General features: G+C 35.6%; 52 protein-coding genes and 1 pseudogene (1 of these 53 running past the window's edge). 9 read left to right on the top strand and 44 right to left on the bottom strand.

Annotated features, from left to right (window positions below):
* Positions 1 to 798: the 5' portion of a CPBP family intramembrane glutamic endopeptidase gene (locus tag ACWNMZ_RS10185; RefSeq protein ID WP_251629826.1), read on the bottom strand. It extends 120 nt beyond the left edge of the window; the window shows 798 of its 918 coding nt (coding positions 1-798); it begins with the start codon at positions 796 to 798; the stop codon falls past the left edge of the window.
* Positions 799 to 1,029: 231 nt separating this feature from the next.
* Here ACWNMZ_RS10185 and ACWNMZ_RS10180 point away from each other — a divergent pair, with 231 nt between their 5' ends.
* Positions 1,030 to 1,242, top strand: coding sequence for a helix-turn-helix transcriptional regulator (locus ACWNMZ_RS10180; RefSeq protein WP_031538788.1), 213 nt, complete (start codon positions 1,030 to 1,032; stop codon positions 1,240 to 1,242).
* Positions 1,243 to 1,323: 81 nt separating this feature from the next.
* Here the strand turns inward: ACWNMZ_RS10180 and ACWNMZ_RS10175 are convergent, their stop codons facing one another.
* The 4 genes from ACWNMZ_RS10175 to ACWNMZ_RS10160 all read right to left on the bottom strand — a co-directional run bounded on the left by ACWNMZ_RS10175 (position 1,324) and on the right by ACWNMZ_RS10160 (position 5,214).
* Positions 1,324 to 2,181: a GNAT family N-acetyltransferase gene (locus ACWNMZ_RS10175; RefSeq protein ID WP_251629824.1), complete on the bottom strand. Its 858-nt coding sequence runs from the start codon at positions 2,179 to 2,181 to the stop codon at positions 1,324 to 1,326.
* Between the two features lie 197 nt (positions 2,182 to 2,378).
* Positions 2,379 to 3,077 carry an SDR family oxidoreductase gene (locus tag ACWNMZ_RS10170; RefSeq protein WP_251629820.1) on the bottom strand — a complete coding sequence of 233 codons (699 nt, stop codon included), beginning with the start codon at positions 3,075 to 3,077 and terminating at the stop codon, positions 2,379 to 2,381.
* A gap of 49 nt (positions 3,078 to 3,126) precedes the next feature.
* Entirely contained in the window at positions 3,127 to 3,501 is a 375-nt protein-coding gene (locus ACWNMZ_RS10165; protein WP_251629818.1) for a hypothetical protein, read from the bottom strand.
* Between the two features lie 264 nt (positions 3,502 to 3,765).
* Entirely contained in the window at positions 3,766 to 5,214 is a 1,449-nt protein-coding gene (locus ACWNMZ_RS10160; RefSeq protein WP_251629843.1) for an amidase family protein, read from the bottom strand.
* 252 nt (positions 5,215 to 5,466) lie between these two features.
* On the opposite strand from ACWNMZ_RS10160, the gene ACWNMZ_RS10155 reads away from it, so the two are divergent.
* From ACWNMZ_RS10155 to ACWNMZ_RS10145, 3 genes are all read left to right on the top strand, one after another.
* Complete coding sequence (locus ACWNMZ_RS10155; RefSeq protein ID WP_449598622.1) at positions 5,467 to 6,666, top strand: ISLre2 family transposase; 1,200 nt, start codon at positions 5,467 to 5,469, stop codon at positions 6,664 to 6,666.
* Positions 6,645 to 6,809, top strand: a complete 165-nt coding sequence (locus ACWNMZ_RS10150) for a hypothetical protein (protein ID WP_449598621.1) — start codon at positions 6,645 to 6,647, stop codon at positions 6,807 to 6,809. The genes ACWNMZ_RS10155 and ACWNMZ_RS10150 overlap by 22 nt, the downstream gene beginning before the upstream one ends.
* Positions 6,810 to 6,993: 184 nt before the next feature.
* On the top strand, positions 6,994 to 7,491 hold the full coding sequence (locus ACWNMZ_RS10145; protein ID WP_251629603.1) for a GNAT family N-acetyltransferase: 498 nt from the start codon (positions 6,994 to 6,996) through the stop codon (positions 7,489 to 7,491).
* A 21-nt stretch (positions 7,492 to 7,512) separates the two neighbouring features.
* Here the strand turns inward: ACWNMZ_RS10145 and ACWNMZ_RS10140 are convergent, their stop codons facing one another.
* The 3 genes from ACWNMZ_RS10140 to ACWNMZ_RS10130 all read right to left on the bottom strand — a co-directional run bounded on the left by ACWNMZ_RS10140 (position 7,513) and on the right by ACWNMZ_RS10130 (position 12,333).
* On the bottom strand, positions 7,513 to 8,247 hold the full coding sequence (locus ACWNMZ_RS10140; RefSeq protein WP_235252405.1) for an MBL fold metallo-hydrolase: 735 nt from the start codon (positions 8,245 to 8,247) through the stop codon (positions 7,513 to 7,515).
* Positions 8,248 to 8,285: 38 nt separating this feature from the next.
* Positions 8,286 to 10,652 carry a polyprenyl synthetase family protein gene (locus tag ACWNMZ_RS10135; RefSeq protein ID WP_449598620.1) on the bottom strand — a complete coding sequence of 789 codons (2,367 nt, stop codon included), beginning with the start codon at positions 10,650 to 10,652 and terminating at the stop codon, positions 8,286 to 8,288.
* Positions 10,653 to 11,040: 388 nt separating this feature from the next.
* Entirely contained in the window at positions 11,041 to 12,333 is a 1,293-nt protein-coding gene (locus ACWNMZ_RS10130) for an MFS transporter (RefSeq protein ID WP_031539578.1), read from the bottom strand.
* A 121-nt stretch (positions 12,334 to 12,454) separates the two neighbouring features.
* On the opposite strand from ACWNMZ_RS10130, the gene ACWNMZ_RS10125 reads away from it, so the two are divergent.
* Entirely contained in the window at positions 12,455 to 13,699 is a 1,245-nt protein-coding gene (locus tag ACWNMZ_RS10125; RefSeq protein ID WP_251629598.1) for a helix-turn-helix domain-containing protein, read from the top strand.
* Between the two features lie 50 nt (positions 13,700 to 13,749).
* Here the strand turns inward: ACWNMZ_RS10125 and ACWNMZ_RS10120 are convergent, their stop codons facing one another.
* The 16 genes from ACWNMZ_RS10120 to ACWNMZ_RS10045 form a co-directional block, all read right to left on the bottom strand.
* Positions 13,750 to 14,529 carry an ABC transporter permease gene (locus tag ACWNMZ_RS10120; protein WP_251629596.1) on the bottom strand — a complete coding sequence of 260 codons (780 nt, stop codon included), beginning with the start codon at positions 14,527 to 14,529 and terminating at the stop codon, positions 13,750 to 13,752.
* Positions 14,513 to 15,448, bottom strand: coding sequence for an ABC transporter ATP-binding protein (locus ACWNMZ_RS10115; protein ID WP_251629594.1), 936 nt, complete (start codon positions 15,446 to 15,448; stop codon positions 14,513 to 14,515). Before ACWNMZ_RS10115 ends, ACWNMZ_RS10120 begins: the two co-directional genes overlap by 17 nt.
* Positions 15,449 to 15,451: 3 nt before the next feature.
* A complete protein-coding gene (locus ACWNMZ_RS10110; protein WP_251629591.1) occupies positions 15,452 to 16,060 on the bottom strand; it encodes a TetR/AcrR family transcriptional regulator in 609 nt (202 codons plus the stop codon).
* A gap of 189 nt (positions 16,061 to 16,249) precedes the next feature.
* The gene (locus ACWNMZ_RS10105; protein WP_441131155.1) at positions 16,250 to 17,092 is read right to left on the bottom strand and encodes a glycerophosphodiester phosphodiesterase family protein; all 843 of its coding nucleotides are present in this window, start codon (positions 17,090 to 17,092) and stop codon (positions 16,250 to 16,252) included.
* A complete protein-coding gene (locus ACWNMZ_RS10100) occupies positions 17,085 to 17,846 on the bottom strand; it encodes a glycerophosphodiester phosphodiesterase (RefSeq protein WP_031539586.1) in 762 nt (253 codons plus the stop codon). The genes ACWNMZ_RS10105 and ACWNMZ_RS10100 overlap by 8 nt, the downstream gene beginning before the upstream one ends.
* An 81-nt stretch (positions 17,847 to 17,927) precedes the next feature.
* Positions 17,928 to 19,268 (bottom strand): ABC transporter substrate-binding protein, encoded by a 1,341-nt coding sequence (locus tag ACWNMZ_RS10095; protein WP_449598619.1) that lies wholly within the window; start codon positions 19,266 to 19,268, stop codon positions 17,928 to 17,930.
* A 47-nt stretch (positions 19,269 to 19,315) separates the two neighbouring features.
* Positions 19,316 to 20,134, bottom strand: a complete 819-nt coding sequence (locus tag ACWNMZ_RS10090; RefSeq protein WP_048719182.1) for a carbohydrate ABC transporter permease — start codon at positions 20,132 to 20,134, stop codon at positions 19,316 to 19,318.
* Positions 20,131 to 21,069: a carbohydrate ABC transporter permease gene (locus ACWNMZ_RS10085; RefSeq protein WP_031539592.1), complete on the bottom strand. Its 939-nt coding sequence runs from the start codon at positions 21,067 to 21,069 to the stop codon at positions 20,131 to 20,133. Before ACWNMZ_RS10085 ends, ACWNMZ_RS10090 begins: the two co-directional genes overlap by 4 nt.
* A complete protein-coding gene (locus tag ACWNMZ_RS10080) occupies positions 21,066 to 22,178 on the bottom strand; it encodes an ABC transporter ATP-binding protein (protein WP_109769431.1) in 1,113 nt (370 codons plus the stop codon). The genes ACWNMZ_RS10085 and ACWNMZ_RS10080 overlap by 4 nt, the downstream gene beginning before the upstream one ends.
* Positions 22,179 to 22,398: 220 nt before the next feature.
* Complete coding sequence (locus ACWNMZ_RS10075) at positions 22,399 to 22,866, bottom strand: pyridoxamine 5'-phosphate oxidase family protein (protein ID WP_251629590.1); 468 nt, start codon at positions 22,864 to 22,866, stop codon at positions 22,399 to 22,401.
* Between the two features lie 64 nt (positions 22,867 to 22,930).
* Entirely contained in the window at positions 22,931 to 23,608 is a 678-nt protein-coding gene (locus ACWNMZ_RS10070) for a DUF554 domain-containing protein (RefSeq protein ID WP_251629588.1), read from the bottom strand.
* A gap of 61 nt (positions 23,609 to 23,669) precedes the next feature.
* Positions 23,670 to 24,158 carry a hypothetical protein gene (locus ACWNMZ_RS10065; protein ID WP_031539601.1) on the bottom strand — a complete coding sequence of 163 codons (489 nt, stop codon included), beginning with the start codon at positions 24,156 to 24,158 and terminating at the stop codon, positions 23,670 to 23,672.
* Positions 24,159 to 24,337: 179 nt separating this feature from the next.
* On the bottom strand, positions 24,338 to 24,853 hold the full coding sequence (locus tag ACWNMZ_RS10060; protein ID WP_031539602.1) for a DoxX family protein: 516 nt from the start codon (positions 24,851 to 24,853) through the stop codon (positions 24,338 to 24,340).
* Positions 24,854 to 25,136: 283 nt separating this feature from the next.
* Positions 25,137 to 26,708 (bottom strand): glycoside hydrolase family 43 protein, encoded by a 1,572-nt coding sequence (locus tag ACWNMZ_RS10055; RefSeq protein ID WP_449598618.1) that lies wholly within the window; start codon positions 26,706 to 26,708, stop codon positions 25,137 to 25,139.
* Positions 26,709 to 26,968: 260 nt separating this feature from the next.
* The gene (locus tag ACWNMZ_RS10050) at positions 26,969 to 28,957 is read right to left on the bottom strand and encodes a YjhG/YagF family D-xylonate dehydratase (RefSeq protein ID WP_048717196.1); all 1,989 of its coding nucleotides are present in this window, start codon (positions 28,955 to 28,957) and stop codon (positions 26,969 to 26,971) included.
* 72 nt (positions 28,958 to 29,029) lie between these two features.
* A complete protein-coding gene (locus ACWNMZ_RS10045) occupies positions 29,030 to 29,938 on the bottom strand; it encodes a dihydrodipicolinate synthase family protein (RefSeq protein WP_048717194.1) in 909 nt (302 codons plus the stop codon).
* A gap of 245 nt (positions 29,939 to 30,183) precedes the next feature.
* Here ACWNMZ_RS10045 and ACWNMZ_RS10040 point away from each other — a divergent pair, with 245 nt between their 5' ends.
* On the top strand, positions 30,184 to 30,951 hold the full coding sequence (locus tag ACWNMZ_RS10040) for an IclR family transcriptional regulator (RefSeq protein ID WP_031538824.1): 768 nt from the start codon (positions 30,184 to 30,186) through the stop codon (positions 30,949 to 30,951).
* A gap of 31 nt (positions 30,952 to 30,982) precedes the next feature.
* On the opposite strand, the gene ACWNMZ_RS10035 is transcribed toward ACWNMZ_RS10040, so the two are convergent.
* The 4 genes and pseudogenes from ACWNMZ_RS10035 to ACWNMZ_RS10020 all read right to left on the bottom strand — a co-directional run bounded on the left by ACWNMZ_RS10035 (position 30,983) and on the right by ACWNMZ_RS10020 (position 35,163).
* On the bottom strand, positions 30,983 to 31,756 hold the full coding sequence (locus ACWNMZ_RS10035; RefSeq protein ID WP_031538823.1) for a PHP-associated domain-containing protein: 774 nt from the start codon (positions 31,754 to 31,756) through the stop codon (positions 30,983 to 30,985).
* Positions 31,757 to 31,768: 12 nt separating this feature from the next.
* On the bottom strand, positions 31,769 to 32,590 hold the full coding sequence (locus ACWNMZ_RS10030) for an energy-coupling factor transporter transmembrane component T family protein (protein ID WP_031538822.1): 822 nt from the start codon (positions 32,588 to 32,590) through the stop codon (positions 31,769 to 31,771).
* Positions 32,577 to 34,289, bottom strand: a complete 1,713-nt coding sequence (locus tag ACWNMZ_RS10025; protein WP_031538821.1) for an ABC transporter ATP-binding protein — start codon at positions 34,287 to 34,289, stop codon at positions 32,577 to 32,579. The genes ACWNMZ_RS10030 and ACWNMZ_RS10025 overlap by 14 nt, the downstream gene beginning before the upstream one ends.
* A pseudogene (locus ACWNMZ_RS10020) lies at positions 34,286 to 35,163 on the bottom strand (cell division protein FtsQ). Before ACWNMZ_RS10020 ends, ACWNMZ_RS10025 begins: the two are co-directional and overlap by 4 nt.
* Before the next feature lie 187 nt (positions 35,164 to 35,350).
* Between ACWNMZ_RS10020 and ACWNMZ_RS10015 the strand changes: the two are divergent.
* Entirely contained in the window at positions 35,351 to 36,178 is an 828-nt protein-coding gene (locus ACWNMZ_RS10015) for a MurR/RpiR family transcriptional regulator (RefSeq protein ID WP_031538820.1), read from the top strand.
* A 47-nt stretch (positions 36,179 to 36,225) separates the two neighbouring features.
* On the opposite strand, the gene ACWNMZ_RS10010 is transcribed toward ACWNMZ_RS10015, so the two are convergent.
* The 11 genes from ACWNMZ_RS10010 to ACWNMZ_RS09960 form a co-directional block, all read right to left on the bottom strand.
* Complete coding sequence (locus tag ACWNMZ_RS10010; protein WP_031538819.1) at positions 36,226 to 36,762, bottom strand: hypothetical protein; 537 nt, start codon at positions 36,760 to 36,762, stop codon at positions 36,226 to 36,228.
* 178 nt (positions 36,763 to 36,940) lie between these two features.
* On the bottom strand, positions 36,941 to 37,474 hold the full coding sequence (locus ACWNMZ_RS10005; protein ID WP_031538818.1) for a cell wall hydrolase: 534 nt from the start codon (positions 37,472 to 37,474) through the stop codon (positions 36,941 to 36,943).
* 327 nt (positions 37,475 to 37,801) lie between these two features.
* Positions 37,802 to 39,169 carry a 23S rRNA (uracil(1939)-C(5))-methyltransferase RlmD gene (rlmD, locus tag ACWNMZ_RS10000; protein ID WP_449598634.1) on the bottom strand — a complete coding sequence of 456 codons (1,368 nt, stop codon included), beginning with the start codon at positions 39,167 to 39,169 and terminating at the stop codon, positions 37,802 to 37,804.
* 339 nt (positions 39,170 to 39,508) lie between these two features.
* Positions 39,509 to 40,261, bottom strand: coding sequence for a nucleoside 2-deoxyribosyltransferase (locus tag ACWNMZ_RS09995; RefSeq protein ID WP_349205157.1), 753 nt, complete (start codon positions 40,259 to 40,261; stop codon positions 39,509 to 39,511).
* A gap of 36 nt (positions 40,262 to 40,297) precedes the next feature.
* Complete coding sequence (locus ACWNMZ_RS09990; protein ID WP_349205156.1) at positions 40,298 to 41,641, bottom strand: amidohydrolase family protein; 1,344 nt, start codon at positions 41,639 to 41,641, stop codon at positions 40,298 to 40,300.
* A 30-nt stretch (positions 41,642 to 41,671) separates the two neighbouring features.
* Positions 41,672 to 42,637: a nucleoside hydrolase gene (locus ACWNMZ_RS09985; protein ID WP_449598617.1), complete on the bottom strand. Its 966-nt coding sequence runs from the start codon at positions 42,635 to 42,637 to the stop codon at positions 41,672 to 41,674.
* Positions 42,625 to 43,245 (bottom strand): hypothetical protein, encoded by a 621-nt coding sequence (locus ACWNMZ_RS09980; protein WP_449598616.1) that lies wholly within the window; start codon positions 43,243 to 43,245, stop codon positions 42,625 to 42,627. The genes ACWNMZ_RS09985 and ACWNMZ_RS09980 overlap by 13 nt, the downstream gene beginning before the upstream one ends.
* A 67-nt stretch (positions 43,246 to 43,312) precedes the next feature.
* A complete protein-coding gene (locus ACWNMZ_RS09975; protein ID WP_254414871.1) occupies positions 43,313 to 44,038 on the bottom strand; it encodes a carbohydrate ABC transporter permease in 726 nt (241 codons plus the stop codon).
* A gap of 165 nt (positions 44,039 to 44,203) precedes the next feature.
* Complete coding sequence (locus ACWNMZ_RS09970) at positions 44,204 to 45,448, bottom strand: ABC transporter substrate-binding protein (RefSeq protein ID WP_349205153.1); 1,245 nt, start codon at positions 45,446 to 45,448, stop codon at positions 44,204 to 44,206.
* 26 nt (positions 45,449 to 45,474) lie between these two features.
* A complete protein-coding gene (locus ACWNMZ_RS09965; RefSeq protein WP_349205152.1) occupies positions 45,475 to 46,428 on the bottom strand; it encodes a carbohydrate ABC transporter permease in 954 nt (317 codons plus the stop codon).
* 36 nt (positions 46,429 to 46,464) lie between these two features.
* Positions 46,465 to 47,562 (bottom strand): ABC transporter ATP-binding protein, encoded by a 1,098-nt coding sequence (locus tag ACWNMZ_RS09960; protein ID WP_349205161.1) that lies wholly within the window; start codon positions 47,560 to 47,562, stop codon positions 46,465 to 46,467.
* 598 nt (positions 47,563 to 48,160) lie between these two features.
* On the opposite strand from ACWNMZ_RS09960, the gene ACWNMZ_RS09955 reads away from it, so the two are divergent.
* Positions 48,161 to 49,294, top strand: a complete 1,134-nt coding sequence (locus tag ACWNMZ_RS09955) for an ABC transporter ATP-binding protein (RefSeq protein WP_031538810.1) — start codon at positions 48,161 to 48,163, stop codon at positions 49,292 to 49,294.
* Positions 49,295 to 49,364: 70 nt separating this feature from the next.
* Entirely contained in the window at positions 49,365 to 50,864 is a 1,500-nt protein-coding gene (locus ACWNMZ_RS09950; RefSeq protein ID WP_081836684.1) for a glycine betaine ABC transporter substrate-binding protein, read from the top strand.
* Positions 50,865 to 51,081: 217 nt separating this feature from the next.
* On the opposite strand, the gene ACWNMZ_RS09945 is transcribed toward ACWNMZ_RS09950, so the two are convergent.
* The 5 genes from ACWNMZ_RS09945 to ACWNMZ_RS09925 form a co-directional block, all read right to left on the bottom strand.
* Entirely contained in the window at positions 51,082 to 51,849 is a 768-nt protein-coding gene (locus ACWNMZ_RS09945; RefSeq protein WP_251629583.1) for a hypothetical protein, read from the bottom strand.
* Between the two features lie 246 nt (positions 51,850 to 52,095).
* Positions 52,096 to 54,036 (bottom strand): glycoside hydrolase family 127 protein, encoded by a 1,941-nt coding sequence (locus tag ACWNMZ_RS09940; RefSeq protein WP_449598615.1) that lies wholly within the window; start codon positions 54,034 to 54,036, stop codon positions 52,096 to 52,098.
* A gap of 767 nt (positions 54,037 to 54,803) precedes the next feature.
* Positions 54,804 to 55,571 (bottom strand): serine/threonine protein kinase, encoded by a 768-nt coding sequence (locus ACWNMZ_RS09935; protein WP_031538806.1) that lies wholly within the window; start codon positions 55,569 to 55,571, stop codon positions 54,804 to 54,806.
* Between the two features lie 193 nt (positions 55,572 to 55,764).
* Positions 55,765 to 56,232, bottom strand: a complete 468-nt coding sequence (gene tnpA, locus ACWNMZ_RS09930) for an IS200/IS605 family transposase (protein WP_100525941.1) — start codon at positions 56,230 to 56,232, stop codon at positions 55,765 to 55,767.
* A 179-nt stretch (positions 56,233 to 56,411) separates the two neighbouring features.
* Positions 56,412 to 57,005, bottom strand: a complete 594-nt coding sequence (locus ACWNMZ_RS09925; RefSeq protein ID WP_031539857.1) for a cell wall hydrolase — start codon at positions 57,003 to 57,005, stop codon at positions 56,412 to 56,414.
* Between the last annotated feature and the right edge of the window lie 666 nt (positions 57,006 to 57,671).

The following is a 57,671-nucleotide window of genomic DNA, read 5'->3' as shown; positions in this document are numbered from 1 at the left end:
AGAAACATCAATACCGTAAAGGCCATATGGAGTCGTTCCACTAACTGGGAAGCCAAACACATTTCCTTGGAAATAATTCCACGTTATATGATAGCCAATCGGCATCCATAGGCTTTTTGTCTTATCATACATATAGGCAAACAAGAGCCCTACTAGAAAAATATTAACAATTCCGAGGATGGCGACATTCGGATTCCACATATGTGCAATGCCAAAAATAAATGCTGAGATGATATATACGACAGTTTTAGAGTTACCGTTATCCGCAAGCGTGGACATTATATAGCCTCTAAACGTTAGTTCCTCTGAAAACCCTACTAATATAAAAAACAAAAGATAGGCTATTGTGTAAGTAGAAAAATGTGGCGAACCAATTGAATTAGCCATCTCTATATTTTTTGTGAATAATAGAATTAAAAATATAACGACGATAGACACTGCACCAAGAGCTAAACCAGTGAAAAAATCTGGAGAAAACTTTTTAAAACCCATTTCTGAAATTCTCTTCTTATTAACAAACTTCCATAAAAGAAACAAGATTGCGATACCACCGATCATCCCTATTCCCTGAGACAAAAGAGAGAGGGGAGAACCATCTAATACCTGATCAATCATTTCATCAGAAATATCAGGATTAATTTGAGATTCAATAATGACAGCTATAATCATACCTGGGGCTGAAAGAATCAATTGTGCTATCATTGTAGCCAATAAAGCTAACAAAATAATCCAACCAGATCTTATCTTACCTAACTTATTTTTGAACATATATGCCTCCATTTTTTTGGCTTTCTTCATTTAATATCCCTCTCCTCATTATATCTATTTCCACTTGGAAAATATATACTTTATCAGTTAGCAATCCATCAAAATTGTTGTCTATTATTCGGAGAATTCTACAGAATAGTGCGATAGAAACTGGAAGATTAGGCACATGTAAATTTTGCGTAGGAATGGTTAGTTAGTTTATTTTTGGGTATAGAATAATACTACTAAATAAAATATTATGAAAAGATTGGAACGATTATCATGATTCGATTTGAAAATGATATGGAACTACGAAAGTATTTAGAACAGGAATTAATCTCTACCTCAGAAGTTACCGAGCTATTAGGATGCACTCGACAATATATCCACGAATGTGTTAAAAAAGGGATTTTAGACCCTCTAAAAGTAGGCAACAAAGAAAGGATTTATTTAAAGTCAGATATAATGGCACATATAAACAGAAAGAGAAAATGACTAATATCATTTTCTCTTTCTTAAAATCAACTCTTTTCTCCGTCTACCATTACTTCCTTTACATCTTTTATTCTTTTATGATTATCCATAAGCCTGTGCTGCAATCGCATATAAGCAATTATTTCTTTTTGGGAATGTTTCGATATTTTTCACCATTACTGGAGGACGGTTTACTATTTGAAATCCAAGCTTCTGCAGCTCTTCGATTATGGTGTTTTTTCCTTCCACTATATCTATTCTTATACTTCCTTGGTTGTTTGCAATGATTGTCTTAATAAGGAGAATTGCCTGTTCCTCATCTTGTGCTACAATAGGACCGATAACTAGATTACTAGTTTTTTTTACAGTAAGAGCATATCCAACCATTACTCCTTTTCTATTCTTTAGTACAAGTGAATCTTTTGCCTGTTTTATTCTATTCTCTAGAAACAGCACTCTTGAACTTCCAAATGCTGCTTGATCGAATATAAACATTTCTTCTAAATCTGTTTGCTCTAATGGATGTATGGTATAGTCATCTAATTCTAGTTTCATCCGCTTCCCTTCCCCAAGAAGCTTTGTTACATGGCTATATTCCTTAAAGGCTAATTTTTCATAAACTGGCCTGCCTTCTTTTGTCGCAATTAACATCAGTGCCATATTTTTTGGCACTTGGTTCATACACTGAAGCAGCAACGTTTTCGCTAGTCCTCTTCCTCGATAGTTCGGGTGAACAATTACCATACCGATAGATGCTAGCTTACTTCCATAAGGAATAATAGCAGCACAGGATATTACTTTCTTCTCTAACGTTATGTGACCAAATATAGTACCGGAATAGAGTAGTGTCTGGATTTCTTCCAAGTCATAATCCCAGCCAACAATAGTAGCTAAGGAAAGCAAATCATTCTTATGGGATTTATTTAACTGTTGCATCGTTAATAATTCTTCGTTATTCATCAAATACTCCTTCCTTGTAAATCAACAGAAAATTATAAATAATATTTCTATTATAATAGGTAACTTCCATCAGTGGGGATTTTTTCTTTTTCATTTTAGTCAATAACACCTTTAGGAAGCTGTCCTGTTCATACAAAAAAGAATCAGAAAATCTTTGCTCCATGCAAGATCATTCTGATTCTTCCCCTACCCATCTATTAAATTTTCATTTCTTTCCCGGTAAAATCAATAAATCCTAGCTTGCTATTTATGTCTATTTTTCCTTCTAAAATATCAAGGATACCACTTGCTGACTCTTCTGGATAGCCTGTTGCGTTGTCCCCACCCATATCTGTTTTAATCCAGCCAGGATGAACAGCATATACAGCAATGTCTTTATCTTTTACATAGCTGGATAATTGAACGGTAAACATATTTAGGGCTGCTTTCGAAATTCCATATGGAAAGTCTCCGCCATAAGCATTATGAATACTTCCGGCTTCTGAAGAGATATTAATAACTGCCTGTTTTTTCCCTTTATATAAAAGAGGTAGGAAATGTTTCATTATTCTCATCGGTCCTAATACATTGACATCCATCGTAAACTGAACCTGATTAAAATCGAGCTCTTCAATTGGCTTTCCCCGTTCTGCGAGGACTCCTGCGTTATTAATAATGCCGTCAATAGAATCAACATCTTTTACTGCTAGTTCAGCTGCTTTTGCAATCGACTCTTCATTTGTAACATCGAGAAAATATGTATACACATTGTCTGGAAATTGTTTTTTCAATCGATTGATAGGTGAATCTTCTACAACCGATCGTACCCCCGCAAGTACTGTATGTCCTCTTTCCACAGCCGTTTTAGCAAGGTGAATCCCTAATCCCCGATTAGCCCCTGTAAGAACAATTTTCATTCCATACACTCCCATTCTTATTCAACTTAACGATTTTTTCGTAAGATGCTTACCCTTTTTCTGGCTGAATTTCCGTATGAAGCGCTTTAAAAAATTGCTGTATATATTTATAACTGGAGCCGAAATCCCCTAAAGCTCCTTCCTTTGAACAATAAATATCTATTGCTGATTGCATCCCTGCTAGTTTATAAACGGTAATAATCATTAAACTAGATCCTTTGCTTAATACGATTTCACCACGATCCGTATCGATTTTTTTTAAATCCCAATTCGACATTTTTCTTTCTACTACATTTTTTATTGTTTCCATCAAACGATCACGACTTTTTTTATAATAACGAGTCTTTAATTCAGGAACCTTAGGCTGTTCCTTTGTTTCTTCAAAACTCTTAAATATACCTACTAGCATGCGTGTTAAAGACAATTTCTTTTCCTCCTCAAAACAGAATCCTACTTTTCTACTAACATTTCCACTAGTATGGAAACTTCCAACTAGAACGGTTTATTCAAACTTTTTTTGGTTGCGTCAGTTAAATGTAAGAGCTTTCTTTTTGATTTTATTATATCTTATATTAGAACATCAATCTAGAACAAACTGTTTAGACATGTAATCCTTTCTATTAATATATTGTCCATTAACTAAGCATATGCCTAATAAGCAGTGTACATTCATACACTGCTTACCTTCTTAATCCTGCTTATCTAATACTGGTGGGATTCGATGCTTTGTTGCTTGTTCATAGCTATAAGCCATTTCTATGAGTCTAGGTTCACTATATGCTAATCCTGAGAAAGTGATTCCCATCGGCTTTCCTTTTGAAGTATATCCCGCTGGAACAGTAACCGATGGATATCCGGCTTTTGCAGGCAGCGCACAGCCTAAATATTTCGCAAATACTAAAGCATCCAATTGATTTTCTTTCATCGTTATGTCGATTCCCTCTGTAGTAGAAAGTCTAACATCCGTTTCACGATGCTCTTTATACTTTGCATCATCTAAGTCTCCATTTAGTGTTTCACAATATTCAAGTATCGTCTGCCCATATTTAACGACGTCTGGATGCAACTTATTAAATTCAATAACCTCGCTTAATGAATGAACAGGTACTTCTTCTGAAAGTTTATGTAAGTAGTTGTCTATGCCATACTTAAATTCATGATAAAGTACAATAGAATCGAATTTTTCACGTGGAATGGTAACATCCAGCAAGACAGCCCCTTGCTTTGCTAATTCTTCCATCGCTTTTTCAAACAGAGCTACCTCTTCTTTCTCTTCTGGCAAGAAGGTTCGATCAATCCCAATTCTTTTCCCATTTAGTCCATCTTTTTTTAAAAAAGCCGTGTAGTCACTTGGCTGCCCTATACTTGTTTTTGTCACTTCATCTTTTTCATCCACACCAGCAATGATCCCTAACAGAATTGCTGCATCACGGACGGTTCTTGTCATTGGACCTGCCGTATCTTGACTGTGAGCTAGTGGGATAATTCCAGTACGGCTAACGAGACCAAGTGTAGGTTTTATTCCAACAAGCGAATTATTACTAGCAGGACTAAGAATGGATCCAGATGTTTCAGTTCCAATTCCAACCACTGCAAAATTAGCAGCAATGCTTGCGCCAGTCCCCGAGCTTGAACCCCCAACATCCCATATACCAGCCCCATATGGATTCATTACCTGCCCACCTAAAGAACTATAGCCATTGGGCATATCTAATTCCGTAATAAAATTGGCAAATTCGGAAAGATTAGCCTTTCCAATAATTACGGCTCCTGCTTCTCGAAGCTTTTTAACAATAAAAGCGTCCTCTTTAGCAAAATTATGTTTTAATGCAATGGAGCCTGCAGTTGTTGCCATCGAATCATTTGTATCAATATTGTCTTTTATAATAACAGGTATGCCATAAAGTGGTCCCACTTGATGGAGTACCTTCCTTTTTTCATCTAGCTCTGCTGCAATTTCTAATGCATCAGGGTTTATTTCCCTAATAGAGCATAATGCAGGATCAAATGATGCAATTCGATTTAAATATTGCTTGGTCAACTCCAATGAAGTAATTGCACCGGACTCCAGGGCTTTCTGTATATCTAAAATAGTTGTTTCTTCTATATTATATGGAATGCTACTTTCTGTTTTCATGTTCCCTTCTACCCCCTTCGCCTTTTCTTTTAGTATAGCCTGTTCAAATTCTCCAGAAAAGAAGAATGTATGAGTAAAATGTTTGTGGGAGAATAAATATCCTTTTTGTCTAGTTGGGGGACTCGTCCCCCAACTAGACAAAAAGGCCACCAAGCGAGAGCGCGGTAGCTGGAAAAAATTAAGCATTAAAAAAGAGAGCTTCCTTTTGTAAAGTAGAATTTGACTAGAAAACTACGAAAAGGAGAGGCTCTCATGAATCAATGTAACACAAAAATGCCATCATTAAAAGAATTGGAAAAAACTTTATTTCGAACACTACAAATGACGTTTCAAGAAATTCTTGTTCAAACATTAGAAAATTGGGATCAAGAGATTGCTCAGCAACGAGACAAAAGAAGATTTGCTTTACGAGATAAGCGAGAAATACGAGTAGATACAGCGTTTGGAGCAGTGGAGCTGAAGCGTAATTATTATTTCGATCGAGTGACCAAAAAATATATTTGTCTGTTAGATCACTACTTACAGTTTCAAGGGAATAAAGGGTTTAGTCCACTATTAGAAGAATGGGGGTTAGAATTAGCGACAAAGGGCTCTTCCTATCGAAAGGCGGTGGAAACATTCGAACAATTTTTAGGTTATTCGGCGATGAGCCACGAAGCATTACGGCAACATCTTCTTCAAACAAGCGTCCTTCCCGCTAAGGAAAAATGTCCTTTTCAAAAGGTATTGTTCGTCGAAGTAGATGGATTATATGTGAAGAGTCAAGAAAAGAAAAAGCGTGGATTTGAGCTGAAATTCGCCGCTGTACATGAGGGATGGAAAGAAAACGGAAAGCGAGTCAGACTCCGAAATAAAAGGCATTTTCTCTATGAAGGAAAAGAACCCTTTTGGGAAGCCTTTGAAACGTTCTTACAGAATCATTATGCGTATGATCCTACCCAAACCTTGCTTATTATTAATGGCGATGGAGCAGGCTGGATAACGGCATGTCGAGAGTATTTTCGGGAACGAGCCTTTTTCACCATGGATCGTTTTCATGTCGCTCGTTCGATGAAGCAGCTTATGAAAAACCATCCTCGATATCGCTACATGAAAAAAGCGTTAAGAAATTATCAGGTTGATTCCTTATTTTTAGAGTTGAATAGTGCAGTAGGAACAATGGATACACCAGAAGAAGAAGAAAAACTAGCGCATTTCCTCGCCTTTTTAACGCATCATCAGGAAACCATAAAAGATTATCGTAGTTGGTTACAAGAGAAAGGCGTGGACACGGCAGCATATCGACCAATGGGAAGTGCAGAAGCAATGATGAATCAATTAGCCAAACGATTAAAAAATGGAAGAGCATGGAGCAAAAAAGGGGTCATGAGCATGGCGCGCTTGTGGATTGGATTGAAGGATGACCTATCCATCCAAACGATATATGGGAAATGGGAAAAGAAAAAAGCCTAAATACATCAAAGAAAGAACATCGACCGAAAAGAAAAATACCCACAAAATTAGTAACAGAAACCGTGCGTCAGAACATGCCATACTTAAATCAAGCGATTGGAAAACCCATTCACTTTGCCTTACAGGGATTAAAAGGTTTTTAAAAAAAGAAAAAAACGAAATTTTGATGAAAGAAAATATTTAGAAAGCGGATACAAAATTAAAAGTTTTATTTTATAAAAAGGGAGCTAAAAAAACTCCCACAAAAACTTGACTCAATCAAGAAGAATCTACTATTTTATCAAAATATTTTGATATGATATACTTTTCCTAAAAAGGGAGCCAACAATTATGTTTCACTTTCAACTAATTACACAAGAACAAGCAGAAGAAATTGCTTATCAATGGCATTATGATGGAATTTATGGATTTTATGACATGGATGCAGATGAAGAGGATTTAGCTGCGTTTCTTGATAGGGATCAAAGGAATGAGTCCATTTATGCTGTCACAGAAGAGAATCAACTCATCGGTTTTTTTAGTATAAACAAGGCAGATAACGATACAATCGATATTGGTCTTGGTTTAAGACCTGATTTAACTGGCCAGAAAAAAGGATCTACATTTTTAACGACTGGAATGAATTATATAAAAGAGCATTTTTCCCCTTCCTTTATTAGCTTGGCGGTTGCAACATTTAATAAGCGTGCTATCAAGGTTTATAGAAAAGTAGGATTCAAAGAAACGACTACGTTTATCCAATCGACAAATGGCGGAGAGTTTGAATTTGTGCAGATGATTTATACTTGTTCCCCTACAACCAAAAAAAGTGTTGATTCCGTATAAAGGAAACCAACACTTTTTTAATTACTTTACATCTATCTCTAAACCTGGATAGACCAATTGAACAGGACCACTATATACATCTTTTGCTTCTTCTACTAGCTTTTCTTGATCACCATAATGGGGAAGATGGGTCAAAAAGAGCTGTTTTACCCCCGCTTGTTTTGCTAGTTTTCCGGCTTCTTCTCCTGTAAGATGCCCTTTAACGATTCCAAATTGGTCTTTATAAATACTAGCTTCACTTATTAAAATATCTGCATTCTTCGCAAAAGAAATAAGGTCATCCTTCCACTCTGTGTCTGCCGTGTAAAGAATGGTTTTTCCATTTGCTTGGATTTTCATTGCCAAGCAATATACTGGATGAGTCGTTTCACAAAAGGATATATTGAATGGTCCAATGGTAATCGATTGATCAACAGAAATTTCCCGTCCTTCGGTATAGACATCATGGGTTAGTTCATCAAATTTAGAGTCTCTTTTGTGGCCATAGATTGGGAAAGGCTCGATTCGTTTTCCAAGTTTATTCTCCACTAACATCGCATATTGGAGACAGCCGACATCAGCGATATGATCATGGTGATAATGGGAAAGGATACACGCATCTAAATCCTGTAAGTCCACATATGACTGCACCTTCGACAACACACCACTCCCACAATCTACCAATAAATGAAATTCCGCAGATTCTAATAAAAAGGCAGAGGTAGCACTTTCCTTCCCAGGGTAACCGCCATATTTTCCTAAAAAAGTAATTTTCATTGTGAATTCTCCTCCCTATGAAGTAATATCATCCATTATTACCTAGTTCGGTTAATCATATAATCTACCAAGAACTTTAAAAAGTTGGTCTTCTTTGGTAACAATTCTACTAAATCTAATGCCATACAATAATGCTCCCACATTTCCTTACGAGCACCTTCCAAACCTAAAACGGTCACAAATGTAGAGGTATCATTATCTTTGTCCATTCCAGATTTCTTTCCTAACGTTTTTTGCTCTCCTTCTACATCTAGTAAATCGTCCTTTATTTGAAAAGCAATCCCAGCATGGTAAGCATACTTCTTCAAAAAATCCATCACTTCATTTGAAACACCAGCTAAGATTGCAGGCATAAGAAGCGATGCCTCAAATCCGATACCTGTTTTATAAAAACAAAGGGTATTCAGTTCTTGTAGAGTTAATTGTTTCCCTCTGGATTCTAAGTCCATCAACTGCCCTTTACACATATCAGCAGTAGCTTTCGTTGTATATCCAATAAGTTTTAATATAATCGATCCTTCAAAGGCTTGTAAAGTAGCTTGTTCCTCAATCGCTTTCTGTGTAAGAAATAGCCCCGTTAATTCTGCTGTTGCCGTATCATACACTTCATGTAAAGTCGGTCTTCCTCTTCTCATCGCCGCATTATCCTGTGATGGTAAATCGTCAAAAATAAGAGAAGCTGTATGCATATATTCTACCGATTTCAATAATGGAACGATTTGGGCATTATCCAGCTCGAATTCTTTTACCCCCATAAACCATGTAATAATCGGTCTGATTCTTTTTCCAGTACCAGCAAGACTGTAATTTGCTGCTTCGGTCACGATATCCTTCTCAAGCAGCGCATTTTCTGTGATTGGCAGCATCTTATCAATAGGTGAACGGATGGATTGAATCATTTCAGAAAACTCTTCTTGTTCTCTTCTATTTTCTTTTAAGGTGGTAATCATATGGTCACGAAGCAGCTTATCAAAAAAGTCAACATCATCTGCCTTTTCAACCATTTGCTGTAGGATTCGATTAAAGGTAGACATTCTTTTTGTGAATATCCCCATTAAATCACTATATTTCTGTTCGCCTAATTTTTCCTTTAACCGCTTTAACCCATTAATTGCCCGATCCAAAATGACTTCCTTTGTTTTGAAATCCGCTTGATAGACATCATGAATTAAATAGGAAATGACTGTCCAATACATTTCAAATGGATTTATTAAATCTTTTCTAGTTGTGTGATAGGTTAGATAATACGTATAAGGAGTTACAGCCCCGTCTTTTTTATCATCAAACATATCCGCCAAATCATCTGCTAGCTGATTATAGATACCATAATAAAAGGTTCGTTTATCATAACCTTCATCCTCAGGAGCATTCATTAACGACCGGACAATCTGTCTGGAAGCGGAAGATTTAAGGATTACTGGAATATAAATTTCTTCATTAGAATAGGTACTATTGGTTAACTTTTTTTCCCTATCAACCTCTTGTGAATGAAAAAAGATATGCGCTTGTTTTAAAAACAATTTCCATGTTCTATCATCATGCTGTAGCTTCATATATTCGAATGCTTCTTTAAGCTCACTATGGATGAATAATATAAGCTCTTTATTTTCCCCATACCAGCTGTCTAAAGCCGGTACTTCTCCCGTTTCTAATGTAGTTCGAATTAAAGTAGCATACTGTTTTTCCTCATCCTTTGATAAAATTTTCGCATCCAGTAAATCATCAATTAAAGGATACGTTATTCCATAATAAAAACCTAGTTTTATCGCTTTCTCTAATCGATACTTCCGTACTTGTTCTGATAGGTCAATGCTTCTTCTTTCTTCCAATTCATGCATTAAGACCCCTGCAAGGATTTTCAGGATTTTGCGTTGTGCGTGCTCCACACTCATTCCACTCGGGATATGTGCTGTCACTCGTTTCAGTTTTTCTAGTACAAAAATCATCGTATGCTCAACTTTTTCTTTTTTAGCAAGTTTATACAGACTAGATACACTAAAATTGTCATTCTTTGCATCTTTCTTTAATAAGTGGGTTTTCACATTGTTGACTACTTCGTCAATTCTTTCTTGCGTATGTTGTGATGAAAGTGTCTTTCCTAAATCACGCATATAAAGATACGAAATACTTCTATTCAAATAATCATCTAATTTACCTGCATAATTCAACCACTCTATATAGGGACGATACCCTTTTACAGTTGGTTTTCTTTTTTTTCGGGAAAAATAGGTTAAGATGGAAGGAGAATGAATATGGTTTATCTTCCAAGTTTGAAAGTCATTTATTAGGCTTGACACATAAGACTGATCCGTTAACTGATTTTGAAGGGCTTCAAAATACCGGACAGCCTTATGCTCTGCCGATCGATATTCTTCATTTATTGCCTCTTTTAACTTTTTATCCATAAGAACATTACCTCTGCTTTACCTTTAAGTTCATTTAATTAATCTAATATAATCGGTTATCTTCTTTATTATAACTAGAATGTTCATTATCTCCTATTAATCTATATTTTTCATTAGAAAAACTCTCCCTTTATAGAAGGAGAGTTTATAGGTTGATATATTTTCTTGTAATTTATTTTTTGTTAATTGTTGCAAGCTTGGGGGATGTTCAGAATTACTTTATTACATAAAGTCACTATTCTGTTACCTTTTTTCGGGACATAGAGATCCGTTCTCTGTTACCTTTGACCAGTGTTTTTCTTCTTTTGGGGCACTGAGATTGCTTCTCTGTTACCTTTTCTAGTTGCTTTTCTTCATTAAAGTAACAGATGGTACTTCTCTAGATTCTTCAAACGGAAGTAGCTTTCTCTTTAGCAATCGATGCATTTGACTTCGATGTATTTGCTTTTTCCATTACAGATGGCCTTGCAAGAATTAATACGGAAATAATGGTCAGACATCCTGATATAAGGAGAATCCATTGTGCTGGCACGTAATCATATAGAAAACCAAACAACAATGTACCTATTGGCATCATCGCCATAGCAAAAGTCTCTATTATGGTAAAAACTCTACCTTTATATTCATTAGCAATTTGTTTTTGCAAGAGTACCATAATCGGAATATTTATCAAAATATTCGTTGCGCCAAATAAGAACATGACAACCATGTAGTAAATAAATATTGTTGTGGATGATAATGAAATAATAATAGGAACCGCTGCAGCTATCATTAATAAACTTGAAGAAAGTATTCCCCTTTTACTAACAGAAAACGGATGTTTAAATTCCTTTCCTAAAGTCAAGTATACAGAAAGTAAAAGAGTTCCTACAGCAAAAGCCCCTTCCACAATTCCAAATTGTATGGATGGCATGTGTAATTTCGTATTAACGATAAATGGAAAACCAACATTAAATGCTGTAAAAATAAAATTGACAATTAAGCAAAGGATAATCATCACCTTTAATAATGGTTGATGGTTGACATAGCTTATGCCCCCTTTTAAACTTTCAAAAACCGATTCTTTCTTCTCTTGATGCTCCCGTTCTTTTTCAAAAAGGGTAAAATTCATGGTCGAATCGAGTATAACGGCAATCAATGAAGCGATAAGATAGATTGTTAAAAACACGGACATGGACACTAAGCCAAATAATATTCCACCGATAGCTGGACTTGCGATTTGCGCAATGGAAATAGCAATTTGATTTAAAGAAGATGCTTTCTGAATGCGAGTTTCATCAATTAATCCGGTTAATGATGAAGTAAAAGCATTGCTGGCAAACATAGATGTAATGGACAGGATACAGGATGTTGTATAAATAGCAAGTAAAGATAATCCCATCGTGATGCTATAAAGTAGTAATCCGCCTATTGAAATGGTCGTAACCGTTTGAGCCGTTATAGCAATTATCTTACGAGGATACCTATCTATGATGGCCCCAGCAAAAGGAGCAACGATTGTTCTAGGTAAGATATTACATAGTATATTCACGGCAAAACTCATCGAAGAACCAGTCAAATGCAAAATATACAAACTAATAGCAAATGTGTATATTTGTGATCCAGCTGTTGCAATTAATTTACTACTGACAAATGTCCACAAGTGATATGTGGCTCTCTTTTGTAACTGATTTTCATCCAACGAAACCCCATCCTTTTTCAAAAAAGTTTAATTTAATTAAACAAATGATATCACACAAAAACTTCCCTTTCAAGAAAAAGTTTAATATAATTAAACTATCTTAATAAGGAGTGTACCATTTATGCTAGGAGAACGAATTCGTACATTAAGAAAACAAAAGAAAATGACCCTAGAGGCATTAGCTGGTGATCGATTAACAAAAGGCATGCTCAGCCAGATTGAGAATAATAAAGCTAAACCTTCTATGGAGAGTCTTGAGTATATAGCTGAAAGGCTTGGAGTGGAAGTAACAGAGCTATTAGAAACGATTAGTTCTGCAGAATTAAGAAAAGTATTAGAGAAAGTAGAAAGAATTTATGAAGAATTTCGCATCTATTTTAAACACTCAGAGGAAACCATTCAACAAAGCAACCAGCTAATTGCACTAATTGAACCCTATATCCCTAATTTGAATGAAAGCTATGAATCAGCGCGCTTGTTGGAGATATACAGCCGCAGTCTATTTTGTCTAAATAAAGAGGAATGGACAATATATTGTGATAAAGCAGCGTTAATTTATGATTTGCTGAATCTTACTGCTAATCGTGCAGACATTGCAATCTTTAGAGGCATAACCCTTTTTTTGGAACATCGTTATCAAGAAGCTTTACAATGTTATTTGGAAGAACGAAAACATATTGAAACAAACCATATAAAGATTGACCCTATGACTCAAGTCAATATGGATTATCATATTGCCGCCATTTATTCAGCAATCGGTGACATAAAAGCAACATCAAAAGCAGTGGAAAGAGCATTGAAATATTCTAAAAAAGAGAAACTCTATTACAAAACAGACGACATCTACAAGCTTGCTACAGTAGTTGCCTTACTAGTTGAAGAAGAAGAAAAATTTCATTACTACTTAAAAAAGCTAAAACAGTATGGAGAATTTGTGGAAGATGAAATTTTTGAGGAACTCTGTGATGTACTTTATGTGGAATACTTACTTCATGTAAAAGGAGCATATCAAGAAGCAATGTCTATCATTGATCAATATCTAACTTTTGATGAAAATACACAAAAAGCAACCGGTGATAATTGGAATATGCTTCAAAAAGGAAAAGTGATGTATTATAGAAAAGAATATAATAAAGCACTCGACATTTTAAAAACTATTTATGTTCCAAAACATATTAACCATCCTGTTGACCAAGCTGTTTATTATACAAAAGATACATTTATGGCCCTTAGTTATAGAGAACTTAATAACATGGAAAAAGCACAGAAGCATGCTAAAATCGCGTATGAAAATTTCTTGCCTCTTCCGAATTCCATTTTTCGAAAATTGTGCATAGAAACCTATGAAAGTATCTTTTCCAATTAACATACTAACATAAGGAAATTTCTCTTTAGCGAGAAATTTCCTTATACCGCTTATCCATTTTGATCTGCAAACCGCCAAAAGCTAAGCGTTGATAATATCCCAATTAGTCCTGTAAAGATAAGGAGTAAAAAGCTTGATACATCTAATGGTGTTTCCACTATAATATTACTAAATAAAGCAGGCACTGCCCAAGGGAAAAAACTACCATATCCTACCGCACTTATAATCTGTGCAAAAATGATAGTAATGATAACAAAGCCTAATGGTGCTAAATAGCCCTTTCCGAAGCATGCAAATAATGCTACTGGTGTACTAACAAGAATGGTTAATAAAGAAGTCATAACCAGAACATATAAGCCATGTTCCCAAGCACCTATCGACCATTGTTCAAGACCAATAAAATGTCCGATGATAAATCCAAATCCAATTACCCATATAGATACAAGAAAAGACCATATCAGAACAGTAATAAACTTGGCAATTGGAATATATGTACGTGAAAAAGGTAATGCCAATAAGTCCTTAACAGTTCGCTCTGTATACTCTCTTCCAAAAACCCAGCTAAACATAAAGCCAAAAACAAACAGACCGCCAATAGCAATTCCTTGTGCTAGTAAGTTTAAATAGGATGGCCAGTCAGCCGTTCCAGCAAGCTGTGCCTTTGCACCTAACAAACCAGACTTTTGAGCAAAAACTGGCTCCTTTAAGACAAACATAAAAAATCCAGCCATTATCGGTAAAATAGTAAAAGCGAGCGAGATAATCCACATTACTTTTGATTTTTGAGATTTTAGCAGTTCAGTAGAAACAACGTTAATGAATTGCTTCATTTACATTTCCCCCATTCTCCCCGATTACACGCAAAAAATAAGTTTCTAAATCTTCTTCTTCCACAAGAACCATAGTTGGTGAGTAATTTGCATGTACTAATTTACTTACTAATTCATCAGGCTTTTTTATTGCCTCTGTGTCTGTTATTTCTATTACCTCCTTCTCATTTTCCCTAACCTTATATCCTAGAGAATTTAGGAAGCTTATAGTATTCTTTCGATTTCTTGTCTTTACGATTAGTTTTGTGATTCTATTTTGTTCTAATTGCTCTTTCGTTAACTCTTGAATTAATCTCCCATGATGAATGATTCCTATTTTCGTAGCAATTTTAGCAATTTCTCCAAGAATATGACTGGAAATAAAGACAGTTGTCCCCTTATTAGCAAGCTCTAATAATAATTCTCTAATTTCTACAATTCCAGAAGGATCCAAGCCATTTGTCGGTTCATCTAATAATAATACCTTCGGATCATGAAGGAGGGCCTTGGCAATCCCGAGTCGCTGTGCATTTCCCAGCGATAAATGCTTGGCTTTTTTATTTGCAAAGGAAGTTAGATTTAACCGTTCAATTACGCTCGTAACAGCAGCGGAATTAATTTGGTGCAACTTTCGAAAAACTTCTAAATTTTCCCGAACGGTTAGCTCTGGATAGGCAAAAGGCGTTTCCACCATATATCCTACCTGCTTCCATAACTGATGATTACCAGCACTTACTTTTTCTCCATTGATAAAACAAGAGCCGGAACTAGGTTGAATCATTCCTAAGAGCATACGAATAGTTGTCGTCTTCCCAGCACCATTCAATCCTAAGAAGCCATATATTTCTCCCTTTTTCACTCGTAAAGAAACTTGGTTAACAGCTTGGAAGTTTTGATAACTTTTTGAAAGCTGATTGGTATAAATGATGTATTCTTCCATCCCTTACTCCCCCTTCTTTATTAGGCCCTCCACTATTAAATCCACTAACAATTCCATCGTTTTTGGGTAAATTTCTTCTCCAACTTCCTGTTTATGAAGACTTATCGTAAATAAAGCTCGAAATAATCCCGCTAATGCATCCTCCTCTATCCCTTCTGCAATCCCTATTTCCCTCCATTTGGATAAGATTACTCCAATCGAATCCGAATCTCTTTGCAAATGCTCTTCTAATTTTTGCGGTGGTAATTTCCTTAACAATGCATCATAATTTTTATCTAATAAAAGCTGTCTAAATAACTCATTTTCCTCGACCATTGATAACATTTGATCAAGAAACTTTTTCATCGATTCCTTTACGTCCGCTTGTCTAGTTAAGTCAAGTTGAATAAACCGGCTTCTTATTTTCTCTTCTTCTTTTTCCATAATTTCAAAAAAGAGTGCTTCTTTGGAGTCAAAAAAGGTATAAAAAGAACCTGGTGCTATTCCTGCCGCTTTTGCTAGCTCACCTACACTCGTCTTTTTAAGACCAAAACGGCTAAATAATCGCTTCCCTTCATCTATTAACGTTTCATATATTTTTTGTTTCTCCTGTTCATTAAAGCCCCTTGGCATTCGTCACACTCCTAAACATATGAATATTTTATTTTTTTATTCATATATTCATTTTAATATGTACTTTATCACATTTCAATAGGCATCCAACGAAACATATTGTCTAAATATCCAAAGATGTTAGAGTCAACGGTTTTCTTGTTACAAAAAAGAAAAACGAGTGCAATTCTTTACACCCGCTTTTCCCACCTATATCGCTAAAATCTCTTTCGTAAAATGAATATAATCAGTGAAATAGCCATCCACTTCATATTCCAATACTCGTTCTTGTTCCTCTTTTTGTGTTTTCTTATTCGTAAAATACACGTGAACTTCTTTTCCCTGCTTATGTAATTCCTTTACCACTTTCTGCGTAACATCTGTAGATTCGATTCCTATTATAGGATACTCAACCCCACTTGCTTCATTCAATGAAAAAGATCCTTTTCTAAAAAGAAGAGCTAGTTCTGTATGTGGAGCCATTTCTTTAATTTTCAATAAACTCTCTTCCGAAAAGGATTGAATGGTCACTAAGTTTTTATCGAGTAATTGGTATTCCTCTAACAACTGAATAAGCTTTTCTTCCATTGCTAATTTTCCATTAACAAGTCTTGTTTCAATATAATACCTTTGGGAATCATGAAAGGTCTCGATTATTTCCTTTAATGTTGGAATTTCTTCCGTAATGGTTTTGCCATAATCCGATTTGAATGTTTGAAAAGTCTTTATCTCTTCTAAAGTATAATCAGAGACCTTTCCCTTTCCATTTGTCGTACGGTCAATCGTTTCATCGTGCATTGCGATTAATTCGCCATCCTTTGTCATTCTTAAATCTATTTCAAGGGAATCTACTCCTGATTGGGCGGCTATTTGATAAGCGGTAATCGTGCTTTCGTTATACCATTCATTTGCCCCTCTATGTGCAATTACTCTTGGAGTGTCCTCTTTTTCTATCGCAGGCTGGGCTACGATAGATACTGCATTGTCACCGCAAGAAGTTAGAGATATGGTTAAGAAAGGAATGAGAATGAACACACTCCAGTATTTAGTCAATAGGAACAGCTCTTTCCTGTCTCATGGCTATGGCTAGTTCTGGATAGTCCGTAATAATTGCTTCCACCTTTGCATCCAGTAGTTGAGCCATTTCGTCCCCTTGATTTACTGTCCATACTCTTACTAGATCTTTTAATTCCTTCCAATCATTTAGATGATCGATTACCATATCTTTATGAAGATGCAATGCCTCTAATTCTATGCTTTTTATGTAATCAAGAGGATTAGAGATTACTTGATTTAATAACCAGGCAATCGAAGCAGATGGATCAATCGCCTTAATTCTTAATAAAGTCGGCAAATGAAAGGAAGAATACACGACCTTACGCCCATTTCCGTATTCGTTCACAAGAGCAATCGTCTTTTCTTCAATACCTTCGTATTCAAATGTATAGGTTTTAAGTTCTATATTTAGTTCAATTGGGTATGGAGCTAACAATTGCAATACTTCTTTTAAGGTTGGTACTTTTTCTAATAACCAGCTTTCTTCAAAATCAGGCAGGGAGGAAAACTTACTTCCTGCACTAAATGCCTTTATTTCCTCTAATGTATATGACCGTACAAAGCCAGTTCCATCTGTTGTCCGATTTAAAAATTCATCATGAATAACGACGATTTCGCCATCCTTTGTCATATGAACATCTAGCTCTATTCCATCTACCCCTTGTAAAATTGCTTGCTGGAAACTAAGTAGTGTATTTTCTGGATATCTACCCTTTGCCCCTCTATGTCCATATATTTTTGTTCTATTCATATCCCTTCTCCTCCTTTATAATGGAAAGAAACAGACCAACAAGTATTAAATGATTTAATCATGTTGGTCTTTCCCTATAGCTTATTTTCTTGCTCGATTTGCTTTTTCAATTGCTTCATTTAACTGTTTCACCATCGTGCTATATGTTTCCTCGACATCTCCACCGTTATATACCGTTTCAAGTGCTGTTTCACTAATACGGCGACCTTCTGGAATCATATCCATTAAGGCACCTTGCGTAGCATAAGAAGACTTAGTCGATTGTAACTGCTCCACAGTTACTTTTAGTTGTGGCATCTGTTCATAAGCATCTTTTACAACTTGTTCGTTATAAGCATCTGGATTAATCGCAAAATAACCTGTTCCAACATGCCATTTTGCTTGTACCTCTTTTGTTTGTAAGTATTTCATAAATTCCCAAGCAGCCTTTTTCTCCTCGTCACTCTTGTCTTTCATCATCCAAAGACTAGCTCCACCAATAACTACTCCTTGTCTTTCTACTGCTTCTGGGTGTGGAATAAAAGCAACGCCTACTTCAAATGGTGCATTATCAATTACATCTCTTGCACTAGCAGAAGATTGCATAAACATCGCAACATCTCCTGCAAGGAAACCTGCTACCATGTTATCTCCATTTGTTCCATAGTTAGCAAATGTTTTATCATCAATCATCTTTTTAACCCAATTAAACACAGACTTCCCTTGTTCCTCTGTAAAGCCAATCTCTGTTGGTGTTTCTGTTCGACCATTATCATTATTCATTAATAAAGCCCCTTGGTTCGCTAATAATTGCTCATATAACCAACCATATGCTTGGAGCGCAAATCCTTTCATTTCAGGGTTTGCCTTTACGATTGCCTTTCCAGCTTCTTCAACTTCTTCAAATGTTGCTGGTGCTTTCTCTGGATCTAAGCCCGCTGCCTTAAAGGCATCCTTATTGTAGTACATAACAGGTGTAGAAGAGTTAAATGGCATAGAATAAAAAGTGTCATCAATTTTATAATAGTTCGTTATATTCTCTTCTAAGCCACTCATATCATACCCATCTTCATCAACAAGTGTTTGAATTGGTTCAACAAAACCACTATTGATCATCGACTTTGTACCAATTTCAAAAACCTGCATCATTGTTGGAGCACTTTCTGTTCCTGCAACAGTATGAAATTTCGTTAATGCTTCATCATATGTACCTTGATATTCTGCATTTATTTTCACCTTATCTTGAGAGCCATTGTATTCATCCACAATCGCATTTAACGCTTCCTGTGCTGCGCCTCCCATAGAATGCCAGAAAGTAACGGTAGTTGGACCATCCTTTTCTTCTCCATTATTAGAAGATGATTCTGTATTATTGCTACATCCAACCATTAATAAAACCAATGATAGAATAAACATGCTTAGTAACTGCTTCGCTTTAGTCATTTTCCGTACACTCCCTAATTTATCTATTAGTTTTTTCCTTGCAAAAATTATTTCAAAGCTCCTTCTGTTAACCCTTTTTGGAGTTTTTTCTGACCCAAAAACAATAGAATCAGCGTTGGCAAAACAACAATAATTGCCCCTGCCATAATAACGCCCCATTCATTTAATTGTTCCTGTGACTGAAGCTGTCTAAGACCTATTTGCACAGTGCGCACACTATCATTTGTCGTCGCAAGTAGCGGCCATAAATACATATTCCACGACGTTACAAACCCATACACTCCAAGCGTAATCAAACTTGTTTTCGCCATAGGTAGAACAACTGTTAAATAAAATTTAAAGTCTCCAATCCCTGCTATTTCGCTTGCCTCCTTCAACTCTTTCGGAATCTGCTTGAAGTTCTGCCGCAAGAGAAAAGTTCCAAAGGCAGTTGCGAAAAATGGAATCGTCAAACCATTATAATGATCAAGCCAGTTAAGATTCCTTATCGTTTGAAAGTTTGGAATGATAGATGCTTCAAATGGCACCATCATGGTTGCAATAAAGATAAAGAAAAGAAAATCTCTTCCTTTAAATTCCAAAAACACAAATGCATATGCTGCTAAACTAGCAAGTATTAATTGCCCCATCATAATGACGATGGATACAATGAAACTATTTAACAAATATTGCATTAAAGGAAAACGCTCAAATACTTTTAAATAGTTATCTAATGTTAATCCTGTCGGAATTAATTTTCCTGTCATAATATCTTGTGAGGACATAAAGCTCATCAAAAATGCAATAATAGCTGGCGAGAAAATAAGCAGTGCTGAAATAATTAATAATAAATAAAAGATAATTTTTCTATGAATGGGCAATGTCACTGATAATGAACCTTCCTTTCTCCAAGTTTAAATTGAATGATAGTCAGAACAAGAATAATCACAAAAAGAATAATCGCTTGAGCGCTCGCTGTTCCATATTGGTAGTTCATAAACGCCTCCTGATAAATGGAATAAACGATTAAATTTGTCTCATTCTGCGGTCCACCTCTCGTTAACATATCTACTTGGCCAAATGTTTGAAAGGCATTAATCAACGTTACAGTCAATACAAAAAATAAGGTTGGCGACAGCATTGGAATCGTAATTCGTCTTAACTTATAAAAGTAGCCTGCCCCATCAATATCAGCACTTTCATATAAGTAGGAATCGATCGATTGCAAACCACCTAATAAAATCAAGAATGTAAAGCCAACATTCATCCAAATCGTGGATACAGAAACGGAAAAGAGCGCCCAATTTGGATCAGTAAGCCAGCCAATAGACTCAAATCCGAATGCTTTTACGATGGTATTCAGCCACCCAATCGTAGGGTGAAATAAGAACATCCAAAACACAGATGCAGCCGCAACAGATATCCCCATCGAAGAGGAAAATACTGTTCGAAAAACACCGATACCACGAAGCTTCTCATTTGCAAGGATAGCCAGAAACAAACTGACGATAATGCTTCCTGGAACAGTATATAAGGCAAATAACAAAGTTGATTTTAAGCTTTGCAAGAAGATTGGCGATTTAAAAATTTCCAGATAATTTTCCATGCCAACAAATATGGTGGGATCACCACGATTATCTGTTAAGAAAAAACTCAAATAAATCGTTTTCCCCAATGGATAAAATAAGAAGACACTAAATAATAGAATAGAAGGGAATAGAAATAGCATCCCTTTGAACAAATGTTGTAACCGTTGCTTCTTTTTTTCCTTTAGAAAGTCGACAGAATGCTGTACTTCCTGTTGATATGCGATTTCACTCATAGTCCAACAACCTCTTGTTCTTTCATAGCAACTGCTGGGCGAATTAATGCTCCTGATTCAGAATTAAAAAAACAAATATTCTTAGAAGACAACTGAACCGGTACTTGATCTCCAACTTGAATTCTCCATTGACCTAACCATTTCGCTGTCCACAGTTCTTTTCCCACTTCAAAGGTTAATAGCGTTTCATTCCCAAGCTGCTCTACATTCACTACTTCTAAAGTATGGCTTGTTTGTTCAGCCGTCCCTGGGAAAATATGTTCTGCTCGAATCCCCATTGTAAGATTCGGCTGAGATAATAATGGGAGAGTATCCTCTTTGTCCATCGTAATTTGCAGACCATTCTCAAGAACCAATTTTTGATCAATCAGTTTTGCTTTGCTTAAATTAATTTTTGGTGAACCAATAAAGGATGCAACAAATAAATTAGCAGGCTGATTATATAAAGTAATGGGTTCGCCTATTTGCTGAATTTTCCCATCATTTAGTACCATAATGCGATCCCCCATTGTCATTGCCTCTACTTGATCATGGGTAACATAAATCATTGTTAAACCAAGCTTCTTTTGCAAGCGGCGGATTTCTATTCGCATATGTGCACGGAGCTTTGCATCTAAGTTTGAAAGGGGCTCATCCATTAAACAAATAGGAGCTTCACTTACAACAGACCTTGCTAGTGCAACACGTTGTCTTTGGCCACCTGACAATTCCTTTGGCTTTCGTTTTAATAACTCCGTTAATCCCATCATCTCTACCGTTTCTTGCAGTCTTCTTTGTTGTTCCATCTTGTCTACTTTTTTGGCGTGTAAGCCGAAAAGAATATTTTGCTCCACCGTTAAATGTGGATATAATGCATAATTTTGAAAGACCATCGATAAATTACGATCCTTTGGCGGCAGGTGATTGACAACTTGATTATTCATCTTTAGTACCCCACCTGAAATTTCTTCTAGACCTGCAATCATTCGCAGTAATGTACTTTTTCCAGAGCCAGACGGTCCTACAAGGACAAAAAATTCCCCTTCTTCTATCGAAAGACTAATCTGATCAATAACGGATTTCTGCTTATCATATGATTTAGAAATGTCCTTCATTTCTACTGCTACCACTAACTAATCCCTCCCCATTTGAATTACATCCCTATTTAAACATACAAATTCATGTTGAAAACCAAATTTACCAATCATTAACAAATACATAATGGTTGTTTGACAAACTTCAATTTTCTTTTACACAGTTTACATTTTTTAAATATTCTTAAATCAAGATAAGATAAGATAAGATAAAGAGAGCACAAAAAAAGCTTAGAGCTGAAAACTCTAAGCTTTTTTATAATTCCAATGTTTCATTTATGTCTGTGTCTTCTGCTTCTTGACCAGTGATCCGCTTATAGATGAAAACGACATTTTTCGTAAAGCTTCCTGTATCCCAATATTCTGCTGATTCAGCCTTTACTTTAATTAATACGATATTAGGATCATCGTATAAAGTCTGCAAGATTTTTTCATAGGCATTACTCCATAACTCTTTCTTCTTAGCAAGATCATCAACGAGTTCCGCTCTTCCTCTGATAGAAACATAGGATTTTCCTGCGTAGGCGACATTCACTTCATTTTCATGCAAAATCTCTTCATACTTTTCCGTATCCTTCTTTGTCAGAAACCATAAGTCTCCATCAAATTCTACTTCTTGCGTTTTCATTGGACGAGATACAAGACCTTCTTCAGAGATTGTAGTAAGCATTGCATTATCCACATCTTTTATTAAGTCTCTTAATGTTTCAAGTTCTTTTTGCATTATTATCACCTCTGATTGGTATATTCCCCATAAATGAAACTTTTAATCAAATGTGAGAAAGAATCTATACTAGTTTTAGCATAATATACCAAATTGCTGGAATTAATAACGATGGCAAAAGATTTAATGTCTTAAAATTTTTAATACCTAATATACTTAGCCCTGAACTTAAAATAAGGATTCCACCAATTATCGATATTTCAGCTAATAAATCAGGTGTTAGAAAACTTACAAGTAGTCCTGCTGTCATATAAAAAAAGCCTTGCCATAAAAATAAAACGAGAGCGGATGCCGCAATTCCGAAACCAAAGGTAGACGCTAACACAATGGACGTAACCCCATCTAAAATTGCATTTGTAAAAAGATATGTATGATTTCCTCTTAAAGCACTTTCAATTGGACCTAGTATAGACAAAGTTCCCGCACAAAATAGTAGAATTGCCGTCGATAATCCTTCTGCTAAATTACCTTTTGAAAATTTCGACACAATACGTTTAAAGGAGTTTTCAATGTCTAGCTTTTCCCCAATCAGGCCTCCAATTGCAAGGCTCACAATAAATAGAACAGGATACTTACTGTCAGGCATATTTTGAACAATAGAATGAATCCCAAGAGCAGTTGCAGCAAGCCCCATCGCCTGCATCAGAATATCTTGATACTCCAATTTAATCCCCTTTTTCAAAAAACTTCCAATCGTACTACCTGCAATAATCATGAAGCAGTTAAATAATGTCCCAATCAATTTCTTTTCTCCTCGACTTTATAATAGATAGAATTATATAAAGTCATTTTATCCTATCCGCCTACATTTTGGGTATTTTTTTATCAAACGAAGTTATCTCGGATGATGTTCCTTTCTCTAAATACAACTGAAAGAAATAAATAATGAGAGCATACGACATCGATGCATATAAATGATGGATACGAGTAAAACGGACATATTTGATAAAACCGACCTTTTTTAAAAAAGTTAGGATAGGAAAAGCATAAATAAAGTTCTGAACAAAATTAGCTAATATATATATCCAAAACTTTCGAAAAGTAAAATATAAAACCCAAATCGTTCCTACTGAAAAGGGACCCAAAATAACAGACAAAATATTGTAAATACGTGTTTTATTTCCGCCCTTTACCTTCCAAGATTTATAATGACTACCAATAAACACGGTGATCATAACGAGTAATGCGGACATCGTCGCAGAAGGAATATACCGTTTCACCGCTTTTTTAGGCATAAAATATAAGGTTAGCCATGATAACGCAAATGTTAATCTTAGTAGAGATATAAGCAAAATAGACACCTCCTTACCTGATAGCATTTGCGTTATGCTCTAAATTATCCAGCTTTTTTTACTGAAATTTCGTGACTTGATATTAAAGAAACTCTATAAACCTAAAAATGGCTTGCCAAAACTGTTGTCAGTTAGCAAGCCATTTCTCGCTCCAAATTGAAGTGTTTTATATCAACTAATTATGCAATTGCAGTTTCTTTTTTTTGCTTATTATTTCTTCTATTGTTCCATTGCTTTTTGATATATGGCATTGCATAACGGTCTAGACCAAATTTACCTGCGTTTGCACCTGCTACGATAACGAATATTGCTAATAGAATCATTTGTCCATTTGTGCTTACTGTTCCACTAAATAAGAAGGCAAAGTTCATGACCATTCCCATCAATGTTGCAAAGCTTGTGAATAAACCTAGGATTAGTGCGATCCCTACTAGAACTTCTCCCCATTGAACCATGAAACTGAATAAATCCGCATTTGGGAGTGCTATATGTTCTAGAAATGTTGCCCACCATCCTTGTACTGCTGGGTGATCACCTGTGCTATTTGCAATTGCCCCTTGTAAAAATCCACTTGCGTCAAAGCCACCACTTGTAATTTTTTCATAGCCTGCATGGATAAATTGATAACCAAGATAAATTCTAAATATCGCTAAAATTCCGGCAACCACTTTATTATTTCTTAATAAGTCTAACATTTTACTCCATCTCCTTAAGATTAGTTATCTGATTATATTGTTCACTATTTCACATTTTTACAAGATCTTGTTTGTTTCTTACTACACTTATATAATATCACCATTTCCAACGTAATAAAGATGTTTGTGATTTAATTCACATTCAGTTCACAAAGTTATGTCTGATTGGTGAACTATTTACATTAATATCACTTCCTATAGGGAAACATGATTCATTTACCATTTCCTAACACGTAAAAAAAGGGTACTGAAAAGTTAACAGCACCCTTTTCTGATATTCTGTTTATAACTCATCATACTTAAAGTATGGAAAATAACTTGGTTTCTTTTGCCCACTTAAATCTTGTGTACATACCCCCACAAAGGTTCCTGTGAAGCGGATATAATCTGCATCATCATCCGACAAATGACTAATATCGATTTTACTGCCGATATCCTTCCATTCACTGTCTCCTTCTGCATAAGCAAACTGTAGCCATTGATGATTGACTTTTGCCTTTAACTTAATCTCCCCAATGGATTTTAACGAGATATCTTGATCCAATAGTTCATCATAAACGCCATGTTTGGATTCAATTATTCCGATACACTTTCCTAACGTTTCATGTGTCGTAATTCGGAGGTACACATAATCATCAGTATCATAATAAAAAATTAATCCAGCCATTTGTTGAAAGTTTTCTGGTGTATAATCAACAGCTGTTTCCACTTCCGCTGTGAAAGTCTCTAGTCTGCGCGCAAGCAGGCTTTGATGATGAAGAGAACTCATTGATTCCCCACCTTTTAAAGTTAAATATCCTGGTCGTTCCGTTAAGGAAAGCCATTCTTCACTAAATATTCTTCTTAAAGAGTTCCAGTACTTCTTTAAAGAATGACCTTGGAAATCATCATAGTTGCTCTCTTTTTCAAAAGGATGTGGCTTTAAATGAGGCGCCTCCACAATGGTCGATGGATTTGGTCCTCCTACAATGCGCAGCCAGTCATCTTCCGTCCAATAACATTTTTGGATCGCCGTTTCTCTCCCCAGTGTACATTTTTTATCAACTACTGGTCTTCCGCATAGATGTGCCATATACCACTCACCATTTTGTGTTTCCACTAAACTTCCATGACCTGCTTTTTGTAGTTGATTCTTATCGTCTTCGTTTGAAGTTAAAATTGGATTGGTTGGATCAATTTCGTATGGCCCGAATAAAGAGGTTGATCTAGCTACTGTTGCCGCATGCGTATACCAAGTTCCCCCTTCAGCTGTCACTAAATAGTAGAAGCCATTTCGCTTATATAAATGAGGCGCCTCTGTTAAACCAATCTCTGAGCCTTTAAAGATGTTGTGAATCGGCCCAACTAATCTTTTTTCTTCTACTGAATATTCTTGTAGCGCAATTCCAGCAAATGAATTGGTCCCTTTACGAAAATCCCAAATCATATTAAGTAACCACTTTCTACCATCCTCATCATGAAATAAGGATGGATCAAAACCACCGCTATTAAGGTAAACCGGCTCAGACCATGGTCCTTCCACATTTTCAGCTGTCACTAAATAGTTATGAGTATCCTTAAAAGCTCCCACTCTACTTTTCACATCTGTATAGATTAAATAAAACAAGCCATCTGAATAACTCAAACATGGTGCCCACACACCACCTGAATTGACATTCCCAATCATATTTAATTGGGATTCCCTTGTTAATGGATATGTTAGCAGTCGCCAATTAATCATGTCTTTTGAATGATAAATCTGTACGCCTGGAAACCATTCAAAAGTAGAGACAGCTAGATAATAGTCATCTTCGACTCTTAAAATAGAAGGATCAGGATGATAACCTGGCAAGACTGGATTGATTATTTTACTCATTTTATAACCCCTTTTCTTATAGATTCGTACATTCTTCAGATAATTGGAAAGGAATCTACAAATCTAGTACATTCCTTTACCTATTCTTTCTACTAAACTTATTTTTTCTCCGGCTGGTGTTGCTTGTGTCGGCGTAACCTCTTCCCTTTGTAAATTCGACGACATCTTAATTCCTCCAATCGTTTATTTTTGTTTACGCTTACAACGAATCAAAAATAAAACTATGTTACACCATTAATCCTTTCGCTTTCTTACCAATTTTATCTGGAGAAAGAACCTGCTTCTTTCGCTAACGCCTTCTTTCCTGCCTCCAATACTTCAATAATTCGGTCGACATCGTACACACTGCCTCGCCAAGTACCGCCACTAACTGCTTGTAGTGCTGCCCAAAGCCTTGTATCATCTGGCAAATCCGGGTCTGGTTTAAGATCTGGATGAACTTCTCGTGTTTCTAAAACATGTGTTGCTTCTTCTTTTGATAATCGCTGATCTCCTGTGCCAATAAAATTAACAGATCCTACCAAGTTTTCACAATCAACCATAATTTCGATTAAGTCTCCATCACGAAGTTTTCCGATTGGTCCATCGCTCAATGCTTCTGGACCAATATGCCCGATGCAGGCCCCTGTTGAAACACCTGAAAAACGAGCGTCAGTTATTAGGGACACATATTTGCCAAAAGGTAAATATTTCAATGCCGAAGTTAATTGATAGGTTTCTTCCATCCCTGTTCCAGATGGTCCTCCACCCATTACAACCATTACATCTCCTGCTTTTATTCCACCAGTTTTTATCGCAGTAATAGCAGATTTCTCAGATGTAAATACCTTTGCTACTCCTGTATGTCTATAGATTCCATCTTCTCCTACTACCGATCGATCAATAGAAGTTGATTTGATAACAGATCCTTCAGGAGCAATATTCCCTTTTGGAAAAGTAATTGTAGAAGTAAGCCCTCTTGCTTTTGCTGTGTCTGGATCCATAATTACTTGGTCAGGATTGACTCCATCTGCTTCTAATAAACGTTTTCTTAATAGCGCTCTCCGTTCGGATTTTTCCCACCAATCTAAGTTTTCTCCTAAAGTCTGGCCAGTAACGGTAAGGACATCTTCGTGTAAAAGTCCTAATTTTCGCAAATGAAGCATCACTTCTGGTACACCTCCAGCAAGAAAAACACGTACTGTTGGATGATGATCTGGTCCATTAGGCAAAACACTTACTAAACGTGGAGTTTTGCGATTAATTCTTGCCCAATCATCAACTGTAGGTATTTTACATTTAGCAGCATATGCAAGTGCTGGAATATGTAATAAAAGATTGGTTGATCCACCAAATGCAGCGTGAAGAACCATTGCATTTTCGATTGCTTTATCTGTAATAATATCCTTTGTTGTAATATGATTCTTTTCCATTTCTAAAACTGCTCTTGCTGACTGCCTTGCCATTTCCGCCCAAATCTTTTGTCCAGATGGAGCAAGTGCGGAATGTGTGATGGCAATGCCTAATGCTTCTGCAATTACTTGAGAAGTTGCAGCAGTACCAAGAAATTGACAGCCTCCTCCTGGTGTAGCACATGCCAAACAGCCAAGCTCTGCAGCTTCTTTCAAGGTAATTTCTTTATTGGCAAATCGTGCACCAATTGTTTGGATTTTCCCTGCATCTTCCCCGATTGTTGGAGGTAAAGTAACGCCACCAGGCACAATGATGGTTGGTAGATCATGCATAGAACTAAGCGCAATCATCATGGCAGGAAGTCCCTTATCGCAGGTCGCAACGCCTATTACTGCTTCTCTAGTTGGCAATGAACGGATTAAACGTCGATAAACAATTGCTGCATCGTTTCGATAGGGAAAAGAATCAAACATCCCTAGTGTTCCTTGAGAACGACCGTCACAAGGGTCACTAACAAATCCAGCAAAAGGAACCCCTTTATGCACTCGAATTTCTTCTGCTGCCTCTGCCATTAAAATATCTACTTCCCAATGCCCTGTATGATACCCTAATGCAATTGGCTCTCCATTGTGATCCCGTATACCGCCTTTTGTGCCTAGAATCAGGACTTCTGTTCCTAATAGATCTTTCGGTTTCCATCCCATCCCTACATTTTGACTAAGTCCGAATAAATCCCCACTTGGCGAATCCTCCAACATTTGTGCAATAAGTGGCAGTGTTCCAGTCGGCCCCTTCGCATTCGTTCTTACTTCATAAAGGGATTCATTCTCGTTTTCAAAAATAAATGGTAATGTCATAACTTTATCCCTCCATCTTGTGTTTGTTTAGTAAACAAATAATCATTCCAAAAAGAAAAACTTGACCTTCTATTATAATAGTTTTGCCTGCTGCAAAATTTCTTTCACTTGCTGTTTCTTCTCTGCGCTTAGTGTTTTTGTAGGAGGCAAAACCTCTGTTGTAATATCAATACCACATAATTCGGATGCTTCCTTCACTACATTTACAAATGGGCTATCAATTTTATATAGTTGTGGCAAAATGGATAAATGTTTTTGGAAAGAAACTGCTTTTTCAAAATCTCCTGTTAAAAAGGCATTGTATATACCAACCGATAATTGTGGAGCAAAATTTGCACTAGCTGATATTGCTCCGTCTCCACCTAGCAGTAATGTATTAAATAGATGATCATCAAACCCGCAAAATACGGAGAAATTAGGATTCACCTTTTTGACCTTATCAATCATTTCGCGAATATGTCCGATAGAATCAATCGTTTCTTTAATGCCAACTATATTTTTATGGTTTAAAACAAGCTCTCCCACAAAATCAGGTGTTAAATCCTGTCCTGTTAGCGTTGGAAAATTATAAAGTAGAACCGGTAACTTTACAGATTTCGCAATGTCACTGAAGTATGTATATAAATTCTCTTCGGTCAAATTCCAGTAATACGGATTAATGGCAACAATTCCATCTGCACCTATTTGTTCCGCATGTTGACTGAGCTGGAGTGCCTCCCTAGTATTCGCACTGCCAATTCCAATTAACACAGGAACTCTTTTGTCAACATACTTAACAGCAAACTCAGCTATTGCTTTTCTTTCCTCTATAAACATTTGCGAAAATTCTCCACCAGTACCTAAAAAGAATAAACCGTTTACTTTTTCCTCTATTAGTTTGTCAATTAATAGCGCCATTTCTTTTTCTTTCAGATTTCCTTCTTTATCAACAATACTTGAAACTGGCGGAATAATTCCTTTAAAGTAATTTAGTTCGGTCATATTTCCCTCTCCACTCTTTTTTTGTTTTATATTATAAAACCCAATCCTACTATTTAGTCTATTCGAGTTGATTATAACATACAGCCCTCAAAAGTAAACACTTACATATAATTAATTTCGAATTTTTAATAATTTTAAAATAGACATTGCTATTTTCATATGGCTATATTAATGTAAAATTACTAGATTAGTTTGTTATAATAGCAATTAGTTAAATATTATAAAACGAATACGGAGAAGATATTATGCCAATCATTCAATCTGTGGAACGTGCCCTGCAAATACTAGACCTATTTAATGAGCACACGATCGAATTAAAAATCACGGAAATTAGTGACCAAATGGGATTACATAAAAGTACTGTACATTCCCTATTAAAGACGCTCCAGCAATCTCGCTATATTGATCAAAATCCCGAAAACGGAAAATACCGTTTAGGCTTAAAGCTCGTGGAAAGAGGTAATTTAGTTATCAATACTTTAAATATCAGGCAAATCGCCAATAAATATCTCGTTGAATTGGCACTAAGAACTGGCCAAACATGTCATCTAGGTATTTTAGACGGGAATGCAGGTGTATACATTGACAAGGAAGAAGGGGCTAATTCTGTTATTCGTTACTCTCGAATTGGACGGAGAATTCCCCTTCATTGTACTGCAATCGGAAAATTACTGTTATCCTATCAAAAACAAGAAATAATTGATTCCCTATTAGACGGCTATCCGTTTACGCAAGCTACAAACCGGACTATTACGAAGAAAGAAGATTTTCTTATTGAATTAGAAAAGGTGAGACATAACGAGTATGCTGTGGATGATCAAGAAAACGAACTAGGTGTCCGCTGTATCGCAGTACCAATTATTAATCAGCATGGACAAATACTAGCAGCACTTAGCATTTCTACATTAGTTTCTAGAGTAGGAGATGACATCCTTGAAGACTATATACAACTATTGAAAAAAACGGGAAAAGAGTTATCAGAAGAAATGCGGTATGGGGTTGCGATGAAATAAGAGACAGGCAGTTATTCCTGTCTCTTCCTTTTTATCCAAATAACTGTTTCTCTTTTTCTAACGCTTTTTTCATCCACTTCTTCGTTAAAGTAGCTGCTTTTACTTTTAAATTTAGATTTTCAGAGATGTGGATTTTATATTGTTCAGAAACAATGGATGCCTTCAATTGTTCCACTGAATCACATTCATTTTGAAACTCATTATATATGCAGCCATATTGTAAAAAATGATGTGTATCACTTCCGCCAACAACTGGAAGTCCTAATTTCCCCGCAAAATCCTCTAGTTTTTCTCGATAAGCTTTTTGACCTTGAGCATAAAGATCTTTTCCATTTAGATCAAGGGCATCCAAACGCTTAAGCTGTTCTGCCTTCAAATGATAAAGAGGGGTACTATCACGGAAAGCATGGGCACCAATTTTTAGAATATCATAATGTTCTGCTATATCCATTAACTTATCAAAGGCAAGAAAATTATCCTCACTCGTGTTAGTTTCTAATAAGCTTCTGATGGATAAAACATCCTTTCGATTACCAATAAGCAAAATATGACCAATCTCTTTCACATCTACTTCTATTCCTGGAAATAGCTTTAACCCATCTATCATGTAATAGTTATTCTCATATGGATAATGCGTATCCAGAAAATTATAAATATCTGTATATCTCCTTGTATTGAAATGCTCTGTCATCGCTATTCCTGTTAACCCAGCTTCTCTTGCCTCTTTCATCATTTCTTGAAAATATTCTGGCATAAAATCAGTTTTTTTTGAAATTTTCACATGACTATGTAAATCGATTCTCATTTATAACCCCTCCTACAGATATAAAAAGACGAATGTATATAAAAATAATAGATAAAGCACAGACACCATTAAAAACAAATAATCTCTATATTGAAAATGAAGATGTGCAAGTTTGATTTTCTTTATCTCCGGCCGACTAAATGCATAAAAACTTCCTTTTGTTTCTAATGCTTCTACTGTTGTACGTGCTCTTTTTGCAGTACTAAGTAGTAAGGGATAAAAGGAAAGAACGGCTATCTTTGAAAAATAAATGATAGATCGCCAATAAAGAATTCCATGCTTCTCCGGTGCCTTTCCACGCAAACGAAAGGAAAGAAATACGTGGTGATATTCTTCTAGAAGACTAGGAAGCATACGATAGCCATAGGCAATACTAAAGGATACTTGTCCGGGAACTCCAATTTTCAAAAGTCCATTGCTTAATTTTTCAGGATCCATGGAGCAAAACACTGTGATACTAGCTAAAGAAATAATAGAGAGCTTTAAAGTCAGTGTTAATAGAGGAACAATGACTTGTAAATCCCCACCAAAAAACCAAGAGGCAATCAGTAGATATCCTCCCTGGCCAAGTAAACCGAGACAAAGAATGATAATTACTAAAGGTGTAACCTTGGACATAAAGGTTGTAATGGCCATAAATACAAACAACCCTATTAATATACTCTGATTATGAATAAACCACGGAGCAATTCCGAAATATAAATACCAGATAAATAGCGTCCGAGGATCAAGCTTTGCGAGAAACGTTTCATTATTTCCATAAGCAGTATGAAGCAGCTCAATCTTCACTTGCTCTACAGACAATTTTTCCGTTAATTTTCTAGTATACTCCATTTAACAAGCGCTCCTTTGTATCGATTGATTGCACAAAGTCTGTGACAGTATAAGCTAAGTTTTTCTGCTTCATTCTTCTGCTCAATTCCAGAATTTGCGGAGGCTTGAGACCTGCTTTTTCTAGGAGGGTATGGTTACTAAATACGGATTCACGATTGCCATCATGGATAATCTCTCCTTCATGGAGAACGATAATTCGATTGGCCCATTCTGTGACAAGCTGCATATCATGTGTAGCAATAAGGACTGCTCCCACTTGCGCCTGTAAGGAATCAATTAATTTTGTAATATGCTTACGTGTCGCTATATCAAGATTTGCCGTTGGTTCGTCTAACAAAATAATAGATGGATTCATCGCTACTCCAATCGCAAGGGATGCTCTTCTTTGCTGACCACCACTCATTAATCGACTGTCCTTGTCCTGCAACTCTGTCAATTCAAATTGCTTCAACACTCGATCAACCTGTTCCTCGAATCCAGGAACCTTTCGCGCTTTTAAAAAGAACTCTACATCTCTTCTCACACAGTCTTCAATAAACATCTCTTCTGGATTTTGATAAATATATGTTACGACATCTGCCAGTTTTTCTGGCGAACAATGGCGAGTATTTTGACCTTGAACAAGTATTTCTCCTGTCTCTGGTTTTACAAGTCCTGTTAATAAACGCATAAGCGTAGATTTTCCTGCTCCATTGTTGCCGACAAATGCAATTAAATCATTTTTATAAATATCAATGTTTATGCCTTTCACTACTTGCTTTTTGGAGCGATCAACAAGTTTATGTGAAAAGCTTGCATCTCTTATTTGTATCAACCTTTCACGCTTCGTGAATTCCTTGTCATTTTCTATGTTATTCTTCCTCTCTCTTTGTGAAACGGTCTGAAAAAAAACTTCTGCCTCTTCCACTGTAACTGGCAATACCTCTTTTGAATATCCTAATTGATAGGCTGCTAACGTTACTTGTGGCGGATAAATTTGCCGTTGTAGCAGCTCATTTACTTCTGTTAAAGCTTCTTTTGTTTCCTTATTCCAGACAACTTTCCCCTTATCCATCAGAACTACTTTGTTGCAATAATCCGCAATAAATTCGGTATGATGCTCAATAACAATGATTGTTTTCCCATACTCTTGATTTAATTTTTTTAAAATAGCATAGATTTGTGTAGCATGCTCTGGATCAAGCTGTGCAATTGGTTCATCAATAATAAGAATATCCGGGTCCAACGCCAATGCACCAGCTAAGGCTAACTGATGTTTCTGCCCTCCGCTTAATTGCCAAATAAATTCATCGTCATGATTCTTTAGACCAACTAAATCCAGGGCTTTTTTACCCCTTTCAAGATAATCCGCATACCCGAAGTTAAGAGGGGCAAAGCTCGCGTCCTCCAATACACGCGGACTAACAAGCTGATTTTCAAAATCTTGATAAACATATCCAACATGGGAAGAAAAATCAGTTACTTTATGCTCTGTCGTAACCAGTCCATTAACGGTAACTTTTCCAGAATAATCTCCTACATAATAATGAGGAATAAGGCCATTTATTAATTTACATAGAGTGGATTTCCCACTCCCATTACTACCAATAATGCCAAGGAAATCGCCTTGATGAACCGATAACGAAACATTATCTAATACTGGCTCCTCAACACCTGGATATTGAAAGGAAACTTTCTCTATTTCAATTTGAATGGTCATAACTGAATCCTTTCTTCATTACTTGCATTATTTTTCTTTTTCATTTTCTGCATGATACCTATAGTAATACCAGCTATGCATGCCGCAGCAGCAATGCTTACCCAAATAAACCAATCACCGTATGACTTTAGAAAATCTGCTTCCCACTCGACATTAAATCCTGCTTCTGATAAATATTCAAAGAAAAAGGCGAAACAAGCTAACACAATACCAACAAGAATCAATTTAGGCGTTACAATACTGCCCATAGAGTACTTCATTTTATTATTTCTCGGCTTCATGCCTAATAATGGCTCCATTTTCCCATATAACGTGGCACTAAATATAAGGTTGGCAAGAGAGCAAAAAGGATTCCGGAAAATAATACATCATTTAAGAAAGCAAACCCTTCCACAATCACAACACTTTCCGCTAATCCAGGAACCGCCTCCAGCTCTTCTACACCTATCCATACTTTTCCAATATCAACCATTGAGCTTAATGCTTGATGAATGATGACACCTGTTATTGCAGCAATTCCAACCTGCCTTTTATTCTTTGGATCATTCACAAGGGATCCAGCAATAAACATGGCAAGAGAAAAAGTAATAAATTTTTCTAATTCCCCAAAACCACCAAATTGTCCTAGCATTATCTCACCAAAAACAACTTCTCCTAAAGCAGCTCCAATTGCAGCATATAAAGGGTGAAATAGCATACATAAAGTCAATGGAATAAATGCAAAATACTCAACGGAAAATTCGACAGGACCAAGGTGAAAAGCAGGAATAAGTTCTGTAATCATGTTGGAGAGTCCATATAAGGACATAGATAAAATGAATACCATCATCTTTTGAGACTGTGTTAAAACATACCTATCTTTTAATTGATTCATATTATTTGCCTCCTTTATTTGAATACCTTTATCATAAAGCACAGAATTTAATGGAATATGGTAGACAAGTAAAAGGAACGTAAATTTATTATCGTTTTTTAACATTATGTAAAAAAATTATCAGGAATAATTTGTGAAGAAAAAAATGTGCTATATTAAGGTCAAATAAAGACGGAGGTTAGAGGTTATGTTTAAATGGAATACAAAATCAATGTCGCCAAGCCAATACAAAATTGCAGATTATCTTCAAAAAAACACGCATCAAGTTCTATTATTAACGGAACAGGAAATAGCTGAAGCAGTTAATGTTAGCATTGCATCTGTGTCTAGATTTTGGCGTATAGTCGGCTTTAAAAATTTAAAGGAATTTAAAGGAGAAATTGCTGCCCAGCTAAAGCCATCCCCTGCCAAGAAAATAGCAAAACTAATAAATACGGTCGATAAACAAGCTTTCCCATACCATACACTTAATGCTTCTATCCAACATCTCTATAAAACAATAGAGCAGTTTCGAGAAGATACTTTTAAAAATGCTGTTCACTCGATTATTTCCGCAAGAAAAGTCTATTTATATTGTCCTGGCCCTTCCTTAGGACTTGGAGAATTACTGAAGTATCGAATAGTTAGATATGGATTAAACTTTTCTATCCTTCATAAAGGAGGAAGTGAATTACTAGAAGACTTTATCCATTTTTCCAAAGAGGATGTAATCATTATATTTGGCTTTATCCGTTTGCTTCCAGAAGCACAGGCGCTTATGGATTATCGTAAGCAAATTGGCTATAAAATCATTATCATTACAGACCAGCTTATTTCAGAATTTACGACACAAGCTGATATTGTTTTATTTGCAAGTAGAGGAGATATCCGTGAGTTCCATTCGATGATTGGTCCAACCTATTTAATCGAGAATCTTGTCCTTGCAGTTGGAGCGGAGAATGAAGCAGCAAATCTACAAAGACTTGAGAAAATTAGTGAATTGAGGACTCAATATGATTATTTGCTGCCGAGATAAGCCTGCTATTACCAACATTAAAGCATTGTTATTCGCCGCCATTGCTTTTATTCCCTTTTATCTTTTGGAAAAGACCCCCATAAATCATTGACGCGGATTAGCATTCTTTCGATTTTCTGCTCATCATTTAAATCAGCTTGCCCGGTTATATTTTTTACTTCTTGTGATTTTCCCTCTTTCTGATACTGTAATTGGATGGAAAAATTATATATATTCTCTTTAGAATGTGTTCTTTCATATTCAATATTTTTTACTGCAAGTATATAGTTGTTTTTATGCGATTCTGTCATAAATACTGTTCCATATCTTGAAATGAAATCATTGTATGCTGTTTCACTTGCAAAATAATCTTTATATAAACTCTCTTCATATTCAGTCAAGGCTGTGGATCTTTCTTTTCCTTCCTTCAGCTCTAGTATTACTTTTAATGTATCATCTGGCCCTGTTAAGGCATTATGTAAAACAGCATCTACTGCCTGTATGTATTCATCTGTTTTCTCATCTACTTTTTCTGTACAGCCAATTAATAATAAAATAATAGGAAATAAAGCGATACTGAAAGCTTTATAATGAATTCTTTTCATTTCAACCCCTCCATGCTATTAACATATACGAATAGACAGATTATAAAGTTTCAAATATTTTCCTTTCTACGATTATTTAAGATGGTTAAAATAAAAAAGAGGAGTATTCCTATTGAATTCCCCCTCTCATTACATTAGTTTTTATATTTTCGTAAAACGAAATATCAATTTCTTCTTATTATATAGAAAACGCGTGATTACCTATTCGTTTAACTACTGTTCTTGAGAAAATCCAATCACTTGTTGCAGTGTCTGGATTATAAAAATAGAGAAGCTCTTTGTTCTCTTTTCCATTTTTTAACGCTTCTTCTACTGCTTTACGTGACTCTTTATCTGCTTTTTTTTGGATTGAACCGTTCTGTACAGGTTGAAAGGCATTCTTTTCATAAATGACACTTTCTACTGAATCAGGAAACTGCTTATTTTCCACACGATTTAATACTACATCAGCTACTGCCACTTTACCGGCAAACGGCTCACCCTTCGCTTCTGCATGAACAAGACGGGCCAGTAAATTCTTTTCATTGTTCGTTAGATTTGCTGATTCATCAGAAGCTTTTACATTCTCCTTCTTATCAACAGCAAATTTTCTTGTTGATACATTTTTTGTTTCTTCTGTATTAATTGATGCTGCTATGGCAAAAGATGGAACATATATATAAGAACCAATAACTAAAGTAATGGTAGTTGCTATAAATAATAACTGTTTCATTTTTGTATACCTCCTGTTTTAACAGGCCCATATACAAGGCTAACAGGTTTGCAAGCAAAACTCATTACATAATTGTTGGAAAAGCTGTAAGATTTCACGGGATAATTGGGAGAAATAACTATATATTTACAATTAGATATTACTCGATATGACCATTTGCTCTGTTTTCCCGGATAAAATTGTGTAAATAGGAGAAGTTAAATGATTAGTACAACTTATTAAAAGTTAATTCTTTTCCCAATGGTTCTTCTACCCGCACCTTAAGAATTAATTCTCCTGTAAAAAAGAAAACTGATATCAGAAAAAAGCCGATATCAGTTTTCAATCTTAACTATTTCGAACTAATAATGCACAGCATTCTACATGAACCGTATGTGGGAATAAGTCCACAGGCTGTACTACTTTTAATGTATAGCCGAATGGCTCAAGCTGTTTGATGTCTGTTGCAAACGTATCTGGATTACAAGATACATAAACGATACGTTCTGGCTGAGAGCGTCCGATACGTCTCATTACTTTTCCACCTGCTCCAGACCGTGGTGGATCTAGCAATAGTAATTCTGGTCTGCCAAATGTTTCTAAAACTTGGGCTAATCCAGTTCTTGCATCTTGTGCTAAGAATGTAGCATTATCAATGCCATTATCGCCAGCATTACGTTTGGCTGATTCAATCGAGCTTTCTACAATTTCAATTCCTACAAGCTTGCCAACTCTGCTTGCAAAAGGAAGGGAGAAAGTACCTACACCACAAAAAAGGTCAATCATATTCTCTGATTTTTTTGGTTCTGCCATTTCTACAGCTAAATCAACTAATTTTTGTGCTTGTGTTGGGTTCGTTTGGAAGAATGTATCAAACCAAACTCGGAAACGGTATCCATCCATTTCATCATATATAAAGTCTCTGCCTGCTAATGTATGGCTTTTTTCTGATTGTGTACGATCTGCCCAATCCGTATTTTCTAGCCACATAAGGCTTTTTACTTGTGGGAATTTTTCTGTAATGCGAGCTACTAAAATATCCACTGCATTTTTTAAAGATCCATCTGGAGCTTCTGTTGCAAATAAAGCCAACATCATTTCCCCTGTAGCAAAAGACTGTCTCACCATCAAGTGACGAAGAAGTCCCTCGTGTGTATCTTTGTTATAGCCTTTTAATTCATGTTCTTTTACCCATGTAGCTACTTCAAGTGCTGCTTCCACCATTTCTTTTCCAGCAATAAGGCAAGTTTCTAAAGAAATGATTTTTCTAAAATTCCCTTGCTCATGTAAACCAAGAGAACCATCTGTAGCAAAGGTGAATTCCATTTTATTACGATATCTCCAAGGCTCGTCCATTCCGATAGTATCTTTTACTAGGCTGGGGTCAAATCCTTGCTCCTCAATTACATGTTTCACATGATTTGTTTTTTGTTGTAATTGTCCATTATATTCCCAATGCTGCCAGACACAACCGCCACATTTTTCAAAATGAGGGCATTCTGGTCCAATTCTTTCCGCATGGGCAGCTAATATTTCTTCTGGCATTGCCTTTCTATGCCTTCTTTGTGGCTGATCAACAGTAACTCTTACCTTTTCGCCAGGTAATGTTTGCGGAATTGTTAGCTTTAGTTTCTTCTTGTTTCCTAATTCATTTTCGCGCCAAACAACCGCCTGTCCAGCACCTTTTTCATCCACATTCTTAATATCTACAATCATTGTTTCTTTTTCAATTGTCGTCAAACGTTTTTTCCTCCTTAAACAATTTCACTAATCAAATGTATTTTAAAATGATTTATTTTTCATTGTTAGTTTACCTATTATATTTTTAACATACTTCCCTAGTATAAAGGACAATCATACATATGAAAATAATTTTTATTTTGTAGATATTAGGAAATTTTTTTATACAATCTTTATCCTTACGATTTTATTAAAAATGAAATATTTAACACATACAGCAAAAAACCTCCGGAAGATGGATATATCCATTTCCGAAGGTTCTTTTATTATAATATACCTAAATTTGCAGTCTCCTATCAATTGCTAAATCAGTCTCTAACACATAGAGTTATCTTCTGCCAGCTTCTTTAAACAATCTTCTAAGGAACCAACAACAATAGTCATAGGTATAGCTAACATTAAATTAAGCGGTAAATTAAAATCTTCTATAAACATACCATCTTTATACAGTCCAGTTTTTTTATCTACATCAACTATTAATCTTTCTTTCATTGACTGGCCATTGTCTATATAGCCATAAAGTTTTTTTCCTAATCCATAACCTAACCCACATTCAAAAACTGTTCCCGAATCTGGCTCATTCCCACGAAATGGATTTAAATTTGCAACAATTATATCACACTCTCGAATCAATCCTTCATTCGAATAAAAAATCATAGTTGCCTGTTCTTCCTTTTGCAAATTATCGATTGGTTCATTATCACTTGGATATAAACCTCGGTATCCATACTTTTCACAAAGATTTATCATTCGAGTACGAATTATTAATGAGTCTGGATGAAATACATGAAAGCCAGCCAAATATATTTTTAAAGAAGGTTTGGTTTGATCTTCTTTCCATTTTAAAACGGTAGGAGAAATCGTGTTGTTTATAATCGATTTTTGTGCATCTTCTTTATTTTTAAAAATAAAATTATGAATGAAAGGGTGATGAATATCATCCTCATAGGCAACGTATTTTTTTCCTTTGGGGCTTTCTTTATAAAATTGGACTCCCTCTTCTGTTACACTTCTTTTACACTTACTAACTCCTCCATTGACAACAATATAATATTCTATTTCCTCCATAAATTCCTCTCAATTCCTTCTATATGTGTATAAAATCTATATCCCTGCTTTTATCGCAATTGGTTTCAATGCTTTTTTACTTTCAAACATGATTTTTTCTTCATCTAATGTAAGAACTTCTCGGTTTTTCATTACAATTTTTCCGTCAATAATTGAATCTTCCACATCCCTAGAAGTAGCACATTCTACAATGGTATTTATTAATTTATGTGATGGGCTTATATGCGGTTGATTAATATTTAATAAAACTAAGTCTGCTTTTTTTCCAACTTCAATGGATCCAATTTGCTCCTTTAGCATTAAAGCAGATGCTCCCCCTGCTGTCACCATTTTCAACAAATCTTTTGCTGGAATAACCATTGGATCAAATATTGGCAGTCCCCAATAAACGTTAAGTCCAGAGCGAAGGACTCTCATTTCATCAAATAAACTTAAACTTGAGCCAGCAGCACCGTCTGTTCCCATGCCAATTGGCATATCATTTTGCATAAAGCGAGGAGTTTTTGGAAATCCGTGACTTCCAAAATTACTTCTTGGATTATGAACGATGTTTACTTTTCTTTCCTTTAATAGGTCAATCTCTGATTCAGACAATACAACACTATGTGCTGCTAATAAATTGGGACCGAGGGCACCAAATTGGTCAAATACTTCTGCAGGTCTTTTTTGGTAATTTTGTAAACAATAACTTACTTCATCTCGATGTTCTGATAAATGAATATGTAAACCAGTATTATACTCTTTTGCTTTCTCTGCCATATGTTCAATTAAAGCAGGTGTACTTGTCATTACCTGACGTAAAGCAAACCAAATCTGAATTCTCCCATCGCCTGCTCCATGAAAATCTTGATATAAAGATTCAATTTCTTGTGCTGCTTCAAATGGATTACTCTTCATTGAATCAGGTATAAATGGTCCCTGATCCATAGTAGAACATGTAATTGCTCCTCTTAGTCCAGATTGTACTGCCACCTCTGCAACTTTGTGCATATGTACTCCACCTGATTCAGCAAATGAAGTTGTTCCAGATTTAATCATCTCTAAACAACTAAGTTGAGCGCTAGTAGACACATCCTCTTCATTTAAACTACTTTCAAATGGTACTAAAATTCTCGCCCAAACCATTGGATACTCATCCGCTGTTCTTCCACGAAGAAACTGTTGACAAATGTGGGTATGTGCATCGACTAATCCGGGCATTAATAACTTTCCATCTCCGTATAATGTTTCCTTTGCTTCGTATTTCGCTTCAACAGTTTCTACAGAATCGATCGCTAAAATAATATCTTCATTTATAACTACAGATTGATTTTCTTTTATCTCGAATTCAGGTGTAATCATACTGCAATTTTTTACTATTAAGCTTACTGGTGTTTTCATTGGTTTGTCATCCCCTCGTCTGTTTTTATTTCAGACAATATTTTTATAGAAATCTTCCATAAATCTTTCTGCATCCACTTTAATACTGACCTCTGTTTGTAGAGGATTAGATTCTTCTCGATATAAATCTTCTATTGTTCTTCCAGCTGAGACACCTTCTACTTCCACTTCTAAATGGATAGGAATGGTTTGCACAAAAGAAGGATCTTTGCCGACTGCAATAGCTAAAGGGTCATGTAAGGCGCATCCTTTTAAATAGGGATGTATCTTTTTATAAGCATCAAGATAATACTGTGTAAACTCAGCAAAAAAACAGGATAGTTCTGTTCCTTTTTGTTTCCAATTAGCTACATCCTCTGTAGTTAATAAGGTTTTTCTTGTTACATCTAACCCAACCATCGTAATAGGAATATTCGTCTTATATACATAATTTGCAGCATGAGGATCAATGGCATAATTGGCCTCTGCATATCTATTTACATTTCCCGGCGTAGTTAGAGCTCCCCCCATGGATACAACTTTCCCTACTAGATTTATAATATTAGGATCTTTTTTTATTGCTAATGCCAAATTTGTTAAAGGTCCTGTTACTACTAACGTTAATTCTTCTTTATACTCATAAATTTTTTCTATTAGATAATCAACTGCATGTAACGATGGGCAATCTACTAAATCCTCTGGTTGAACATTACCAAGGGTATTCCCTAATCCATCCATCCCGTGGATTAATCCATTGTATTCTTTTTCTAATACAAGAGGCTTCTCCGCTCCCTTCCATACACCTATATCGTTTCCGAGTAGCTGCACTATTTTCTTTGCATTCCGATATGTGTAGTCGACAGGAGCCATTCCGTAACATACCGTTATCCCTAAAAGCTCAATTTCAGGAGAATGAACGGCATATCCTATTGCTAGCGCATCATCAATTCCTGTATCACAATCCAAAATCATTTTTACCATCTTATCACCATCTTGTTTATTTTTTATGCTTGCCATGAGTTGTAGGAAAAAGGGGTAACTTCCGGTTCTTTCCTTTCCTTATCACTTGTTAAGATCTCTATTAATCTCTTTTTATAAGCTAAATTAATATCTTCCTTCTCCGGTATTACCTTACTGGCCACTTCTAAAAAATGAAGGATATCTTTCCCTTGCTCTCTTCCTCTATTTGTATGCATATCTAGAGCGAAATCAGGAATTACCGGCTTTCTTCCCTGTTCAAACTCGTGAATGACAATATTTTTTAACCAATCAGAAGAACGTTCTTTTGTACATTGGCATAAATATCGAATAGCATGGACAAAAAACATAGGACGATCCCCATCTTTATAAGGAAAATTCTGTCTCATCGTATTTAAAGTATTTATTAAAATAGGTGCATTTACTTCACCAAAACCAATATCTTCTACTGAAATAGCAAGTAGTCTTCTCCACATTTTCTCTTCAAATTCAGGACTTGTAATATACATTTCATATGCTACCGTCACTGCTTCTTCTTCTAAACCCCGCCTAATACTTTTTTGCAGAGCAGATATAATCTCATCTCCCGGTATACCGTTTCTTGTTTCGACTTTACTCCACGGATCATAGCTCATAAATTTTTCCATGAGATACACCAACTTTCTACTGAATTTTCACTTTTATCATTAGGATTACTTTTAAGATATTAAGAAACTATTTAACAGAGCCTTCTGTTAAACCTTGAACGATATACTTCTGAAAAATCATTACAAGGATTAAAATTGGTAGACTCGCAATTACTCCAGCTGGAAGAATCATTTCATATTGAACCCCTTCTTGACCAATTAGTTCACCAATTCGAATAGGAATTGTTTTTAAATTTGTGTTGGTAAATACAGAAGCAAATATAAATTCATTCCAAGCACCAATGAAGACAAATATCCCCGTTGTAACAAGTCCAGGAAGCGATAATGGTAGAACCATTTTGACAATTGCCTCAAGTCTTGTACATCCATCCATTCTAGCTGCTTCTTCTATATCGTTTGGAACTGAAATAATAAAAGCTCTAAACATCCAAATAACATAGGGTAAAGAAAAAGTAACATACGCACAAATAATCCCAATATGTGTGTATAGTAGTCCACTCATTCTCATCAATATAAAAAGGGGAATTAATAAAGCCATTTGTGGTAACATTTGTGTCCCTAATATCATTAAATAGAGCGAATTTCTACCTGGGAATTGCAATCTAGCAAATGCATAGGCTCCAAGTGTCCCAATTACTATACAAATAAGGGTAGTAAAGGAAGCAAAAATAAAGCTATTGGATAGTGAACTGGTAAAAGATTCTGTTTGAAATAACTCCAGATAATATTTAAATGTAACTTCGTGTGGAATCCATGTTGGAGGATTTTGAAACAACTCCACTCTATATTTCATACTGGACAAGATTAGCCATAAAAAAGGAAATAGCAAATATATCATTAAACCAATTGAAGCCCCAATTAGTAATGTCTTTTTTGCATATTTTTTCAAAACGCGTCACCAGCACTTTCCTTGTTTTTTTACTGGAAGAGGATGATAGCATCCTCTTCCCTTTCACTATTATGGGTTTATATTAAGCACTTCAGCTTCCGCATCTGAAAGTGCCTTTTCAGCATTTTTTTCGCCTTTAATTACTTGTATAAATTGTCTAGATACTGTATCTGAGATTAATGTTGCTTGCTTATGTTTAAAAAGACCATGTGGATATTGAATTTGTTCAGAAACATACGCAAAGTGTGGGTACTTCTCAAGGACCTCTGAATCTTCTAAAACATCTAAGTTAGCTGGAATTCTTGCTACTTCTGATAGAGCCATTTTCTTCTCTTGTTCTGCACTTGTAGCAAATTTTATAAATTCAAATGCTTCTTCTTTATGCTTTGAATTAGCTGGAATTCCAATTGCACCAGTTTCCGCTAAACTTGATGTTTTTTCTGTACTACCTGGCATTAACGCTGTTCCTAACTTGCCAATTATTTTCGATTTTTCTTGGTCATTTGCAAACCCTACAATGTCCGGATAACCGATAAACATCGCAGTTTTACCTTGTAAGAACTGATCTTTAGATGATTCATTTTCAAAAGATAGTGGATCCAAGATCTTCGCATCCATATTAATTTCTTCTAATCTCTGTAATGATTTTAGTCCTTCTGGAGTATTAAAAGTTGGCTTATTTGTAGAGTAATCCCAGAACTCTCCACCTTCCGCTCTTAAATTTAATATAAATGGTCTAATTGCATCTTGTTCTCTTAATTGAGTAGACAGAGCATATTCAATATCTGTTTTTTCTTGGATTTGTTTACCCACTTCAATTAACTCATCCCAAGTTTCCGGAACTTTCGTAATTCCAGCTTCTTCAAAAATTTCCTTATTATAATAAAATTGTGTTAACCACAAATAGCGAGGCACCCCGTATATATTTCCATCATAGGAAAGGTTGTCAAAGCTTAATTGGCTAAAGCTATTTTTCATATCATCCGTAATATAGTCATCTAAAGGTTCTAAGAAGCCTTGCGATGCAAATTCATCAGCCCAATCATCACGAACATGAATAATATCATAGTCATCCGAGCCACCACTTAAGGCAGTAAACATCTTGTCATGCAATTGTTCAAATCCGACTACCTCATAGTTCACCTTTATCCCTGTCTCTTCTTCAAATTCAGCAGCTTGATCTTGCCAAAACTGATCCCCTACATACAATATGGTAATCTCTTTCTCTCCTGAACTACTTGCTTTTTCATTTCCACAAGCAGTTATCGTCAATAATAAAATAACCGCTAATAATGCTACCCCAATTTTCTTCATTTCCTTTTCCCCTCCTAGAAATCCTCTTAGTTTTCTTTCCCTAATACACGTAAATAAAATACTGTTATAACCATAGTAATAATAGTAATCAACCAAGCGAGCGCTGAGCCGTAACCTATGTCTAAATAGCGGAAGGACTGATCATATGCGTAGACATTCAAAACCATGGTGCTGTCTACCGGTCCTCCTTTTGTTAGTACACTAATGATGTCAAATACTCTTAAAGTCCACATTGTTTGTGTAACCATAACAACAAATAAAACTGGCTTTATTGTGGGTAAAACAATACTTTTAAACTGTTGGAATGGCCCAGCTCCATCCACTTTTGATGCATCGTATAATTCTTTTGGAACACTTTGAAGTGCTGCTAATATTAATAGTGCTGCAAAAGGTGTGCTCTTCCATATATCCGCTAAAATAATAGCTCCCATTGCTGTTGATTGTTCCGTCAACCACATAACAGGTTTCTCAATAATATGTAGCTCTAGTAAAATATGATTGATAATTCCGTTGCTAGAACTATACATCCACTGCCACATGAGTGCATTAACTACATTAGACAACGCCCAAGGAATCAGAAATAATCGTTTAAATAACCATGCCCCCCATATGCCATGATGAATAAATAGAGCAATAGCAAAAGCGATAATTAACGTTCCTAATACACTGACAATAGTAAACACAATAGTGTTAGATATAATATTCGGAATTCTAGGATCGGAAAAAATTTTTAAATAGTTATTTAATCCAACGAATTCAAAATCGATAAGGCCGGCTTTATACCCTACTTTGTTTAAAGACATGACAAAGGAATAAATGATTGGAAAAACAATCGTTAGTAAAATTAAAAGCAAGGATGGAAATAAATAGATGGAAGCAGTTTTAGTTTCAGATAATCTATCAAATCGTTTTCTCAAACTTAATGATTTCGTATTCTCGGCCTTCTTCTTTAAACTTTCTTTTGATAGCTGGGTTTGCAAAAGATCCCCTCCAACACACTATAAATTTCATAATAATTAAATATTCGTAGATTCATTAAATATATTTTCCTCCTTCATTGAATCGAAAAAGTGCAATTTTTCAACATTGAACCCAATTTGGACAGTGTCTCCAATTTTTAAATGGTTATAGCGTTCTAATCTAATTAATACATCGCCAACATCGGTTTTACAGAAAATCACCGTTTCAGAGCCTAGGTACTCGATTGTCTCAATAATCCCAGTAAGATGCTCATTCTCTTCAGTAGTAAGAAATAAATCCTCCGGACGGATACCAATGATTACAGCTTGTCCGTCATATTCACTTAACTTTTCAGCTTTATCATTCTGGACTCTCCAACTTCTTTTACTTAAAGCTAAGAAAGGAACGTTATCTTTTATTCCTACATTCCCATTAAGTAGATTCATGGGTGGTGTTCCTATAAAACTTGCAACAAAAGTATTTCTTGGGTTCTTATAAATGTTTGCAGGAGTGTCAATTTGTTCTAGTTTGCCTTTATTCATCACAGCAATTTTAGTACCTAATGTCATAGCTTCTACCTGGTCATGTGTTACATAAATCATTGTTGACTGAAGCTGTTGATGTAGTTTGGATATTTCTTTTCTTGTGGATACTCGGAGGCTTGCATCTAAGTTGGATAGTGGTTCATCAAATAGAAAAATATTAGGTTGTTTTACAATTGCTCTTGCTAAAGCAACTCTTTGTCTTTGTCCACCTGATAAATGCTTTGGTTTTCGTTTTAATAGCCCATCTAACCCTAGCATTCTTGCAGTCTGCTGAATCATTTCATTCATATCATCTTTCGGTACTTTTGCTTTCCTTAATCCAAACGCAAGATTTTCATATACATTTTTATGTGGATATAAAGCATAACTTTGAAATACCATACCAATTTTCCTCTCACCTGGTGACATCTCATTTATAATTTCATTATTAAATACTAGTGTCCCATCTGTGATTTTCTCAAGACCAGCTATCATCCTGAGCGTGGTCGTTTTTCCGCAACCTGATGGTCCTACTAAAACTAAAAACTCTCCTTTTTCTATTTCAAGATTCAGATTATCTACAGCTAAGGAATTATCATTGTATTTCTTTGTAATTCCACTTAATATCATCTTAGTCAAGTGACCACCTCAGTTTATTATATATATATAGAATTTTCTGACTATTAAATGTTACAATTCCTAACATGGATTCATTTTAATCAAGATTTTCATATAAGTCATTGTATATGATGTATAATAATAAAGTTCCGTTTTATTCAATATAGATAAAAATTTGCGTTAAAATGTCAAAAAAATACAAAAATTGCACTTGAATACCGAACATTCACGTTAACTTAAGTAACATCATTCATGTTTAAACAAAAATAAAAACGCAAAATTTGAATAATATTTCAAATCTTGCGTTTTACCGATCCATTAACACATCATAACCCTTCAATCTTACCTTTTGATATAACTATCTTTTATTTTTTTATCATTTTTTTCTCCCTAATGGGAATAATAATTTCACAAATACTTTCTCACATAAGTCAAAAACTTATTTATCTACAAGAGCCATTCCCATAACAATCCCTTTTCGGACCCATTTTTCCGAAAATAATGTTATACTAGTTAATGGCTGTAAGATAAATTTTAAAAAAAGTTGGTTATTTAGTTAGCAAAATCGGGTAGTTAGTTTTAAAGAAAAGTCTGGAGGTGTTCGTAGAAATTGATCCAATTTAAAGAAGTTACTAAAACGTTTCAAGATGGATTTAAAGCACTTAAAAATATTTCATTTCAAGTGAATGAAGGTGAATTGCTTGTTCTAATTGGACCAAGTGGTTCTGGTAAAACAACAACAATGAGGATGATCAATCGACTCATTGAACCTTCCAGTGGTTCCATTACCATTGAAGGAAAAGATATTTCCACTGAAGATCCGGTAAAACTCCGCAGAACTATTGGCTATGTCATTCAGCAAATAGGCTTGTTACCCCATATGACGATTAAAGAAAACGTCTCGCTCGTTCCGCGACTTCAAAAATGGAAAAAAGAACAATACATGGATAAAATCAATGATTTAATGAACATGGTTGGGCTTGATCCAGAAATTTTCGGTGATCGCTATCCGTCTGAACTAAGTGGTGGACAGCAACAAAGAATTGGTGTTATCAGGGCACTTGCTGCTGAGCCAAAAATAATCCTGATGGATGAACCATTCAGCGCCTTGGACCCTATCAGTCGAGAGCAGCTTCAGGATGAATTAGTTCGATTACAGCAAGAAATTCAAAAAACGATAGTCTTTGTAACACATGATATGGATGAGGCCTTAAAAATTGCGGATCGCATTTGTATTATGAAAGACGGAGAAGTCGTGCAACTGGATCGACCGGAAAATATTTTGCGTCATCCAGCAAATGAGTTTGTTCGTAATTTTATCGGAGAAGATCGATTACAAGAAAATATTTCTTTACCAAAATTGAAAAAGTTAATGATTACCCCCGTAAGTGCCGGCCAATCACGTGGTCTTGCTGAATCATTGAAATTAATGAGAAGAAAACGGGTAGATAGTCTTGTTGTGTCAGACAATGCTAATACCTTCCTTGGTATTGCTACTGTTTGGGAAGTACAAAAACGATACAATGAAGAGGAATTAACATTAAAAGATATAATGGACACCAATGTAAACACACTCAAACTGGATGAACCGACAGAAAAGGCTTTTCAACTAGTAAATGAATCCAAATATGGTTTTGTGCCAGTAATTGATAAGGATTCAAAAATTGTTGGGATTGTCAATCGTGCAAGCCTTGTTGAGTACATCGCTGATCAAATTGGTGAAGGAGGTTTGAACCATTCCTAATATAATTACAGAGACAATAGATGTCTTTATAAACCGTTGGCCAACAATTTGGAACTTAATTTTAGAGCATATGTACTTATCTCTTCTTTCGATTGCCATTGCAATTGTGATTTCCGTTCCTCTAGGAATTTATTTAACTCGCCATAGAAAAATCGCAGACTCCATCATCGGAGTAGCTGGCGTCTTTCAAACAATACCAAGTCTTGCGCTACTAGTGTTTTTAGTGCCATTCATCGGAACTGGTAAGCTTCCAGCCATTATTGCTTTAACTGTTTATGGCTTATTACCTATTTTGCGCAATACATATTTAGGAATTATCGGAGTAGAACGCTCCGCAATAGAAGCTGGCGTTGGGATGGGCATGACCAATCGCCAAGTGCTGTGGATGGTTGAATTACCACTTTCCCTAAGAGTAATCATGGGAGGAATCCGAACCGCAACTGTCTTAATTATTGGTGTGGCAACGATTGCTGGACTCATTGGCGCAGGCGGTTTAGGAGATTTAATCTTCCGTGGGTTACAAACATATAATACTGGGCTTATACTTGCTGGTGCCATTCCTTCTGCTCTATTGGCGATTATATTTGATTATTTATTGAAAGTATTGGAAGCGGATGTAACGCCTCAAGGTCTACATGGTAGTAAAAAAGGAAATAAAAATAAAAGCCGTATTCGAATATGGATAATAGCAGCCATAATAGTCTTAGTCCCACTGTCAACTGTCATTGCAAATTTCAGCAATGGAAAAGGCGGAGAAGATACCATCACCATCACTGGTAAAAATTTCACCGAACAAGAAATTATGGTTTATGTGATGGGGCATCTGATTGAAGAGCATACCGATTTAAAGGTAAACTATGAATCTTTTCTTGGCGGGACAGCTCCAGCATTTGAAGGAGTTAACACAGGCAATTATGATATGTACATGGAGTATACAGGAACAGGATTATTAAGCATTCTAAAAGAGGACATGGTTAGTGATCCCGATGAAGCCTATGACATTGTAAAAAAGAAATTTAAAGAAGACTATAATTTAGTTTGGCTAGAGCCATTTGGTTTTAACAACACATACACTTTAACACTTCGAAAAGAAGACGCTGAAAAGTATAACATCCAAACTATTTCGGACTTAAAAAAGATGGCTCCGGAACTTACATTAGGCTCTGAACCAGAATTCCTTGAAAGAGAGGATGGTTATCCAGGTCTCATTGATACTTATGGGATAGAATTCAAAGATACCCAAGCAATGGACTCTGGCATTATGTATAGTGCGATTAAAAACGGAGATGTCGATGTAATTGATGCATTTTCAACAGATGGACGTATCCCTGCATTTGATTTAGAGGTTCTAGAAGATGATCAAAACTTCTTCCCTCCTTACTACGCAACACCAGTAATTAGAGCAGAAACATTAGAAAAACATCCAGAATTAGAAGAAGTATTAGGAATGCTTGTCGGAAAAATCGATAATGAAAAAATGCAAGAACTAAATGCACGTGTTGATATTGACAAAGAACAATATGAAGATGTTGCAGTAGACTTTTTGAAAGAGGAAGGTCTTATTGAATAATTAAAATAGTGGTTTGGACATAGCTATCCCCGAACAACCATATGGAAATCCTATGGTTGTTCGGGGTTTTATTAGTTTATAAAAGGTCTGTTTCAAATGGCTGTGATTCACCCTGCTTCGTCTTACCAATTCATTAAATTTTTTTATTTCCACAATAGTATATAGAAAAACAATCTTTTATAAACAAGTGGTATGGAGCGGATAACACTCCTATCCATTATTCAATCATTTCAAGAATTTCTTCGATATCATGGTTCTCCACATAAGATTTACTATCATTTAACATTTCATCTGTAAACTGAATTCCGCTCATAACAATATAAGGTTTATCTACATCACTTACGCGTGAAAGTTGCAGGACTGCATCGCCTTTAAATAATTCAAGTGGCAATATCTGCTGTGTTTCCGTATCATAAATCTGTAATTCTCCACTAGGAATCGTCCCATACATATAACTATTAATATAGATAATATAGCGCTCATCTAACCAAAGAGCTCCACTTGGATAATATTGTTCTCCTGAAGTAGCTTTGACATTGATTATTTCCTTTAGTCCATTTTCTTTAGAATAGACATAAAGCGCCCCACCTTCTTCCCATCCATATTGTGGTGTTAACAAGACTTTTTCACGAGTTGGCGAGTAATCAACAGGTTCCATCTTCCCAAAAGCATTATCATGCTCAAATATTTGTTCTGATCCATCCTCTTTGGTTAAAATCAAGGAAGTTTGTTCGACACTGTAGGATACATTACCATTACCACTATCTGCCTCTTCTGTCTCTTCTGTCTCTTCTGTCTCTTCTGTCTCTTCTGTCTCTTCCTTCTCTTCTGTTTCCTTCCCATTTGATTCTTCTTTAACAATTGTCTCAGACTTTGCCTCAGTTGCCTTTTGGAAAGAATAATTACCAATTAATACAATTCCTGCTCCGATGATTAACACAGTAGCAACACCAATAATAAATCCAATCCATATATTTTTTTTCACGAATAATCCCCCTCTTTCCTCCTAGCATACTTTCCCATATTACCATACCATATTTTGTGTCATTGATTCTTATCATAGGAAATTATTTATGATGTATTCAATAAGGACCATCTCGTATAAAAATATGCATATAATCTATACTACAAAAAGAGAGGAAGGGAATGAACCCCTACCTCTCTTCTCCCATCCTATTAAAATCAGTAACTAATAAACATCTGATGATATTATTTAAAAGATATCCCTCTGCTATCTTTTCTCATTCACCCAAACGATCATTTCACCTGGTTCGCGATTACACCAAGCATAATACGGAATCGCTTTCAATTGTACTTTCGTAGTACTGTCCTCAACTGTACGATACAGCTCGCTATTCCAATTGCTTTGGTCTAGTCGTTCCGCTTCCCCAGTAATACTAACAACTCCTTCAAGCAATTCTGGGTCATATTCTGCTTTTAACTCTGCATCTCTTGGTAAGATAATGCCATGTAAATTTTCTCCATTATCTACTTGCTCTAGACAATAAACCACTGGTCCACGTTGAATAGCAACTTTCCCAACATTATGGCGTACCTGTGGATTCGATTGGATACGTTCTGCTACCATTGGGAGAGATAATTCAATATGGTCATTTTCTTTCCATCTACGATTAATATATACATAACCATTCTTCATTAGTGGAAAATGATCTACTATCTCCCCATTTAGCATCACCACTGTTCCTTTTGCCCAACCAGGAATGCGCAGTGCCATAGTAAAGGTTTCCTCCTTTTCTGGAGAAACAATCATTGAGACATTTCCATCCCACGGATAGTTTGTTTGTTGAACAAGCTTAACTTGGTTTTTTGCGATTTGAATATTTGTCTCACTTCCCATATATAAATGGACAAATAGTTCTTTTTCCTTTTGTGAATAAATGTAATGGCCAATAGATGCAATTAACCTTGCTAAATTCGGAGGGCAGCATGCACAGCCAAACCACTTTTGGCGAACAGATTTGACATGCTTTTTATCCTTTCTTTTATCACTAGCTTCTGGTAAAACTTCTAATGGATTGACATAAAAGAATTTCTTACCGTCTAAATCCATTCCGCTAATGGTACCATTATAAAGAGCCAGTTCCATTACATCAGCATACTTATTATTTGCTTCCAACTGTAACATACGGTTAGCCCAGAAAACTAAAGCAATAGAAGCACATGTCTCTGTATAGGACAAATCATTTGGCAAATCATAGTTGAAGGAGAAAGATTCACCAAACTCCATGGAACCAATGCCTGCAGTCACATACATTTGCTTTTGCGTGACATTATTCCAAAGTTCTTCACATGCTTTTTTCAGGGATTCATCTTTCGTTTTCAATGCAAGATCGGTCATTGCTGTATACATATAAGTAGCTCTAACTGCATGGCCAACTGCTTCTTTTTGTTCTCTTACTGGCTTATGTGCCTGATGATAAGCATAATCGTCGTTAAACCAAAACGGTTTTGTTTCTTTTCGTTTCTCTTTCTCTATATCAAAATAGTGAGGCTGTTTTCCCCGTTCATCAATAAAATATTTACTTAAATTCAGATATTTTTCCTGCCCTGTTACATCATATAGTTTAACTAATGCTAACTCAATTTCTTGGTGTCCTGGATATCCCTTTAACTTATCTTCTTCCGGACCGAAAACGCTATCAATATGATCCGCATATTTACACATAATATCAAGGAATTGCTTCTTACCTGTAGCTTGATAGTATGCTACTGCTGCTTCAATTAAATGTCCAGCACAATATAATTCATGATTATCACGAATATTCGTCCATCTGTTATTAGGCTCTCTAACCGTATAATAAGTATTTAAATATCCATTTTCGTCTTGAGCTCTGCCTAATAAAGCGATTACTTCATCTGCCGTTTTCTCTAGTTCCTCATTTGGCTCATTTTCTAAACTATATGCAACAGCTTCCAGCCATTTAGCAATATCACTGTCTTGAAACACCATTCCATAATATTCGCCAGAAGATTCCCCTGCTGCAATTCGAAAATTCTCAATGGCATGGCTTGGGGAAGTATCTGGTAATCGATCATTCAGTGCATCCCATTGGTAAGGGATGACATGATTCCGTACAACCTCTAAATATCGCCCCCAAAATCGATCATTAATTTTCACTTTATTCGTTGCGATTTCTTCCACTTTCTTCATTCATTTAAACCCCTCTCCTATTATTCTTTTACTATTTTCTTAAATTGCTTTACTCATAGATTATATCTTCTGTGAATTTTGCAAAAATCCTTTTTTACATCTATTATTTATTCACTTGGATATCTACCTTCCAATAATGGAGAAACACTCTCTTCTAATTCTGCCAGTACATCATCTAGAGATTTCGCATCTGTCCAATATTGATCAAGTCCTTGTTCTAATTCTGTATTGATTTGATCCCAATTACCTCTTTTCCGGTATAGTCTAAAGAAGCTACCATCGCAAATAAAACAAATTGTTAAAAATATTTGTTATGTTATTTTTTCTTACTAGAATGCAATATTTATATAACAAATCCGATATACTTAGTGCGATTAAGTACATTTTTTTGTAAGCACTATTTTATTATGATTCAATCCTTTTTTATTACAATCATGTATTTTTTTTGTAAATTTTCGTTATATCGATGCGTTGTTTGATAAAATAATATCTAAATCCGTATATCAGAAGAGGTGATATTTTGTTTAGAAAAATCATGAGGAAAATACAGCAATTTTCGGGCAGCTACAGTAAAAGCCGTCGTCATAAAAGATATAGCAGTAGTGACCGAAGAGGTTATCACAAACACAAAAGCTACAGCAGCTCTGGTTATAGAAAACGCAATCCATACGGTGGGAGCCATTATTATAAGCGCCGGAAGCATAGTAGTAGTTAATACTAAAAAATCTTGTACTCAGATGTACAAGATTTTTTAGTTTATACATTTTTTATTTTTTTAAAGCTTCCCTCACACTTTTTAAATCATTTTCAATTTTATCCCCATTCGTATAAGGTTCAGAAATGCCTAACAATTTTTTAAGAAGCTTTACTGTTGCAGGATGCAACGTTAATTCCTCAAGCCATGTCCGTTTTTTGCTTTTCTTCCCTTTAAACTCGGAATACAATAAAAACAAAAGTATCTGTCCCAAATCATAGTAATCATCTTGACGATAATTACTCATTTCTTTCTCCTCATCTTCCACTTGCTTAGCAAGACCAAAGTCAATTAAATACACTATACCTTCTCTAACAAGAACATTTGGTGGTCTAATATCTAAATGAAAGATTTTGTGTTGATGAAGATAGTTAATAATAGAGAGAAGTTGAGTCATCAGGTCTAGCGCTTCTATTTCTGTGAACTTTTGATTTTGAAAAAATAATAAATCTTCTATATTATCTCCCTCTACATATTCCATCACATAATAATGTAGAGTTCCTATTTTAAATTCCTCGATTAGAGCTGGGACCGCGGGGTGCTCTATTTTTCTCAATAACGCTGCTTCATCCTTAAAACGTTCACACTCGCGCTGTTTTTTCCCTTTGCTTGGCCGCAATTGTTTCACTACATATTTCTTTCCTGAGCGTTTATCTGTGCACAAGTAAATCATCCCATATGCACCAAAGCCAAGACATTTATCGACTTCGTATATGTTTAAGGAGGTTCTATTTTTTAGTGGTTTATCAAAGATCCAACGATTTACATAACTCCATTTCAATATGGTTTATCCCTTCTGTTTAAATGTTCTACATTCCATTTTAACAAAAATAGACCAATCAAAACCACCAGTGTGAACTGGTGGTTTGCTCTGCGGCTAAAAGCCTCTCTTACCGGCCTCGGCCTTAAAGGCCCACTGAAAATGTTTCCCTTCTGCACCACATTCACTCACCAATTCTAAAGAATTTCTTTATTTACTTCCGATTTTTCTCACCCGTGAACGGATCGAATTCTTCGAACAACGTTAGCTGATCAGCCATATAATCTTCTTTCAGCTGATTTCTTATATATTCTTGTATTTGTTTCTTATTTCTCCCCACGGTATCAACGTAGAAACCACGACACCAAAATTTCCGATTCCCATAGCGATATTTCAAATTCGCATGTCGATCAAATATCATCAGGCTACTTTTTCCTTTTAGGTAACCCATGAACTGCGATACACTTAATTTTGGTGGAATACTAACCAACATATGGATATGATCCGGACAGGCATTTGCTTCATGTATAATGACACCTTTTCTTTCACATAGCTCTCTTATGATTTGTCCTATACTCTTTTTGTATTTGCCATAAATAATTTGCCTTCTGTATTTTGGGGCAAAGACTATGTGATACTTACAATTCCATGTTGTATGTGCTAAACTGTTCATGTCCTTCATAAGGGCATACCTCCTTCTTGCGTGAGATAAAGTGGTCGGGAAACCAACTTTATCCTACCATGAAAGGAGGTTTTTTTGTTACCTCGCTATAAGCTCTCCGGAACCCCCGGCATAGCCAGGGGTTTTCGAAACCATCAAAAAAAGCACCAATCTATTAAGACTGGCGCTTCTATTACTATTTATCTAGCAAAACGATGATTTCCAATTGTAACCGTTACTTCTCGTGTTAAAATCCAGTCACTTTTGGCTGTTTTTGGATTAAAGAAATAAAGAGAACCATTTCCTTGGCTGCCTAAAGCAATGGCTTCATTCACCGCTCTTTTTGACTCTGCATCAGCAGCTTTATTTATCTCCCCATTTTGAACTGGAGTAAATGCATAATAGCCATTTGATTTTTCATAAATGACATTACGAATTGTATTTGGAAATTCGTTGCTTTTCACACGATTCAGAACAACAACTGCCACTGCAACCTTCCCAGCATAAGGTTCTCCAACTGCCTCCGCACGTACCAATCGTGCCATTAAATCTTTATCAGCCGGTGAGACTGTTGCATTTGGTAGAATCATATTTTGACCTATAATTAACGGTTTATTATTATTAGCCTTCATTAAATCACTGACAGGAATCCCAAATCCTGTAGCTACTTTCCAATAAGTGTCTCCAGATTGAATCGTCCGATTCGTTGCTGCCTCTGCTTCTTCTATTAATGTAAAAGCTGAAAAAGATAACACAATTCCAGCGGCTACTATTAGCTTCTTTAGTGTCTTCAAATTCTATTACCTCCTAGTAGTTGTTTCTGTGTCTACTACTAAGCTATCAGATGTAATATTTCTATTCATCGTCCAAAAAGTGGTAATAGAGAGATTGCTAGGTGAAAGCTTTGCTAGATAAGGAATGAGATTTTTGATGGAATTGTTAACCAATTGAGTTAGTTAGCTAGGGATTTCCTTAGGAGGGGAATTTAGGTAGGAATGTTACGGTTTGTTATTTGGTAGTAATATTAAGGAAGAATTAAAGAGAAAGGAGTATTATTAACTTGTCATTTATCATATTTTGACCACTATGTTCAGATTAAATATTATTTCTTCTGCATTTTGTTCAATAATGGTTGTAAAGTTTATATCCCACTTCGTTCTGATAAAACGATTTACTTGGCAAGGAAGAACTATTGCTATGTTACCTTTATATCCCACTACGTTCAGATAAAACAAAAAGAAGCAGGTACGCCCCACGGTGCGTTTGCGATCTTTATATCCCACTAGGTTCAGATAAAACAAAGAAAGAAATTTAATTTAAAAGGAGTGTTTATCCTGAAATATTCATAGCACTTTAAAAGATGCACGTTTTTCTAAAATGCAGGTGAGAGTTTTCTATCTTTTTATAAGATTGAACATTTTCTAACCTTTAAAATCTAATTAATTTATTTCCCATTGGAA

The sequence above is a fragment of the Niallia sp. Marseille-Q9988 genome, assembly GCF_976954375.1.
The sequence above is the reverse complement of the archived record's forward strand: the minus strand, read 5'-3'. Positions and strand labels throughout refer to the sequence as shown.

Coding starts and splice junctions, on each gene's coding strand:
- ACWNMZ_RS09940 (WP_449598615.1), bottom strand. CDS start 54,036: ATGAAGAAAGTGGAAGAAATCGCAACGAATAAAGTGAAAATTAATGAT.
- ACWNMZ_RS10175 (WP_251629824.1), bottom strand. CDS start 2,181: ATGAATAACGAAGAATTATTAACGATGCAACAGTTAAATAAATCCCAT.
- rlmD (WP_449598634.1), bottom strand. CDS start 39,169: ATGATTGTAGATATTAAGAATGTGGATGAAAAAGGTGCTGGACAGGCG.
- ACWNMZ_RS10040 (WP_031538824.1), top strand. CDS start 30,184: ATGCCAATCATTCAATCTGTGGAACGTGCCCTGCAAATACTAGACCTA.
- ACWNMZ_RS09980 (WP_449598616.1), bottom strand. CDS start 43,245: ATGGAAAAATTTATGAGCTATGATCCGTGGAGTAAAGTCGAAACAAGA.
- ACWNMZ_RS10095 (WP_449598619.1), bottom strand. CDS start 19,268: ATGACTAAAGCGAAGCAGTTACTAAGCATGTTTATTCTATCATTGGTT.
- ACWNMZ_RS09950 (WP_081836684.1), top strand. CDS start 49,365: ATGTACTTATCTCTTCTTTCGATTGCCATTGCAATTGTGATTTCCGTT.
- ACWNMZ_RS10030 (WP_031538822.1), bottom strand. CDS start 32,590: ATGGAGTATACTAGAAAATTAACGGAAAAATTGTCTGTAGAGCAAGTG.
- ACWNMZ_RS10015 (WP_031538820.1), top strand. CDS start 35,351: ATGTTTAAATGGAATACAAAATCAATGTCGCCAAGCCAATACAAAATT.
- ACWNMZ_RS10045 (WP_048717194.1), bottom strand. CDS start 29,938: ATGACCGAACTAAATTACTTTAAAGGAATTATTCCGCCAGTTTCAAGT.
- ACWNMZ_RS10115 (WP_251629594.1), bottom strand. CDS start 15,448: ATGGAAGAATACATCATTTATACCAATCAGCTTTCAAAAAGTTATCAA.
- ACWNMZ_RS10110 (WP_251629591.1), bottom strand. CDS start 16,060: ATGCCAAGGGGCTTTAATGAACAGGAGAAACAAAAAATATATGAAACG.
- ACWNMZ_RS09960 (WP_349205161.1), bottom strand. CDS start 47,562: ATGATATTAAGTGGAATTACAAAGAAATACAATGATAATTCCTTAGCT.
- ACWNMZ_RS09975 (WP_254414871.1), bottom strand. CDS start 44,038: ATGAAATATAGAGTGGAGTTGTTTCAAAATCCTCCAACATGGATTCCA.
- ACWNMZ_RS10155 (WP_449598622.1), top strand. CDS start 5,467: ATGAATCAATGTAACACAAAAATGCCATCATTAAAAGAATTGGAAAAA.
- ACWNMZ_RS10035 (WP_031538823.1), bottom strand. CDS start 31,756: ATGAGAATCGATTTACATAGTCATGTGAAAATTTCAAAAAAAACTGAT.
- ACWNMZ_RS10170 (WP_251629820.1), bottom strand. CDS start 3,077: ATGAAAATTGTTCTTACAGGGGCTAATCGGGGATTAGGGATTCACCTT.
- ACWNMZ_RS10125 (WP_251629598.1), top strand. CDS start 12,455: ATGCTAGGAGAACGAATTCGTACATTAAGAAAACAAAAGAAAATGACC.
- ACWNMZ_RS10010 (WP_031538819.1), bottom strand. CDS start 36,762: ATGAAAAGAATTCATTATAAAGCTTTCAGTATCGCTTTATTTCCTATT.
- ACWNMZ_RS10180 (WP_031538788.1), top strand. CDS start 1,030: ATGATTCGATTTGAAAATGATATGGAACTACGAAAGTATTTAGAACAG.
- ACWNMZ_RS09985 (WP_449598617.1), bottom strand. CDS start 42,637: ATGGCAAGCATAAAAAATAAACAAGATGGTGATAAGATGGTAAAAATG.
- ACWNMZ_RS10050 (WP_048717196.1), bottom strand. CDS start 28,957: ATGACATTACCATTTATTTTTGAAAACGAGAATGAATCCCTTTATGAA.
- ACWNMZ_RS10120 (WP_251629596.1), bottom strand. CDS start 14,529: ATGAAGCAATTCATTAACGTTGTTTCTACTGAACTGCTAAAATCTCAA.
- ACWNMZ_RS10055 (WP_449598618.1), bottom strand. CDS start 26,708: ATGAGTAAAATAATCAATCCAGTCTTGCCAGGTTATCATCCTGATCCT.
- tnpA (WP_100525941.1), bottom strand. CDS start 56,232: ATGAAGGACATGAACAGTTTAGCACATACAACATGGAATTGTAAGTAT.
- ACWNMZ_RS10085 (WP_031539592.1), bottom strand. CDS start 21,069: ATGAGTGAAATCGCATATCAACAGGAAGTACAGCATTCTGTCGACTTT.
- ACWNMZ_RS09970 (WP_349205153.1), bottom strand. CDS start 45,448: ATGAAGAAAATTGGGGTAGCATTATTAGCGGTTATTTTATTATTGACG.
- ACWNMZ_RS10005 (WP_031538818.1), bottom strand. CDS start 37,474: ATGAAACAGTTATTATTTATAGCAACTACCATTACTTTAGTTATTGGT.
- ACWNMZ_RS10100 (WP_031539586.1), bottom strand. CDS start 17,846: ATGAATAGAACAAAAATATATGGACATAGAGGGGCAAAGGGTAGATAT.
- ACWNMZ_RS10025 (WP_031538821.1), bottom strand. CDS start 34,289: ATGACCATTCAAATTGAAATAGAGAAAGTTTCCTTTCAATATCCAGGT.
- ACWNMZ_RS10160 (WP_251629843.1), bottom strand. CDS start 5,214: ATGAAAACAGAAAGTAGCATTCCATATAATATAGAAGAAACAACTATT.
- ACWNMZ_RS10060 (WP_031539602.1), bottom strand. CDS start 24,853: ATGTTAGACTTATTAAGAAATAATAAAGTGGTTGCCGGAATTTTAGCG.
- ACWNMZ_RS10150 (WP_449598621.1), top strand. CDS start 6,645: ATGGGAAAAGAAAAAAGCCTAAATACATCAAAGAAAGAACATCGACCG.
- ACWNMZ_RS10140 (WP_235252405.1), bottom strand. CDS start 8,247: ATGAAAATTACTTTTTTAGGAAAATATGGCGGTTACCCTGGGAAGGAA.
- ACWNMZ_RS09990 (WP_349205156.1), bottom strand. CDS start 41,641: ATGAAAACACCAGTAAGCTTAATAGTAAAAAATTGCAGTATGATTACA.
- ACWNMZ_RS10135 (WP_449598620.1), bottom strand. CDS start 10,652: ATGGATAAAAAGTTAAAAGAGGCAATAAATGAAGAATATCGATCGGCA.
- ACWNMZ_RS09995 (WP_349205157.1), bottom strand. CDS start 40,261: ATGGAGGAAATAGAATATTATATTGTTGTCAATGGAGGAGTTAGTAAG.
- ACWNMZ_RS10075 (WP_251629590.1), bottom strand. CDS start 22,866: ATGCAAAAAGAACTTGAAACATTAAGAGACTTAATAAAAGATGTGGAT.